Source organism: Algibacter sp. (genome assembly GCF_029245835.1).
Taxonomy (GTDB): Bacteria; Bacteroidota; Bacteroidia; order Flavobacteriales; family Flavobacteriaceae; genus Algibacter_B.
Genome location: NZ_JAQWOO010000070.1, coordinates 1 through 57671 on the forward strand (window position 1 = coordinate 1; position 57671 = coordinate 57671).

Annotated in this window: 56 protein-coding genes and 1 pseudogene (1 of these 57 running past the window's edge); 24 read left to right on the forward strand and 33 right to left on the reverse strand. The window is 32.2% G+C overall.

Features of this window, described 5'->3' with window-relative positions:
• Positions 1-408: 408 nt before the first annotated feature.
• The 6 genes and pseudogenes from P8K68_RS11165 to P8K68_RS11190 all read left to right on the forward strand — a co-directional run bounded on the left by P8K68_RS11165 (position 409) and on the right by P8K68_RS11190 (position 5160).
• The gene (locus P8K68_RS11165; RefSeq protein ID WP_300250885.1) at positions 409-861 is read left to right on the forward strand and encodes a cold-shock protein; all 453 of its coding nucleotides are present in this window, start codon (positions 409-411) and stop codon (positions 859-861) included.
• 51 nt (positions 862-912) lie between these two features.
• A pseudogene (locus P8K68_RS11170) lies at positions 913-1827 on the forward strand (EamA family transporter).
• A 16-nt stretch (positions 1828-1843) separates the two neighbouring features.
• Positions 1844-2656: a DMT family transporter gene (locus P8K68_RS11175; RefSeq protein ID WP_300250888.1), complete on the forward strand. Its 813-nt coding sequence runs from the start codon at positions 1844-1846 to the stop codon at positions 2654-2656.
• Positions 2657-2730: 74 nt separating this feature from the next.
• Entirely contained in the window at positions 2731-3780 is a 1050-nt protein-coding gene (locus P8K68_RS11180; protein WP_300250891.1) for a glycosyltransferase family 9 protein, read from the forward strand.
• A gap of 98 nt (positions 3781-3878) precedes the next feature.
• Positions 3879-4427 carry a DUF4251 domain-containing protein gene (locus P8K68_RS11185; RefSeq protein ID WP_300250894.1) on the forward strand — a complete coding sequence of 183 codons (549 nt, stop codon included), beginning with the start codon at positions 3879-3881 and terminating at the stop codon, positions 4425-4427.
• A gap of 118 nt (positions 4428-4545) precedes the next feature.
• Positions 4546-5160, forward strand: a complete 615-nt coding sequence (locus P8K68_RS11190; protein ID WP_300250897.1) for a hypothetical protein — start codon at positions 4546-4548, stop codon at positions 5158-5160.
• Positions 5161-5283: 123 nt separating this feature from the next.
• Here the strand turns inward: P8K68_RS11190 and P8K68_RS11195 are convergent, their stop codons facing one another.
• On the reverse strand, positions 5284-6024 hold the full coding sequence (locus P8K68_RS11195; RefSeq protein WP_300250900.1) for an acyl-CoA desaturase: 741 nt from the start codon (positions 6022-6024) through the stop codon (positions 5284-5286).
• A 123-nt stretch (positions 6025-6147) separates the two neighbouring features.
• On the reverse strand, positions 6148-6717 hold the full coding sequence (locus P8K68_RS11200; protein ID WP_300250903.1) for a Crp/Fnr family transcriptional regulator: 570 nt from the start codon (positions 6715-6717) through the stop codon (positions 6148-6150).
• A gap of 177 nt (positions 6718-6894) precedes the next feature.
• Between P8K68_RS11200 and P8K68_RS11205 the strand changes: the two genes are divergently transcribed.
• The 7 genes from P8K68_RS11205 to P8K68_RS11235 all read left to right on the forward strand — a co-directional run bounded on the left by P8K68_RS11205 (position 6895) and on the right by P8K68_RS11235 (position 15073).
• Positions 6895-7143 (forward strand): cold-shock protein, encoded by a 249-nt coding sequence (locus tag P8K68_RS11205; RefSeq protein ID WP_300250905.1) that lies wholly within the window; start codon positions 6895-6897, stop codon positions 7141-7143.
• 304 nt (positions 7144-7447) lie between these two features.
• Positions 7448-8788: a DEAD/DEAH box helicase gene (locus P8K68_RS11210; RefSeq protein ID WP_300250908.1), complete on the forward strand. Its 1341-nt coding sequence runs from the start codon at positions 7448-7450 to the stop codon at positions 8786-8788.
• Positions 8789-8792: 4 nt separating this feature from the next.
• Positions 8793-10106, forward strand: coding sequence for a DEAD/DEAH box helicase (locus tag P8K68_RS11215; RefSeq protein ID WP_300250910.1), 1314 nt, complete (start codon positions 8793-8795; stop codon positions 10104-10106).
• A 199-nt stretch (positions 10107-10305) separates the two neighbouring features.
• Positions 10306-11505 carry an acyl-CoA dehydrogenase family protein gene (locus P8K68_RS11220; protein ID WP_300250912.1) on the forward strand — a complete coding sequence of 400 codons (1200 nt, stop codon included), beginning with the start codon at positions 10306-10308 and terminating at the stop codon, positions 11503-11505.
• A gap of 167 nt (positions 11506-11672) precedes the next feature.
• Positions 11673-12365 (forward strand): protein-L-isoaspartate(D-aspartate) O-methyltransferase, encoded by a 693-nt coding sequence (locus P8K68_RS11225; RefSeq protein ID WP_300250913.1) that lies wholly within the window; start codon positions 11673-11675, stop codon positions 12363-12365.
• A 163-nt stretch (positions 12366-12528) separates the two neighbouring features.
• The gene (locus P8K68_RS11230) at positions 12529-13479 is read left to right on the forward strand and encodes a hypothetical protein (protein WP_300250915.1); all 951 of its coding nucleotides are present in this window, start codon (positions 12529-12531) and stop codon (positions 13477-13479) included.
• 442 nt (positions 13480-13921) lie between these two features.
• On the forward strand, positions 13922-15073 hold the full coding sequence (locus P8K68_RS11235) for a hypothetical protein (protein ID WP_300250917.1): 1152 nt from the start codon (positions 13922-13924) through the stop codon (positions 15071-15073).
• Between the two features lie 316 nt (positions 15074-15389).
• On the opposite strand, the gene P8K68_RS11240 is transcribed toward P8K68_RS11235, so the two are convergent.
• Both P8K68_RS11240 and P8K68_RS11245 read right to left on the reverse strand, forming a co-directional pair.
• Positions 15390-15839 carry a hypothetical protein gene (locus P8K68_RS11240; protein WP_300250919.1) on the reverse strand — a complete coding sequence of 150 codons (450 nt, stop codon included), beginning with the start codon at positions 15837-15839 and terminating at the stop codon, positions 15390-15392.
• Positions 15840-15851: 12 nt separating this feature from the next.
• Positions 15852-16940 (reverse strand): hypothetical protein, encoded by a 1089-nt coding sequence (locus P8K68_RS11245; RefSeq protein ID WP_300250922.1) that lies wholly within the window; start codon positions 16938-16940, stop codon positions 15852-15854.
• Between the two features lie 150 nt (positions 16941-17090).
• Between P8K68_RS11245 and P8K68_RS11250 the strand changes: the two genes are divergently transcribed.
• The 5 genes from P8K68_RS11250 to P8K68_RS11270 all read left to right on the forward strand — a co-directional run bounded on the left by P8K68_RS11250 (position 17091) and on the right by P8K68_RS11270 (position 22926).
• Positions 17091-17609, forward strand: coding sequence for an RNA polymerase sigma factor (locus P8K68_RS11250; RefSeq protein ID WP_300250924.1), 519 nt, complete (start codon positions 17091-17093; stop codon positions 17607-17609).
• Positions 17610-17664: 55 nt separating this feature from the next.
• Complete coding sequence (locus P8K68_RS11255) at positions 17665-18570, forward strand: FecR family protein (RefSeq protein WP_300250926.1); 906 nt, start codon at positions 17665-17667, stop codon at positions 18568-18570.
• The gene (locus P8K68_RS11260; protein WP_300250928.1) at positions 18557-21058 is read left to right on the forward strand and encodes a TonB-dependent receptor plug domain-containing protein; all 2502 of its coding nucleotides are present in this window, start codon (positions 18557-18559) and stop codon (positions 21056-21058) included. The genes P8K68_RS11255 and P8K68_RS11260 overlap by 14 nt, the downstream gene beginning before the upstream one ends.
• 266 nt (positions 21059-21324) lie before the next feature.
• Positions 21325-22038, forward strand: a complete 714-nt coding sequence (locus P8K68_RS11265) for a hypothetical protein (RefSeq protein ID WP_300250929.1) — start codon at positions 21325-21327, stop codon at positions 22036-22038.
• A gap of 225 nt (positions 22039-22263) precedes the next feature.
• On the forward strand, positions 22264-22926 hold the full coding sequence (locus P8K68_RS11270; protein ID WP_300250931.1) for a hypothetical protein: 663 nt from the start codon (positions 22264-22266) through the stop codon (positions 22924-22926).
• A 313-nt stretch (positions 22927-23239) separates the two neighbouring features.
• Here P8K68_RS11270 and P8K68_RS11275 read toward each other — a convergent pair whose 3' ends face one another.
• Positions 23240-23620: a hypothetical protein gene (locus P8K68_RS11275; RefSeq protein WP_300250933.1), complete on the reverse strand. Its 381-nt coding sequence runs from the start codon at positions 23618-23620 to the stop codon at positions 23240-23242.
• 17 nt (positions 23621-23637) lie between these two features.
• Entirely contained in the window at positions 23638-25758 is a 2121-nt protein-coding gene (locus tag P8K68_RS11280) for an elongation factor G (protein ID WP_300250935.1), read from the reverse strand.
• A gap of 173 nt (positions 25759-25931) precedes the next feature.
• On the opposite strand from P8K68_RS11280, the gene P8K68_RS11285 reads away from it, so the two are divergent.
• The 3 genes from P8K68_RS11285 to P8K68_RS11295 all read left to right on the forward strand — a co-directional run bounded on the left by P8K68_RS11285 (position 25932) and on the right by P8K68_RS11295 (position 28189).
• Positions 25932-26549 carry a VTT domain-containing protein gene (locus P8K68_RS11285; protein WP_300250937.1) on the forward strand — a complete coding sequence of 206 codons (618 nt, stop codon included), beginning with the start codon at positions 25932-25934 and terminating at the stop codon, positions 26547-26549.
• Positions 26550-26652: 103 nt separating this feature from the next.
• Complete coding sequence (locus P8K68_RS11290) at positions 26653-26952, forward strand: DUF3817 domain-containing protein (protein WP_300250939.1); 300 nt, start codon at positions 26653-26655, stop codon at positions 26950-26952.
• Complete coding sequence (locus P8K68_RS11295; RefSeq protein WP_300250941.1) at positions 26945-28189, forward strand: mechanosensitive ion channel domain-containing protein; 1245 nt, start codon at positions 26945-26947, stop codon at positions 28187-28189. Before P8K68_RS11290 ends, P8K68_RS11295 begins: the two co-directional genes overlap by 8 nt.
• 7 nt (positions 28190-28196) lie before the next feature.
• Here P8K68_RS11295 and P8K68_RS11300 read toward each other — a convergent pair whose 3' ends face one another.
• The 5 genes from P8K68_RS11300 to leuC all read right to left on the reverse strand — a co-directional run bounded on the left by P8K68_RS11300 (position 28197) and on the right by leuC (position 34834).
• The gene (locus P8K68_RS11300) at positions 28197-29771 is read right to left on the reverse strand and encodes an alkaline phosphatase PhoX (protein ID WP_300250943.1); all 1575 of its coding nucleotides are present in this window, start codon (positions 29769-29771) and stop codon (positions 28197-28199) included.
• A 137-nt stretch (positions 29772-29908) separates the two neighbouring features.
• Positions 29909-30964 (reverse strand): 3-isopropylmalate dehydrogenase, encoded by a 1056-nt coding sequence (gene leuB, locus P8K68_RS11305; protein ID WP_300250944.1) that lies wholly within the window; start codon positions 30962-30964, stop codon positions 29909-29911.
• 243 nt (positions 30965-31207) lie between these two features.
• The gene (locus tag P8K68_RS11310; protein ID WP_300250946.1) at positions 31208-32728 is read right to left on the reverse strand and encodes an alpha-isopropylmalate synthase regulatory domain-containing protein; all 1521 of its coding nucleotides are present in this window, start codon (positions 32726-32728) and stop codon (positions 31208-31210) included.
• Positions 32729-32731: 3 nt separating this feature from the next.
• A complete protein-coding gene (gene leuD / locus P8K68_RS11315; protein ID WP_300250948.1) occupies positions 32732-33328 on the reverse strand; it encodes a 3-isopropylmalate dehydratase small subunit in 597 nt (198 codons plus the stop codon).
• Positions 33329-33439: 111 nt separating this feature from the next.
• A complete protein-coding gene (gene leuC / locus P8K68_RS11320; RefSeq protein WP_300250950.1) occupies positions 33440-34834 on the reverse strand; it encodes a 3-isopropylmalate dehydratase large subunit in 1395 nt (464 codons plus the stop codon).
• A gap of 314 nt (positions 34835-35148) precedes the next feature.
• Between leuC and P8K68_RS11325 the strand changes: the two genes are divergently transcribed.
• Complete coding sequence (locus P8K68_RS11325) at positions 35149-35565, forward strand: glyoxalase (RefSeq protein WP_300250952.1); 417 nt, start codon at positions 35149-35151, stop codon at positions 35563-35565.
• Here P8K68_RS11325 and P8K68_RS11330 read toward each other — a convergent pair.
• Together P8K68_RS11330 and P8K68_RS11335 are read right to left on the reverse strand one after the other, a co-directional pair.
• A complete protein-coding gene (locus P8K68_RS11330; protein WP_300250954.1) occupies positions 35562-36245 on the reverse strand; it encodes a DUF2461 domain-containing protein in 684 nt (227 codons plus the stop codon). The genes P8K68_RS11325 and P8K68_RS11330 overlap by 4 nt on opposite strands.
• Positions 36246-36284: 39 nt before the next feature.
• On the reverse strand, positions 36285-37061 hold the full coding sequence (locus P8K68_RS11335; protein WP_300250956.1) for a tRNA pseudouridine(38-40) synthase TruA: 777 nt from the start codon (positions 37059-37061) through the stop codon (positions 36285-36287).
• Positions 37062-37158: 97 nt separating this feature from the next.
• On the opposite strand from P8K68_RS11335, the gene P8K68_RS11340 reads away from it, so the two are divergent.
• Positions 37159-37578 carry a hypothetical protein gene (locus P8K68_RS11340; RefSeq protein WP_300250957.1) on the forward strand — a complete coding sequence of 140 codons (420 nt, stop codon included), beginning with the start codon at positions 37159-37161 and terminating at the stop codon, positions 37576-37578.
• A gap of 110 nt (positions 37579-37688) precedes the next feature.
• On the opposite strand, the gene hisIE is transcribed toward P8K68_RS11340, so the two are convergent.
• From hisIE to P8K68_RS11440, 20 genes are all read right to left on the reverse strand, one after another.
• Positions 37689-38282 (reverse strand): bifunctional phosphoribosyl-AMP cyclohydrolase/phosphoribosyl-ATP diphosphatase HisIE, encoded by a 594-nt coding sequence (gene hisIE, locus P8K68_RS11345; protein WP_300250959.1) that lies wholly within the window; start codon positions 38280-38282, stop codon positions 37689-37691.
• A 106-nt stretch (positions 38283-38388) separates the two neighbouring features.
• Positions 38389-39144: an imidazole glycerol phosphate synthase subunit HisF gene (hisF, locus tag P8K68_RS11350; protein WP_300250961.1), complete on the reverse strand. Its 756-nt coding sequence runs from the start codon at positions 39142-39144 to the stop codon at positions 38389-38391.
• Positions 39144-39878 (reverse strand): 1-(5-phosphoribosyl)-5-[(5-phosphoribosylamino)methylideneamino]imidazole-4-carboxamide isomerase, encoded by a 735-nt coding sequence (gene hisA / locus P8K68_RS11355; RefSeq protein WP_300250963.1) that lies wholly within the window; start codon positions 39876-39878, stop codon positions 39144-39146. Before hisA ends, hisF begins: the two co-directional genes overlap by 1 nt.
• Positions 39879-39893: 15 nt before the next feature.
• Positions 39894-40208 (reverse strand): GIY-YIG nuclease family protein, encoded by a 315-nt coding sequence (locus P8K68_RS11360; RefSeq protein WP_366143750.1) that lies wholly within the window; start codon positions 40206-40208, stop codon positions 39894-39896.
• A 37-nt stretch (positions 40209-40245) separates the two neighbouring features.
• Positions 40246-40884: an imidazole glycerol phosphate synthase subunit HisH gene (hisH, locus tag P8K68_RS11365; RefSeq protein ID WP_300250965.1), complete on the reverse strand. Its 639-nt coding sequence runs from the start codon at positions 40882-40884 to the stop codon at positions 40246-40248.
• Between the two features lie 35 nt (positions 40885-40919).
• Positions 40920-42056: a bifunctional histidinol-phosphatase/imidazoleglycerol-phosphate dehydratase HisB gene (gene hisB / locus P8K68_RS11370; protein ID WP_300250967.1), complete on the reverse strand. Its 1137-nt coding sequence runs from the start codon at positions 42054-42056 to the stop codon at positions 40920-40922.
• Positions 42057-42097: 41 nt separating this feature from the next.
• Positions 42098-42364 carry a GIY-YIG nuclease family protein gene (locus P8K68_RS11375; protein WP_300250969.1) on the reverse strand — a complete coding sequence of 89 codons (267 nt, stop codon included), beginning with the start codon at positions 42362-42364 and terminating at the stop codon, positions 42098-42100.
• Positions 42365-42422: 58 nt separating this feature from the next.
• The gene (hisC, locus tag P8K68_RS11380; protein WP_300250971.1) at positions 42423-43469 is read right to left on the reverse strand and encodes a histidinol-phosphate transaminase; all 1047 of its coding nucleotides are present in this window, start codon (positions 43467-43469) and stop codon (positions 42423-42425) included.
• A gap of 92 nt (positions 43470-43561) precedes the next feature.
• On the reverse strand, positions 43562-44848 hold the full coding sequence (gene hisD, locus P8K68_RS11385) for a histidinol dehydrogenase (RefSeq protein WP_300250972.1): 1287 nt from the start codon (positions 44846-44848) through the stop codon (positions 43562-43564).
• Between the two features lie 9 nt (positions 44849-44857).
• Positions 44858-45715, reverse strand: a complete 858-nt coding sequence (hisG, locus tag P8K68_RS11390; protein ID WP_300250974.1) for an ATP phosphoribosyltransferase — start codon at positions 45713-45715, stop codon at positions 44858-44860.
• A 321-nt stretch (positions 45716-46036) separates the two neighbouring features.
• Positions 46037-46852: a prohibitin family protein gene (locus tag P8K68_RS11395; protein WP_300250976.1), complete on the reverse strand. Its 816-nt coding sequence runs from the start codon at positions 46850-46852 to the stop codon at positions 46037-46039.
• Between the two features lie 18 nt (positions 46853-46870).
• Positions 46871-48904: a VWA domain-containing protein gene (locus tag P8K68_RS11400; RefSeq protein WP_300250978.1), complete on the reverse strand. Its 2034-nt coding sequence runs from the start codon at positions 48902-48904 to the stop codon at positions 46871-46873.
• Positions 48905-48986: 82 nt separating this feature from the next.
• Complete coding sequence (gene fabG, locus P8K68_RS11405; protein ID WP_300250981.1) at positions 48987-49733, reverse strand: 3-oxoacyl-[acyl-carrier-protein] reductase; 747 nt, start codon at positions 49731-49733, stop codon at positions 48987-48989.
• Between the two features lie 117 nt (positions 49734-49850).
• Entirely contained in the window at positions 49851-50723 is an 873-nt protein-coding gene (gene sucD, locus P8K68_RS11410) for a succinate--CoA ligase subunit alpha (RefSeq protein WP_300250984.1), read from the reverse strand.
• Between the two features lie 68 nt (positions 50724-50791).
• Complete coding sequence (locus P8K68_RS11415; RefSeq protein WP_300250987.1) at positions 50792-51724, reverse strand: UDP-3-O-(3-hydroxymyristoyl)glucosamine N-acyltransferase; 933 nt, start codon at positions 51722-51724, stop codon at positions 50792-50794.
• 71 nt (positions 51725-51795) lie between these two features.
• Positions 51796-52362, reverse strand: a complete 567-nt coding sequence (efp, locus tag P8K68_RS11420; protein WP_300250989.1) for an elongation factor P — start codon at positions 52360-52362, stop codon at positions 51796-51798.
• Between the two features lie 50 nt (positions 52363-52412).
• Positions 52413-53198 carry an acyl-ACP--UDP-N-acetylglucosamine O-acyltransferase gene (gene lpxA, locus P8K68_RS11425; RefSeq protein ID WP_300250991.1) on the reverse strand — a complete coding sequence of 262 codons (786 nt, stop codon included), beginning with the start codon at positions 53196-53198 and terminating at the stop codon, positions 52413-52415.
• Between the two features lie 2 nt (positions 53199-53200).
• The gene (locus tag P8K68_RS11430; protein WP_300250994.1) at positions 53201-54607 is read right to left on the reverse strand and encodes a bifunctional UDP-3-O-[3-hydroxymyristoyl] N-acetylglucosamine deacetylase/3-hydroxyacyl-ACP dehydratase; all 1407 of its coding nucleotides are present in this window, start codon (positions 54605-54607) and stop codon (positions 53201-53203) included.
• A gap of 3 nt (positions 54608-54610) precedes the next feature.
• Positions 54611-55621 (reverse strand): UDP-3-O-(3-hydroxymyristoyl)glucosamine N-acyltransferase, encoded by a 1011-nt coding sequence (lpxD, locus tag P8K68_RS11435; RefSeq protein WP_300250995.1) that lies wholly within the window; start codon positions 55619-55621, stop codon positions 54611-54613.
• Positions 55622-55679: 58 nt separating this feature from the next.
• Complete coding sequence (locus P8K68_RS11440; RefSeq protein WP_300250997.1) at positions 55680-56900, reverse strand: HD domain-containing protein; 1221 nt, start codon at positions 56898-56900, stop codon at positions 55680-55682.
• 40 nt (positions 56901-56940) lie between these two features.
• On the opposite strand from P8K68_RS11440, the gene P8K68_RS11445 reads away from it, so the two are divergent.
• Positions 56941-57671: the 5' portion of a bifunctional response regulator/alkaline phosphatase family protein gene (locus P8K68_RS11445; RefSeq protein WP_300250999.1), read on the forward strand. It continues 823 nt past the right edge of the window; only the first 731 of its 1554 coding nucleotides appear in the window; its start codon is at positions 56941-56943; the stop codon falls past the right edge of the window.

Consider the following 57671-nt stretch of genomic DNA (forward strand, 5'->3'; position numbering starts at 1 on the left):
CAACGGTTATTCAAACAGAAAGCAGAGGACTGATACGCACGATAGGGCTAACCTAGTTAGGGATATAGTTCACCTCTGTTTTCTTTTGAATAAATTTAAAAATTTATTTCAATTACAAACTAAAGGTTAGGGATTGCAGAGAAACATTTATGTTCATGAATTCTTTATTCTAAAAAGAAATGTATGAATAAAAGCCCACAGCGAATCCCGATAATTATTGGGAACGAGCGAGTACTTGTAACGAAAAGCCCGACCTTTGTGGTAACGCCTAAACACCTATTTTATATGTTATATATCTGATTATCTTGCTGAAAGGCTTTTAATGGCTTGATTATTATAGCATAATAAATATTAGGCGTATCTTTACTGCATATTAACCCAAAAAAGCAAGTAGCATATTTTTAAACTATGGCAAAATCGCAAGTTACATTTAACAAAATTGAAAAAGAGAAAAAACGCTTAAAAAAGAGACAGGATAAGCAAAAAAAGAAAGAGGCTCGTAAAGCCGAAGCTAAAGAAAACCCTCAGGGAATTCAGTTTGCTTATGTTGACTTTAATGGCAATTTAACAGATACACCGCCAGACCCTGCAATGCGCGAAAAGGTTGAGGCTGAAAGTATTGAACTTGGCATCCCAAAGAAAGAAGATAGAGAAGAGGAGGAGCCAGCAAACAAAGAAGGGAAAGTATCTTTCTTTGATCATTCTAAAGGTTTTGGTTTTATTTTAGATAGTATAAATCAAGAAAAATATTTTGTTCATGTTAGTGGTTTACTTGAAGATATTGAGGAAAATGATAAAGTAACTTATGAACTTGAACGCGGACAAAAAGGAATGAATGCTGTAAGAGTAAAAAAAATATAATATTTTTTCTGGTTTTTTATAACAAAATTTCACCATACAAAAAGGCTATATATGAGTGTATCGCGTAAAACGGTTCTTATCATTTTAGCCTTTTTTGCTATTTACGTTATTTGGGGGTCTACATACCTCTTGAATAAAATAGCAGTTTTGCAGTTGCAGCCTTTTTTTCTTTCCGCCTTAAGGTTTATTGTTGCTGGTATTATTATATTTATAATTGCTAAGTCATTAAGAGTAGATTTATCTATCACTAAAAAGCAATTAGCAAATTCTATAATTTCTGGTTTTTTGTTTTTAACTTTAGGCAACGGGCTTGCAGTTGTGGCTTTGCAATATATTGATAGTAGTTTTGCTGCTTTAGAGATTTCTGCTCAACCTTTAGTTGTACTTGTAATGATGCGTGTACTTTTCGGTAAACGCATTACAGCTATGTCTTATATTGGCGTCGTTTTAGGATTCATTGGAATCTTTCTTTTAGTGAGTCAGAAAGAAATTATAACTAAAGATGGTCAAGTTTTAGGCATGATTTTAATCTTTACTTGTATGTTAAGTTGGGCTTACGGCAGCATATTTGTTGGAAAAGCAGACTTGCCCTCTAATATTTTTGTGAATGCTGGCTACCAAATGCTTACAGGTGGTATTATGCTTGCTATTATTAGTTTAATACTAAATGAATCTTGGCTATTACCAAATATGTGGTAAACCGATGTACAGTGGTCTATGATGGGCTTAATTGTTTTTGGAAGCATCATAGCATTTACATCATTTAACTTCCTTTTAAAAGAAGTCTCCCCAGAAAAAGTAGCAACAAACACTTATGTTAATCCTATTATAGCCTTAATATTGGGTTGGTGGATTTTAGATGAACATATTACCTTGCAATCCATAATAGCTGCAGGAATACTGCTTACAGGTGTTTATTTTATAAATACAAAACGTATTTTAAAACCAAGAGGAATTGGGCGTTAAACAAGCCATAAAATTTATGCTAATAAGCACTTTTGCTTTTGCTTGCATGAATGCTATAGTTAAGCATTTAACGCATATAAATGCTTTTCAAATTGTATTTTTTAGATCTGTAAGTTCTTTATTTTTAACGTTTGGGTTTTTAGTAAAAAACAAAATCCCCATATTAGGTAACCATAGAAAGTTATTGATTTTAAGAGGTTTGGTAGGGGTAACGTCTATGACTTTGTTTTTTATGGCAACTAAGTATTTACCCATTGGTACCGCAGTATCTTTGCGCTACTTGGCTCCTATATTTGCTGCTGTTTTTGCAATATTTTTTCTTAAAGAAAAAATTAAACCTTTGCAGTGGCTATTCTTTAGCATGGCATTTGTTGGTGTTTTGATTTTAAAAGGTGTTGATAAAGAATTAGATAGCTATGGGTTATTATTAATTTTTATATCGGCCATCTTTAGCGGGTTGGTTTATATTGTTATTAGTAAAATAGGAAAAGGCGATCACCCTGTGGTTGTGGTAAATTACTTTATGGTTATTTCTACAATTTTAGGAGGTTTACTATCCATAAATAATTGGGTAAACCCACAGGGTATGGAATGGCTCATGCTCTGTGGATTAGGCTTCTTCGGATATTTTGGACAATTATACATGACTAAAGCCTTTCAAATAGCATCAACAAACCAAGTAGCTCCATTAAAATATTTAGAAGTTGTTTTTACACTGCTCTTAGGGACTTTACTCTTTAGTGAAGTGTATACACTTTTCAGTCTTTTGGGTATTGCTATGATTATTTTTGGATTAATTCTAAATGCATTATATAAAGGCAAAAAGTAAAAGAAACCAAGTGTTCTATTTTCTTGAATTGTAATTCGTAATTTTGCTCAGATTTATATTGAAAATAAAATTTAATGAAATTTAAATACAGAGTTAATAAATTAAGAAGACGCATTATGAGAAGTATTACCAAAAATATTGGTAGCTCATATTCTGAACCTAAAAAGGGTGATATTCAAATTTCAGATATAAAAAATATTTTAATTATCCGACCAAATCATCGGTTAGGAAATCAGTTATTATTAACACCTCTTGTTCAGGAAGTTATAAATACTTTTCCAGATTGTAAAATCGATTTATTTGTAAAAGGTGGTGTTGCGCATCCCGTTTTTGAAAACTACACGCATATTAATAAGATTATTAAGTTGCCTAGAAAACCTTTTGATAATTTATATGCGTATTCTAAAAGCTGGCTGTCCATAAAAAACAAAAACTATGATTTGGTTATCAATGCAGATAGAAATTCATCTTCAGGAAAACTGTTAACGCAATTAGCCAAAGCTAAAATTAAAGTTTTTGGTGATGTAGATAACACTATCAAAAGGGATTATAAAGACCATGAGCATATTTCTAAATATCCTATTTATAATTTAAGGCACTTTTTATCTAAATTAGGTTTTGATGTTAATACTTCTAAAGTACCCGTTTTAGATATTAAATTAAGTAAAAAAGAACTTTCTAACGGACAAAAGATATTAGAAGACATCATTAAGAATGATAAGAAAACTATTTGTATTTACACCAATGCTACGGGTAATAAATGCTATTCTGAAGCCTGGTGGGAAGCTGTTTATTCCAGGTTACTTAAAGAATATCCCAATTATAATATTATTGAAATGCTACCCATAGAGAATATCTCTAAAATCAATTTTAAAGCACCACATTTTTATAGTCAAGATATTCGAGAAATGGGAGCCATCATCCACAACACATGCATTTTTATATCTGCCGATAATGGTGTTATGCACTTAGCTAGTGCTTCATTAACACCTATTGTAGGTTTCTTTTCTAGAACTAACAAAAATACTTATGGGCCTTATGGAAACGGTAGTGTAGCTATTGATACTAATGAAACTGATATTGATGATTGGTTTCATGAGATTAATAGAATTCTAGTCTCCTAATTATTTGTCTTTTTATTTACAATCAACTATTTTTTAACACTTCTATATAATTATCCAATAAGATTATTTACTAATTTTATTACATAATCTTTTAATTTATGAAGGCATTTTATTTATATACAATAGTCTTTTTTTTATTATTTACATCTTGTAAATCGTTAAAAAACAATACTAAAGACACCCAAATTCGTGCTTTAAATGCTTTAGTTGAAAGCAAATATTATACTATCGAATCTAATTGGGCAAATCCTCAACTTACTAATGCTATGCAACAAGTTTTAAATTCAGGTATATTACAACCTGGAAATTCTGCAAATGCCATAAGTTTAATAGGCAATTCTAATTTCCTAACGATATCTGGAGATAGTATTTCATCACATTTACCTTATTTTGGTGAACGTCAAATGCATGTTGACTATGGAGGAGGAGATAGTGCTATACAACTAGAAGGTGTTTTGGAAGATTACACTACAAAAAAAGGCAAACACAATAGATATAACATTTCATTCGATGCAAAAAGCAAGTCAGAATACTTTACAGTAAATATTACATTATTTCCTAATTTAACAAGTCTTATACAAATTACGGGGAGCGGTAGGTTTCCAATTTCATATACAGGGCATGTTAAGTCACTCAAAAAGGAATAACCTTTTTTAAAAATGTTGCGTTTCATCTATTCATCGTGAAATTTTACAGTTCAATCGATTTTTTTGTTTAAAACGAACGCAGTCTATTAGTTTTGAGTAGATTAAAAAAACGTCCCAAATGAAAAATCTAACTACCCTACTAAGTCTTGTTTGTTTAATTATAAGCTTTAACATACTTCAAGCTCAGGAGACATCTGAGATTCCTGAAAATTTTAAAAAGAGGAGTCCTATTTATGATTATTCTGAAAAGAAACTGAATAATATAGATACCATTCCTGATTTTGCTTCTAAATCTCAAAAACTAAAAATTACAGGAACCATCTATGAAAATGATGGTAAAACACCTGCCAAAAATGTGATGCTATTTATTCATCATACCGATGAAAATGGAAATTTTGAATTAAAAAGACAAAACAAAAAACGTTACGTACATCACAGAGGCTGGGTAAAAACAGATGCTGATGGTAAATATACGTTTTACACTTTTGTACCAGGAAAATACATGTATAGTAATGAGCTGAAACAAATTCTTCCAATTGTTAAAGAACCTAATAAACCGGAGTATAAAATCGAAACTTTTCTTTTTGATGATGACCCTCAATTAACAGGTAAATGTCGAACTAAAGTTGAAAAAACTAATCCAAACAGGATTCTTAAATTAGATAAAAAAGAAGGATTATTTATTGCAAAAAGAGATATTATTCTTGGCCAGGAAGAAACTGCATCATATTAATAATAACCTTTTTTAACTTAAAAAAAATGGTTATAAATTTGGTTAACCATTTAGTTAGAAGTTTCTAAATTCAATATAATTCTAAAGGAATTCTGTTATAAATGATAACTGAATTAGTATGTATTACCCCTTTACTTTAATTGGTTTCAATTTAATAAAACCTAAAGCATCCAAAAGCCTTATTATTAAATAGGTGATATCGATTTCATACCATTTAACGCCAAAATTAGGGCTACTTGCAAACTTATGATGGTTATTATGATATCCTTCACCCATCATTAAAAAATCAAAACGGAAGATATTTTTACTTGTGTTTTTCATTTTAAAATTCACATAACCATAAATATGGCCAAACCAGTTTATAATAACACCATGAATAGGTGCCATTAAAAATGTAATTGGTAATAATAACCATTGCCACCAAGCAGTTGCGAAAAGTGCAAAAAATAAAACATAACCGGTAATCCAAAGTAATCTAGAAAAACGAGAACCAGCAAAACTGTCAAAGGTTTTCCATTGTGGTACATTTTTAGTAAAACGCTCGTCGATATCAATACGTTGTTTATTGATATCTTGATAAATCGTTTTTGTTTTCCACATCATCGCAAACATATTAGCATCATGAGAAGGCGAATGCGGGTCTTTTTCAGTATCTGTATATGCATGATGCATACGATGCATAATCCCATAACCATAAGCACTTAAATAACTCGAACCTTGGAAAATCCATGTCAGAATAAAAGTAATACGCTCCATAGTTTTCGACATCGTAAATACCTGATGTGCTGCATAACGATGCAAAAAGAAAGATTGAAAAAACAAGCCTCCATACCACAGTACTAAAACAAAAATAATGACTACCATAATCTTTTTTTACAAAGATAATGGCACATTTTATACAAAACAATGAACCTAAATCAATTAATACCTATTATAACAAATAACTTTTTGAGATAAATTGATAATTAATTTGAAGAATGTATGGCATTACAAGCGTTTTCTAATCCTACTTAAAGCTTGTGGAGTAACACCAATATAAGAACTAATATATTTTAATGGAATCACCTTTAAAAGCTCTGGACGCTCTTTAAATAGTTTCAGATAACGCTCTTCAGCATTAAGATTTAATAAATTTTGTTCTCGTTTAGACTTTAATAAAAATAGACGTTCTGCCGTTATTCTACCAACAAGATTTCCAATTTGAGTGGTTTTATAAACGTCCTGTAAATCTTCATAAGTTATACTTAAAATAGTTGTTTCTGTAAGCGCTTGTAATTCGTATGCAGAAGGTTTTTGAGTTAAAAAAGAATCATAAGCGCTAACAAACTGGTCTTTAAAACTAAAACCAAAAGTAATTTCTTTCTCCGGGATGTCATTAGGAATAAATAAGCGAACTACTCCAGATTCAATAAAAGAAATATGATTTTCTATAGCATTGAGTTTTAAAAATACGGCTTTTTTCGGAATTACACGACGCTGCAATTTAGACGTAAAAAACGTCCAATCCGAGTCTGATATAGTTGCTATTTGGTCTAAATACGCTTTTATTTGTTGCAAATCTTCTGGTTCTAAATTATTAAGCGTAAATATAAGGATTCATTCATCTACTAAAATGAAATTATAAAAGTAACCGTTATAATTCGTCGTCTTTTTTCACAAACCCTTTTTTTAACCTATTTTTGCCATATGAGTAACTAAAAATAATGTTTAAGTCGAATAAAAAAAATAGAAAAAATGATTAAAAATTTTATAAATAAATTATTTAACCGAAGTAAAGAAACGGATACGAAAACAGGAAAGGTTAAGTTTTTCAATTATAAAAAAGGATATGGATTTATAACTGTTAAAGATTCTAACGAAGAAATCTTTGTACATACAAAAAACATTATAGATAAAATAAGAGAAAAAGATCACGTAACATTTAAAATAGAAAAAAGCCCTAAAGGCCCAATTGCCACAAATGTTCGTGTTGTAAAAAAATAGGTCTTAAAAAACATATTACAAAACCATCTTAATAGGTGGTTTTTTTTATGATTAAACTTTAGTACCTAATAAAATAATTTAGGAGTTATCACCAGGGCAGTTTTAAAGTTTATCCTTTTTAAAGCACAAGTATTTCAAGCCTTAGATCTTAAAAACCTGTCTTGTTTTTTCTATTATTATCAAAACATTTTTATTAAAATTTAAAAGTATCATAAAGCATATTTTTAATGTTCAAAAAAAGTAATTCATGGTTATTAAATCCTTCGACTAAAGGTTAATACTTACCTTTGTGAAAATTATTTTTATGTCAAAAAAATTTTCCGATTTAGGAATTAATGAGCAGTTAGAAAAAGGTTTAGCAGATTTAAAAATTTCTATTCCAACCGATATTCAAGAAAAAACAATTCCTATTGTTCTAAACCAAAAGGAAGATGTGGTTGTTTTAGCAAAAACAGGAACAGGGAAAACTGCTACTTTTGGATTGCCTTTACTCCAGTTAATAGATATAGAAGAGACTAATATTCAACTTTTAATATTAGCACCAACAAGAGAATTAGGACACCAGATTTATAACAATTTGGAGGCTTTCTCTAAGTATATTACAAACATATCTATAGCATCGGTATGCGGCGGTATTCCCATAAAACCTCAAATAGAACGTTTAAAAAGCACAACACATGTTGTTGTGGCAACTCCAGGACGTTTAGTAGATTTAATAAAACGGGGAGCTATCAGTATTAAGAACATTAAGTTTTTAGTTTTAGATGAAGCTGATGAAATGGTAAGTGCCTTGAAAGAAGACGTTGATAGTATAATAAAAGATATTCCAAAATCTAGAAGAACCTTATTATTTACAGCTACCATGCCAGGGGCTATAAAACAGCTGGTACAAAATTACATGTCCAAACATGTGGTGCATATTGAAGCAGATATGACAACGGTTGGGCATCAAGGTATCGACCACCAATATGTCGTTGTAGAACCTATTGAAAAACTAGAGGTACTACTTCATTTTTTAAACTCTAAAGAAGGGCAACGTGGTATAATATTCTGTAAAACAAAAGCTGCTGTAAATAAATTAGCAAAAAAATTAGCCATAAATAAGTTTTCTTCTGGAGCCATTCATGGGAGTTTAACACAAGGGATTCGCGACCGTATTATGGAGCAATTTAGAGCAGGTTATATTGACATTTTAATAGCTACAGATTTGGCAGCTCGAGGTCTTGATGTTAAAGACATCTCATATGTTGTTAATTATCATTTACCAGATACTTATGAAGCTTATGTGCATAGAAGCGGACGAACAGCTAGAGCTGGAGCAAAGGGACTTTCATTAAGTGTGATTCAAAAAGAAGAAATTGAAGATATTCCTGAGTTTGAAAACGAATTAGGCATTACTTTTAATGCGTTTTTAAAAGCTGATGCACAAAGTATTGAGGAAAATAATGGTTTAATATGGGCGAAAAAAATATTCAAAACAAAGCCTAATCGCAACGTTTCAGAAGACTTTAAATCCAAGATAAAAACCATATTTCATCATCTAACAAAAGAGGAGTTAGTTGATAAAATATTAGCCAATTACTTAGCAGAATCAGGTACAATTATTCCAAAACCTGAAGAGTCAAAAAAGACTAAAAAGAAATAGAATTATGGCAAATAGTATTAAAAATCAACAGGATATTTTAGAAAAATTAAATATTCAAGCCTTAAATTCGATGCAAGAGGAAGCCATTCCTGTAATTGAAGAAACAACAAATACCATTCTATTATCACCTACAGGAACTGGAAAAACCTTGGCATTTTCATTACCATTATTAAAAGTATTAAACCCAGAATCTACAGAGGTTCAAGCATTAATATTGGTGCCTTCAAGAGAATTAGCCATTCAAATAGAGCAAGTTATTCGTTCTATGGGTTCTGGTTATAAGGTAAATGCAGTTTATGGCGGCAGACCGATGTCTAAGGATAAAATTGAAATTAAACATAATCCTGCTATTTTAATAGGTACACCTGGTAGAATTTTAGATCATTTTAATAGCAATCGCTTTTCTAAATCAAGTATTAAAACACTAATATTAGATGAGTTTGATAAATCATTAGAAGATGGTTTTGAGGAAGAAATGAAAGCGATTATAGGTCAATTACCCGCTATAAATAAACGCGTTTTAACATCTGCAACTCAAGGTGTTAAAGTACCCGGTTTTGTAAGGTTAGATAAGCCAACCACGATTAATTATTTAAAACAACAAGTAGCATCCAAATTAGCCATTAAAACAGTAGTATCTCCAGATAAGAATAAACTAATAACCCTATTAAAGTTAATAGAACATATTGGTAATGAGCAAGGTATTATTTTCTGTAATTTAAGAGATAGTATCGATGTTGTTAGTAATTTTTTAAAGCGACATAAAATTAGTCATGGGTGTTTTTCTGGTGGTATAGAACAAAAAGAGAGGGAACGTGCCTTAATTACTTTTAGAAATGGAACCTCTCAAGTGTTATTAGCTACAGATTTAGCCGCAAGAGGCATCGATATTCCAGAAATGAATTACATTATTCATTATGAATTACCACGACATGAGGAAGAATTTATTCATAGAAATGGCAGAACTGCTAGAATGAATGCCAAAGGCACCGCTTATATCGTGAAGTGGAAAGACCAACTTTTACCAGATTTTATTAAAAATGTAAAAGGTATTAATATAGATACAAAAGCACCCTATAAGCCACAATACTGGGAAACATTATTTATTTCTGGCGGGCGAAAAGATAAAATTTCCAAAGGTGATATCGCGGGATTATTTTTCAAAAAAGGTGGTATTAATAAAGAGGAATTAGGCACTATTGAGTTAAAACAAGATTGTGCTTTTGTGGCTATACCACTAACTTTAGCTGATGAATTAGTAGGAAAACTGAATAATTCACGCTTAAAAAAGAAGAAGATTCGGGTTACTATTTTATAATAAAATAACGTATAGTTGAGTAGCAAAACTTAGGGTCAAGTAAAACACTAGAAACATTTTACTATCAAGTAATTAGACTACTTATTTAACAGGTTTTCAATGCTTTTTTAGAACTGATAATTATGGAAATATTAGTTAGTTTTTTTATACCTTAGAACATACTTTAAGTATTAATGAATTTTATAAAAAATCAGCTTATATGTTACAACATGTTTTGTTAGAACGCGATATTTACGCATCAGAAGAACATAAGATGATGCGCGATATGATTCAGGATTTCATTAAGAATGAAATTTTAGATCATATAGAAACATGGGAGAAAAACGGTATGGTTTCCCGAGACATCTGGAAACGTGCTGGAGCATTAGGTTTGTTATGTATTGATATACCGGAACACTATGGTGGTAGTGGTTTAGATTTTAGTTTTAGTGCCTTATTTATTGAAGAGCTGGCAAAAGAAGGTATTACTGGCCCGGGCTTTTCATTACATTCAGATATTATTGCTCCATATCTTTTAAAATATGGTACAGAAGCTCAAAAGGAAACATATCTACCTATAATGGCCTCCGGAAAATTGATTACATCTCTTGGTATGACTGAGCCAAACTGTGGTAGTGATCTAAAAGCTATCAAAACAAACGCAGTAGATAAAGGTGACCATTATTTAGTTAATGGACAAAAAACCTTTATAACAAATGGATATATGAGTGATATGTCTATAGTAGCAGTAAAAACTAATGTGGGGACAAAAAAAGAAGGTGTATCCTTATTAATAATTGAAAGTACTTCTGAAGGTTTTGAAAAAGGCCTTCCTTTTAAGAAAATAGGTATGAAAGCCCAAGATACTTGCGAATTATTTTTTGATAATGTAAAAGTTCCAAAAGAAAATTTATTAGGAGAAGAAGGCTTAGGGTTCAAAATTATGATGACAGAATTAGCTAGAGAGCGCTTAACAGTAGCGCTTCAGGCTATTGGTGGGGCAGAAGGCGCTATTGAAAAAACAATCGCATATACCTCTACAAGAACCGCTTTTAATCAACCCATTGCAGGATTCCAAAATACACAATTTAAATTAGCCGAATGTGCAACACAATTACAAGTACATCAAGCTTTTTTAGATCGCTGTACACGGTTATTATCAAATCATGAGCTCACTGCTGAAAGCGCTTCTATGGCGAAATATTCAGCAACAGAAATGCACAGTAAAGTCGTAGATGAATGCTTGCAGTTATTTGGTGGTTATGGTTATATGTGGGATTACCCCATTGCTCGTATGTACGCCGATAATAGGGTAGCCAGAATTTATGCTGGAACCAATGAAATCATGAAATTATTAATTGCTCGTGGGTTGTTTAAAGAATTGTTTCAAGAAATGAAGGCAAATAAAAAACATAATTAAATGTCTATGCCATCTTACAACTAGCTTTTTTTTTGATGCTAGCGTCCCGCAACTTCATCTTAAATAATTGTGCTTATTAATGATATTTATCATTGCATACTTTAAAAACTTACACCAAATTAGTTGTTTACATCATTGGAGAATATTAAGCACAACGTGTACTTACTATGTCTAAAATTTCAGTCATCATATTAATTGCTTTTTTAATGGAGACCACAAACGGACAAGAATCCTATAAAGCCCAAAGGGAGCTAATGGTTAATACACAATTAATAGCTAGAGACATTCATGATGTATCAACCCTAAATGCAATGCGCCGCGTTAAAAGGCATGAGTTCGTACCAGAAGTTATGAAGGCTCATGCCTATGAAGATAGACCTTTAGCAATAGGCAATAAACAGACTATTTCCCAACCCTATATTGTGGCTTATATGACTCAGGAACTTAAACTAAAACCTGACTATCGGGTTCTTGAAATTGGAACAGGTTCCGGATATCAAGCTGCAGTATTAGCAACTATTGTAGATTCTGTATATACCATAGAGATTGTTGAACCTTTGGGTATTACCGCTAGAAAACTATTAAAACAGTTGGGTTATAAAAATATTGAAGTCAGGCTAGGAGATGGGTATCACGGATGGCCTGACAAAGCACCTTTTGATGCCATTATTGTAACCGCAGGTGTTAAGGAAATTCCACCTGATTTATTAGATCAACTGGCAGAAGGTGGTAGGATGATTATTCCTGTGGGACAAAATCTGTTTCATAGAAACCTCATTCTAGCCACCAAGAAAAATGGAGAAATAAAGACACAGAAACTAATTGGAGTTGCCTTTGTCCCTTTTACAAGGAAGAAGTAATATAGTGCTTCTGTAATGTTAATGTAAACCACCTGTTTGCAAGATTCATAAATTCCCTAAAAAAAGCTTTTTGTACATTAAAGTATACACATCTCGTTACAAAATTCATCAAAAAATCATGTATCTTTAAGGTTCATTTTTAAGTTAAAAACACATTCGATCTATGAAGAACCTCACACTTATATCCTACATGCTTGTATTACTGTTTTTTGGTTGCAATGAGGTTAATCCTAAGGGCGAAAAAGAAGTGCGTAATTTTGTAAGGCAATGGAACAATGCCCACACGCAAATAAAATCACCATACCTTGAACGCTACTATATGGATGTTGTAACCTATTACGAAAAAGAGCGCACCAGAGGCCAAGTGCAGCAAGATAAAAATTTGCTATTTCAACAATTCCCAGATTATACACAACGTATTTTAAATGACGAATTAGTCATTACCAAAGAAGCAGGAAGTTATTTAGTGAAGTTCACTAAACACGTTAACTACAATGGCATTGAAGCAGATTACACCTCGAATCTTTCAGTGATAACTAAAAATGGAACTTTAAAAATACTACGAGAAGGCGTTACTAGTAATGCTAAAGATTTAGATGCTCCCATTTTTCCCTATGGTCGCGAGAGAAATCCTATCATCTCTAATAACAGGCCACTGTATGGCGATTTTAATGGCGACGGTCTATCAGACTATGCTTCTGTAATCGCTCCAGAAATAATCACCACTAATAGTACAGATGCTCGAAGCACTGATGTGGTGCAATGCAAAGGTGCATGCAACAGCGAAATCATATTTAGTAATAAAAACCTAAAAGCCATCACCATCAAAGGGGCGTACAAATCACAATTAGAAAATCTTAAAGACCTCAATAACGATGGCGCAGACGAGATTGGTTTTTGGGATATAAAACCCACAACTAAGAGCCTCTATGTTTTTAATGCTTTAAATGGCAGTTTACTTTGCGAGCCTGTTGTAATAAATACCACCGTCCATAAAAATCTGAAACTTATTGATGTTTTTAAAAAAACGGGGCCCAATAAAATTACCATAACATACAGCGCAAAAGTTAATGGAAAATGGGTCTTACAAAACGAAGTGATTACGTTAGACTAAGTGAAAAAATGATTCGAAAATTTCTTCTAAATTGAGTAAAAATGCCTATTCACTAATTTTTTAAACTGAACTGTTTTTACCGATTATAATCTATCTCGAACTTGATTTGGGGAAACTTGGGCTTTGGTAAAACCATAAATCTATTATTTAATTAACTTTATTTGTTATTCTCAAATGTTTCTCTACCATGTATGGAAGTGACGCAGGAGGTTCATGAGCACCCCTAAAACAATAAAAAACCTACAAATGAATATTCTATTTACGATATTCAACTTGTGCGATGAATAAATACCTATTTAATATAATAGACCAGCAAAGAATCAACGATAATATGAGCGAGGTGGGATTTAAGTGGACTTAATATACATTTATTTTTTCATGACTAATATCATAAAAAAAGGTATCATCTTTTACTAATTTTAGCTAATTCAAAACTTAAATTATGAAAAATTCAAACCAATCATTCATTCGCGCTATCTATTATAATGTATTTATTCTTGGTTTTTTATTTGTATTTACGGCCTGTAATAATAACCCTTCAAAAGATAAAACCAGTAAAACTGAATCAGATGATATTGTAAAAGTTGAGGAGATTTTTTGGAATGTTAAAGCTATCCATCCCAATGGAAAAAGTTTAGATGTTAAAGTCTTTGATAATGCAGGAAAATCTTTCGACGTAAAGGCCATTCAAAACTCCGATCAAGATAACTTATTAGATGTAAAAGCGTTTATAGATGGTGAGAAACTACCCGTTAAGATATTAGTGAGTAAAAGTCAATTTGCTCCTGTTGTAGCTATTACTAATAAAGGTAATGCATACAAAATTAAAGCAATAACTCCAGAAGGTGAACAAATAGAGGTTATAGGAGTTATTCGATTTGGTAATGTTGTTATTATGAAAGCCCTTACTAAAAAGGGTAAGTTCTATGGTGTAAAAGCAATTTCACCTACAGGACAGCTTAATGATGTTAAAGGCATAAAAATTAATCCACAAGAGCGAGAAATGACCTCAAGAGGTCTAAACATTTATGCACATGTTAAAGCCATGCATCCATCTGATAATGAAGATGACTTTAGAATGCCAAAAAGAAATATTACAAAAGACATATATCAAAGTAATTTTAAAAGAATTATTTGGAATATTAAGGCGGTTACTAAGGATGGTAAAAATCTAGATGTAAAAGCTTTTGATGCTGAGGGCAATACGTTTGATGTAAAAGCAACACAAGACTCTAGACAACATAGTTTTATGAATATTAAGGCCTTTGTAGACGGGGCAGAATTACCAGTAAAAATAATGCAGAGTACAGACGAATATGCACCTGTTAAGGCTATTGGATCAGACGGAACTATTTACGATGTTAAAGCGTTAACTGATGATAATGTAAAACTAGATGTAAAAGGTATCAGTCGTTCAGGCAATATAATTCATGTTAAAGCTATAAATGAAAATGGGGAGTTTTTAGGTGTTAAAGCTTTTGCTCCAGACGGAAAACTTAATGTCGTAAAAGGTATGAAGATTTTTGAAAGAGAAATAGAGATGAAAATACAAGGAAATCCAGTATATGCGCATTTAAAAGCTATTACTCAATAATCAGTTCGAGTTGTGTAAGAAATTTTTAAAACAATTAAAACAAAGCCACGATAACCTCGTAAAATTTATAATATCATTTATTAATAGCCGGTTTTTAATCAGAAATAAAAGATTAACTTATATTATGTATTACTAAGTATTGGATAATTATTAGCCAAATTTCTATTTGATAATTTGAAGTTCATGAATGCTTCGCCTAAAAATAACTATAATATAAAGAAGCCAGCGGTAATTTTACCACTGGCTTCTTCTATTAATTATCTATTTGAGAGAAAAAAAATGAATTTTTTAAGTTACTTTTGAGGGTTCATGTACATTAATTTCTCTCAAAAGTTAGCACATCTGTATCTGCATTTCCACCACTGACATCAATAAGGTTAATGATGGTGTCAGAATAACTTACAATGTCCCAATCGTCATTTAAATCCTCAAAATTATCTGTATCTGGTACTGGAAAAAAGAGGTTAAATTCTACATCACTATCATCGCTCGTAATAGACCAAGTACCATTGTAGGTTGTTGTGCCGTTTGTTGCAGTAACGGTTCCATTTGCCGAAAAGGTAAAATCGTATCCATTAAAATCGCTGGTTTCATCCTCATCAGAGTCAACTAAATTTGTAACTCTCCATGTTCCTGTCTCAGCTGTACTTTCTAATTGTTGAATGTCAATAGTATTTTTTGGACTATCGTCATCGTTTGATGAACAGGAGATTATTATTGAAAGGCTTAAAACCAATGCTACAAAGTATAAAAAAGATTTTTTCATAATTCCTAGTTATTAAAAACAGTTATCGTTTACAAATTCTAATTCATCATCATCACCAATCTCGAAACTTACTTCTGCTTCATTGTCATCGTCGTCAGACTCTACTTCAATTTCTTGTAAATTCCAAGTATCATTAATATCATCAAATCCGGGTATATTAAAAGTTACGGTAATGTTGTTGCCTGTTCCTTCAATTGACCATGTTCCACTTGCTTCCTCGTTGCCCCAAGTTACTGTTACGTTACCATCATCAGAAAAATTAAACAGATAACCACTAAAATTATCTTCTAAATCATTATCATTTCGTTCTAATTCGTCAATGTGCCAACCATCGCAAGCTGTTAAAACAGACTCTAATTGATTTGGACTACAATCATTACAATCATCATCATTATAATCGTAATCGTCGTCTTCATCACAATCGTCTTCATACTCATCAATAGCATCTTCAAGATCATCAAAATTATTTACCACAAATTCATTGCCATCAGCTAAAGTCAAGCTTATTGGAAAATCAAACCCTACAAGATCATCTTCATCAAGATCATCAATAAACTCATAAAGATCGGAGTCGTTATTAAAAGTAATGGTTGAAATAACTTCATTATTCGTATTAAATACAGAAGCGGCAATGGGATATACGAAATCTATACATTCAATATCGTCATCATCTTTATCTTCGTCATTACAATCATCTGCATAATCTTCTAACTCATTTAAACTGTTAATTTGTATTTCAGTATAGTCTGAAAGGATTATAGTTACAGGAAAATCAATATCAATATAATCATCGTCATCATCAAACTCATCTAATATGTCTTCAAGGTCATCGTAATCTGTAATATCTGTGATTGTTATAGAAACGCCATTGATGGTTGCCATAATTGGAAGTTGAATGGTGAAACAATTAGCGTTATATACGATATTGTCTACAGAACCATCATTTTTGGCGACGTTACGCATTTGTACTGCCAAATTTGTATTTACAAGTAAGACAGTTTCGGAAGGTGCATCAATAGAAAGATCATCCTCTGTTCTGCATGATGTAGTTGTGAGCAATAACGTTATTGCCAAAAATAGAATTGATTTAATAGTTTTCATAATTATTTTATTTTTTATGTTTACAAGGGTGAACAGTTTTAAAAGAATTAAAATGGCCCCTTTATACTTATAACAACTCGATATCTAAATGTCCCAAAAAAAATTATTTTTTTTATATCTTTCCAGTCTTAATATAAGAAAAACCAATCATTGGCTAAATTATTACATAAAGATGTATGCGATAAATTACGCTTTTCAAAACTCTATGAAAAGTATGCCCAAAGTTTAAGTAATATTTTATATTATAAATATGGTGATTTATTAAATCCATCAGATAAAGTACAAGATGCCTTTATTAAATTATGGGAAAATTGTGCAAAGGTAGCCCCAGAAGCTGCCAAATCATTCCTATACACCACAGCCAACAATATGATGCTTAATGAAGTGAAACATCAAAATGTAGTTTTAAAACATCAAAAAGTAAAGCCAAAGGAATATACCAATGAGTCACCTGAGTTTGTCTTACGTAAAAAAGAATTTTTAAAACGCTATGAAACAGTTTTGTCAAATTTAAAAGAAGAAGAACGCACAGCTTTTTTATTGAGTAAGGTGGATGGAAAAACCCATAAAGAAATTGCTCAAATTTTAGGAGTTACCAAAAAAGTGGCTGAACATAGAATTTATGCAGCTTTTAAACAGTTGAAAGCAGAACTTGAAGAATTTAATTAAAAATAAGTTTGGGATAATTTAAAACTTAGTTGTTTTATTAATATAACAGATTGTTATGGACAGAGAAGATTTAATAAAAAAATGGTTGGATAATGATTTAACCGAAAAAGAAGCCCAAGTTTTTGAAGCCCTTAAGCATGCCAACTTATATAAAGAAATTATTGATGAAGCTAAGCGATTTGACGGATCTTTGAATGCCAAAGTGAAACCTTTTAAAACTCTAGAAAACAAATTAGAAAACAAAACGTCTCCCTCACTTAATTGGTTAAATACAGCTATGAAAATTGCAGCTATTTTAGTAGTTGGTATTGCTGTATTTACTTTATTTGGTAAAGATAAGGTTAACAGTTTTCAAACTGAATTTGCTCAAAATGAAACCATTACATTACCTGATAACTCCCTTGTAAAATTAAATGAAGCCTCTCAACTCGAGTACAATGAATCTAAATGGGATAAAAAAAGAGCCTTAACTCTTAAAGGTGAAGCTTTTTTTGATGTAGAAAAAGGGCAACGTTTTGATGTAAGTACCGATTTTGGTAAAGTTAGTGTTTTAGGAACAGAATTTAATGTGATTTCTAGAGATAACATCTTTAAAGTTTCTTGTTTTGAAGGTCTTGTTCAAGTAGATTATAACAATGAAAGTATTCAACTTCCTGCAGGTACTGAGTTTATATTAAAGTCTGGTCAAGGTAAAAAAACTACAATTGCTATTTCAGAGCCCTATTGGCTTAAAGATATGAGTGTTTTTAAAAATACTCCTATCCACATGGTATTAAAAGATATTGAAGCCCAATTTAATGTTACCATTACTAAACAGTTTGATGAGGTTGACCTAAACTTTACCGGAGCATTTGAACACAAAGACCTTGAAAATGCATTAAAATCTGTAACACAGCCCCTTAATTTAAAATATGATATTAAAACAAATAAAGTGGTTGTAATCAAGCATGCACAGAACTAAACATCTTTTACTTTTCTTTATTCTGGCATTCAATTTCTGTTGGATTCAAAGTCAAAATAATAATCAACAAGTAGCGCTCATTTCAGTACTCGATGAGATCACCACTTTACATCATGTTACTTTTAATTATAAAGGTGGACTTCTCAAAGATATTAGTGTTTTGCCTGTTTCTAAAAATTTGAGTTTAGCGGTTAAACTTAAAAACCTAGAACGCCAAACCAACTTGCTTTTTACAAAAATTAGTGATGTGGTTATTAGCATTACCGAAGTCATTACCATTTGTGGCTATCTAAAAGACGTCTCTAAAAACCCGTTATCAGGCGCTACTATTCATGGCACTACAGGTTATTTTATAAGTGAAGACTCTGGTTATTTTGAAATAAAGGTCACTTCTTTAGAAGCCATGCTTAAAATCCAGTTTATAGGTTTTAAAACCATAGAACGTAAAGCTCAATTTTTTAATTTAGACTCATGTGAATCTATCGTTATGATCGAAGAACATCAAATCATCAGTCCCATAATAATAAACGGTTATCTTGTTTCTGGTATCGATAAAAGACAAGATGGGAGCACCTTAATTGATTACGGTAAATTTAGTCTCTTACCTGGACTTATTGAATCTGATGTACTACAAACTGTACAAGCTTTACCAAGCGTTTTAAGTATTGATGAAACCGTTTCTAACATTAATATTAGAGGTGGTTCTCACGACCAAAACCTCATTCTTTGGGATGGCATTAAAATGTATCAATCTGGCCATTTTTTCGGACTTATTTCAAGTTTCAACCCATTAATTACTAAAACCGCCAACGTTATAAACAACGGAACTGATGCGGCATTTAGTGATGGTGTTTCAGGATCAATACTCATGCAATCCGATACTGATTTACAATCGAAACTTAAAGGGTCTTTAGGTATCAATCTATTAAATGCAGATGCCTTTGTGGATGTGCCGGTAGGAGAGAAGTCATCCCTTCAAATCGCTGGAAGAAAATCGTTAGACGACATTTATAGAACACCTACTTATAAAAGTTATTTTAATCGTGTTACTCAAAACACAGAAGCGCAATCTAACGTTTCTGAAGTGAGTAATTCTAATCAAGTTTTCGATTTTTATGATACGTCATTCCGATGGATATACAAACCAACAGATAAGGATGTTATTCGTTTAAACTTCATACTCATCAATACTAATTTAACTTTTGACGAAACCGCGGTAGTAAATAGCAATTTAGAAACCCGAGAGAGTCGTGTATCTCAAAAAAGTATTGCTGCAGGATTGGACTACCGAAAGGATTGGAATGACAACTTTAACACCGCTATAAATATTTACAATACAGATTACAAACTGCAAGCCATTAATGCTAATATTCTTGCTAATCAGCGCTTTTTGCAAGAAAATGTGGTTTCTGAAACAGCTATTAAACTAGACAATACGTTTCAATACAGTTTATGGGATTTTAACTTGGGCTATAACTTTGTGGAGACAGAAGTTGTGAATTTAAACGATATTGATGTACCCCTATTTGTAAGAAGAGACTCTGAAGTTCTTAGAGAACACGCAGTTTTTGGTCAGACGCGTTATGAAACTGCAAATAAAAATTTCTCGATAAAATCTGGAGTTCGAGTGAATTATATTAATAAGTTTAACGAGCTTATAGTAGAGCCACGTTTAAGTATCCGTAAAACTGTAGGTTCTCATTTTGAAGTTGAAGCTTTAGGCGAATTTAAACATCAAAATATATCACAGATCGTCAATTTTCAAAATGATTTTTTAGGAATTGAAAAAAGGAGATGGCAGCAAACGGATAATGATAGCATACCCATATTAAAAAGTAAACAAGCCTCCTTAGGTTTTCTTTATAAAAATAAAGGCTGGCTGGTTGACGCTAAAGCATACCTTAAAACGGTAGATGGCATTACAACTCAAAGTCAAAGTTTCACAACCAAATATGAACTTGAACGTGCAAAAGGCAGTTATGATGCTTATGGTGTAGAATTATTACTTAGAAAAAAAATAAAAAATCTTAGTAGCTGGTTAAGTTATGCCTATATGAATAACAATTATACCTTTGAAACACTTGAAGAGACTCAATTTCCAAGTAATTTCGATATTACGCATTCCATAACTTTTGGTAGCACGTTTAGTAATAAAAACTTGAAACTTTCAGCTGGTGTTAATTACAGAACAGGCAAACCAACTTCTATACCGTTAATGGGTAATGAAGTTGCTAATAATATTGTTAATTTTGATGTTGCAAACAATCAACGACTACTAGATTACCTTCGTATTGATGCTTCTGTTCTTTATAAATTTTATATTAGTAATACGTTTCGTTCTGAAATTGGGGCATCGGTTTGGAACCTTTCTAATAGAGTCAATCCAATTAACAATTACTTTAGGATTGATAATAACGATAATACGTTACAATTTTCTAGGTTTTCACTCGGTCGCACTTCAAACGCTGTATTTCGTATCTACTTTTAATGGTTTTTATTTTTATTTCGCGTTTGCCGGTTCGTTGGGTTTTCCATTAAGACTGATAAGCATCATTTTTTTTGGTCGTAAAATCAACTAGTTTTGATTCTATGCAACACACACAATTCCTAAAATTAGTTGCTTATGAAATGAGCAGTTACTCAATAAAAATTTCGCTAAATAAGTTTATTACTCACTGGGTATTAAAAATTCTTATTGGCTTTATTATATTGGGTTGTTCATCGACAAAAAAAATAAAGCATAAAACAAATCCTTTGGTTTCATATCAAAATGTAACACCGCTATCGAATACTAATGGTTCATTAACACAAATCCTTACTGGTACAAAAGAAAACAAAATGATATCAGAGGCTATTTTAACAGAGGAATTTATAAATTCTAATATTTTAGATAAAAAAAGTCCGGTGGCTGGTAAGATAGTAGAAAATTATCTAAACAGTGAAAACAAAGAGCCTAATGGTCATTGTCTTTCTGTAAGCAAAGGGCGTTTTGAACAAGCATATATGGAGGTTTATGGTCATTCATTTTATCAAGATCTACCGGACAGTATGGCCTCAAAATTCTACACCCCTAAACAAGTTTTTAATATCCTTTACGCCTCCGCTTCAGAAATATCAGAGGGTTGGTGGAGCCTTCCAGAAAAATATAGGGGCAAGGGCAATGCAGGTGCTATTGCTTATGCTGGTATGGGTACTTTGGTTGATTCATCAGGAATTTGGAATGGCCAATTAAGACCAGGAGCACTCATGCAAGTTTGGTGTCATAAAGAAGATTATGTAAAGGTAGTGCAAGGTGTAAATGTTAAAAAACTTGATCCATATGGACATTCGTTCATTTTCATAAGCTATGTGTTTAATAAAAAAAATGAAATTACAGGACTTAACATTGCCGATCAAGGTTTTCAAAGCTACAGACCTGTAGTACCTCGTGACTATGACGTTTGGTGGGCGGTAAATCTTAGTATCTAAAGGAGAAAATATATTAGTAAAATAAAAATTTAACATTTTTAATGTAATTACTTTTTATCTAATACGTTAGAAACATGTATTTTAAGCCAAAAATCTATAAAAACCATGATGTTATTTTATGCTCTACTATTTGTTTTAGGTTTTATAAACGAAATACCGTCTAAGATAGACAAGGTGGAAAAACATGTCCTTGTTACTGGAAATCCCTTGCCTATAATGGAAAACATGAATTTTAAGGAAGGAATACCTTTAAAGTTTAAAACAGATTTAGATAGTATTGCTATTTCTTATGCTGGTACCAAAGTAGATTCGGGTAAACTTCGTTTGCGTTTAAAAGAAGGCCTACGACTGGGAACTATTAATTTTGGTAACATTAAAACAGCTTTCACGAATCAATTAGTTGATAAGATTATACCTCATTGGTACGGTACGCCATGGAGTTTTGGTGGACATACAGCTATACCTAACCAAGGTGAAATTGCATGTGGTTATTTTATATCAACCACCTTGCGTGATATGGGTATAAACCTTAATCGGTATAAATTGGCTCAAAAATCACCTATTGATGAGGCTAAAATGATTAGTTGTGGCTCGGTAATAAATAAGATTGTTCAGGATACACCTCAAAAGGCCTTTGAAGATATTGATCGCTTAACGAAAGAAGGGCTTTATTTTATTGGTTTTGACCAGGGACATGTGGGCTATCTTTTAAAACGTGAGGGCAAACTATTTCTCATCCATTCCAACTATTTTTCTCCTGCCTTCGTTTGTATCGAAACCCTCAAAGAGTCTCGAGTTTTTAAGCATTTTACAAAATTTCACCTTGTAGATATTTCTCATAACGATATCCTTTTGCAGCGTTGGTTAGAAAATAGTACTATATTGTAATATCTTACAATACGTGAATCTCCTAAAAAGTTGATTTTAACTTATAGTTATATATTTTTCTCTTTATGATTACAATAAAACTCACTTTTTTAATGTTACAAAGACATTTTATATAATGTCTGATTATAATTCTTTTTCTGAATTATAATTTATATTATGTAAAATAGGATTTAAAATAAACTACACTACTTTCTATTGTATTATAAAAATTGATACTCAATCAATTTATTATAATAGTATGTCAAATAGAATTTTCTAATATGAAAAACCACACTCTACTTCTAAAATGTGGTTTAGATAAATTTAACTAATATTATAGCCATTCCAGAAAATACTGCATCATTTCTTCTTTTAATTCATAATGCATTTTAATATACGTTCGCATATCATCTTTTAATGTATGTTGCTCAGTACGTAAACGACCATCAATATTTTCATTATAATCTGCGGTATGTATATTATTCAATTTATTTTTACAGCGATGCATCAATTTTGAAATAGCTGCTTTTTCAATCATAATTCTATTTTGAAAATTTTCTAATGGTATGGTTGCCCGCTTTCCAAATTCTCTACCTGCTATTTCTTCTAGCTTTTCTTCAAACGTATCCATTTCATTAAAATGAAAACGTAATTCTCTTCTCCAAGTTTCTAAATTGAACTTTAAATCACTTAAATATGATATTTTAGTTTGCATATGATTTGATTTATATATTAAACTTCTATTATTTCTAATTGCTTTACTAAGTCCATTTGAACATTTGTTGGTACTGGTTGATACGACGCAAACGCGGTAATAAATGTTGCTCGACCTTGTGTTAACGAACGTAAATCTGTTGAATACCCATATAATTCTGCTGCTGGTGTTAGAGATTTTAAAATTTGATAGTTATTATGACTTTCAATCCCTTGTATGATAGAACGTCTGGATTGTAAATCGGTCATCACACTCCCAATCATGTCTTCGGGTACTTTTACTATTAATTCATTAGTGGGTTCAAGTAATTTTGGGTTTGCTTTTAAGAAGGCTTCTTTAAAGGCATGTGCGCCTGCTATTTTAAAAGAAATATCGTTTGAATCTACAGAGTGCATTTTACCATCATAAACCATCACACGGATGTCCCTTATAAAAGATCCTGTTAAAGGGCCATCTTCCATAACTTCTAAAATGCCTTTCTTTACTGATGGTAAATAACGCTGATCGATAACGCCACCAACAATACAATTATAAAAAACAAGCTTCCCGCCCCATGGTAAATCTACTTCTTCTTTACCTCTTAAACTAAAACCTTCTGGTTCAGGCATACCTTCAAACCAAGGTTCTATTTTCATGTGTACTTCTCCAAATTGCCCAGACCCACCAGATTGCTTTTTGTGCTTATAACTTGCTTGAGACGTGCGCTGAATAGTTTCTCTATACGTTATTTTTGGCTTTTCAAATTTAGCTTCAATACCGTAAACATGTTTTAAAGTCCAGTCTATTGTGGCTAAATGTAATTCGCCTTGACACCCTAATAATTGTTGTTTGGATTCTTTTGAGTATTCTAAAACAGCTGATAAATCTTGACTATGGATTTTTTTAAGTGCATCAATCAATTTTTCTTCATCCTTTTTTTCTGTAGCTAATACACTTTTTTTAATTCTTGGTTTCGGAAAATTGATGGGTTTTATGGTGGTTTTACTTTTTGTATCTCTTAACGTATCGTTTGTATCTGTAAATTTTAATTTTAGAGTGGCTCCAATATCGCCTACGGTTAATTTTGTAACCGGTTGCCGCTCTTTACCATCCATGATAAACAGCTGATTAATAATTTCGGTTTCGTCATTTCTTGGGTTTATCAATTTATCATTAACTTTAACTTCTCCCGATTTGACTTTAAAAAAAGTAATCTGACCTAGATTAGGCTGATGAATGGTTTTAAAAATAAACAAAGACGTTGGCGCATCAACCGATCTTTTTAAGGTTTCGCCTTCAACACTTTGTTCTTCATTTAATTCGGATGCCGCTGGTGCTACATTATCAATAAAGCCCATTAATCGGCCTGTTCCCATATCATGCAATGCAGATACGCAGAATACAGGAAATAATTCATGATTTAACATACCGGCTTTTATGCCTTGCCGCATTTCATCTTCATTAAGCGTACCTTTTTCAAAAAATAATTCTAATAATTCATCATCATTTTCGGCTGCTTTTTCAACCAGCTCATTATGAAGTTTATTGGCGAGTTCTAAATATTCATCTGGAATACTTAATTTTTCCGGCTTACCCCCTTCAGGTTTGAACTTGTAGAGTTTCATTTTTAAAACATCAATAATTCCTTGAGCACCATCAATTTTTATAGGGAATTGTATTTTTACAGCATGGTTACCTACCAACTCATTAATACGCTTATAACTCTCTTCAAACTTTAAATTGGGATGATCGATTTGGTTTATTACAAATAAAGTCGCCTTTCTATAGGTGTCAATATAATTCCAAATAATTTCAGTCCCTACTTCTACCCCTTGTCTACCATTAATTACAGTTACAATAGTATCTGCAACACTTATAGACGAAATAATTTCACCAATAAAATCATCTAAACCAGGCGTATCTATAATATTTATTTTATAATTACGCCACTCGGTGTGTAACGGAGTGGCGAATATAGATGCGTCTCTTGTATGTTCAATCTCATGGTAATCTGAAACTGTATTATGATTTTCTACAGTGCCTCTTCTATTTATAAGACCAGCTTCAAACAACATGGTTTCAGACAAGGTTGTTTTACCACTATGATGAGCTCCTACAAGCACAATATTTTTTATGTGTTTTTCATCAAATACTTTCATGTTTCATGGATTAAAAATTCATCTTATAAAACTAACTGATATATATATTGAAAAAAATGACTTTTGTCATTATAACCGAAGTAAGCACAAACTTTACCTGTTAAATATGTTAATTACTTTTTTCGATAGAATTTCTAACTTATATTTGTAATCCCCTTTATCTGTCAAGAATTATGAAAGAAAAAAACACTGAAAAACCTGCAAAGTCGCGTTTGCAGCTTTTGCATCAATATTACAGTTACACGGGCTTCTATACATTTGTATGGCAAGCTATTATAAAAGCATTACCATATATTATAGCTATAGTTATTGCAGTCTATACACTCAATCATTTTTTTAATATAAATGCGGCATTAGTTCAAATAACTGAAATTCTACCATCTTACGGTGTTTTAAGTTTCTTTTTTGTATCAGAAACGCTCTTAGGGTTAGTTCCTCCAGAAATTTTTATTGCTTGGGCAGGTAAAATGTTTAGTCCTTGGTTTTTTTTAACCTTATTGGCTATTCTATCCTATGGTGGCGGTTTGGTGTCTTATTGGATGGGAAGAACCATAACAAAAACACCTTCCGTTCATAATTATTTAGAAGTAAAAATGGAAAAGCAACTCAAAAACTCTAAAAAATGGGGTGGCTTTCTTATTATGGTTGGAGCTGTTTTGCCTCTACCCTTTTCAATAGCCTGTATTGCTGCTGGAATCATAGAATTTCCTTTTAAAAATGTAATGCTTTATGGGTCATTAAGGTTTGCAAGATTTGCTATTTACGGACTCATCATTTTTAATGTCTTATAAAAATCTTTTTTGTATTTCATTCTCCTGAATCCCTAGAAACTATTCTACATAAACTAAGTGTATGTGGTTTTTCTAGTTTATTTTTGAAGAAAAATAAATCAGTATGTTTTCTTCATTAAATATATTTAGAATTGTTGCCCTCTTAGAAGGTGTTTCATATTTATTACTTTTATTTATAGCAACACCTATTAAGTACTTAGTAAACGACCCACAATATGTTAAGCTTTTAGGCATGCCTCATGGTCTCTTATTTGTTGCTTATGTGGCATTAGCAGTACTCTTTAAAAAGCAATTTTCCTGGAATAATAAAACATTTTTAATAGTCCTTTTAGCAGCTATAATTCCTTTTGGAACCTTTTATATAGACAGAAAATATCTTAAACCGTTAAGTGAAAATGGATAAATTAAAACATTTGGCATACGACTATTTTATCAGTGTTGGTCTTTCTGAACAAGCTGCAGAATATCTTAACATGGGTATCCTGCTATTGGGTTTACTATTAATAATCGTTATTATCGACTTAATTATTAGAAAACTTATAATTAGTACCTTTTCGCAATTTGCTTCACGCTCTAAAACAAATTTTGACGACCTCTTAGTGTCTAATAAAGTGCCTAGAAACATAGCACATATTATCCCGCTGTTAATTGCTTTAGAATTTGTTCCTCAAGTATTTACAGATTTTTATGATTTTGAAACAATTATAGAAAAAGGGTTGAAAGTATTCGCTATAATCTTAACACTATGGATTGCTAGAAGCCTTTTAAATACATTAAAAGATTATCTAAAAACACTGCCGCGTTTAAAAGATAAACCCATAGATAGCTACATTCAGGTATTTATGATTTTTGCTTGGTTAGCAGGTATTATGTCTGCCATTGCTTTAGTAACAAATATTCCATTTTTACAGTTTGTTACCGGAATGGGTGCCATATCTGCTGTTGTTATTTTAGTTTTTAAAGATACTATTCTAGGGTTTGTAGCTAGTATCCAAGTGTCTATTAACGATATGGTAAGAATTGGCGACTGGATAACCTTTGAAAAATATGGTGCCGATGGTGATGTTATTGAAATAAATCTAGCCACCGTTAAAGTTCAAAATTTCGATAAAACCATTACAACCATTCCAACGTATGCTTTAATTTCAGATTCGTTTAAAAACTGGCGAGGTATGACAAGTTCTGATGGAAGACGCATCAAAAGAGCTTTATTAATTAAACAAACCAGTGTTAAATTTTTGAGTGATCATGAAGTTGAAAAGTTGAAAGATATTCAATTCATTGCGGCTTATTTAGAAACGCGGCAAAACGATATTAAATCCTATAATAGCGCTAATAACGTTAATAAGAAACTTCCAATAAATGGTAGAAATTTAACGAACCTAGGTGTTTTTAGAAAGTATATTGATACCTGCTTAAACAAGCATTCTGGAATCAATAAAGATATGATGATAATGGTGCGTCAATTAGCACCAACAACACAAGGTATTCCTTTAGAAATATATGCCTTTAGTAGTGATAAACGATGGGCTAATTACGAATACATCATGTCTGATATTTTCGATCATTTAATTGCAGCAATTCCGTATTTTGAATTGGAACTATTCGAACTACCGAGCCATTCAAGTTTTAAAGCTTAAAGGTATATTATTCTATAATAAGCTTAGATTTAATGCTTTCGTTAATTTTTAAAACATAAATTCCAGAATTTAAATTCTTAAGATTTAGTTCAACTTCATTTGGTCCATTATAGGTATTATCTAATAACATTTTACCTAATACCGAGTAAAGTTTAATAGTAATAATTTGACTCCCTTTAATCGTTAATTGTCTTGAAGACTTTAGTGGATTAGGAAATATACTAAACGACTGATTTCTATTTTTATCTTTGACAGCTAATGCGCTACCTATATTTTCTTTTAAAGCAACTACTAAAGTTGTTCCAGTGTTAAAATTCACACTATTTCCAGCAGCATCCATTTGGTTTCCATTATTTGTATTATTAGGATGTTGAATAGACATAAATAGAAACTTATAATCTGGTGTAAATGTTATCCCAGTAGGCTCAGAACCCATAGGTGTACTTCCAAATAGTTCAACATCAGGACTAGCTTGAGTGTGTCCATTTTTAACTACCCACATATAACCATTTCCTCCATCTTGTAATACCCATAAATTCCCTTCACCATCAAAAGCCAAATTATCATTTCCATTTCCCCATGGTGTAGAAGTTATCGAAGTTCCATCATCAATATCATAACTCATACCACCAACATAAGTTTCCATTATTACAGTAGAAGCAGAGGTTTCAAGTATATCAGAATCTGAGAATCTATAAACACGTCCTTCTCCTTTAACAGCAAAGTATATCATGCCGTCTGGACCAATTTCAACATCTTCAATACCATTAAATATAGTTGCATCTAATCCTGATGCACCAGATTGGGTTAAAGTACTATTTCGCTCTGCTTGGTTTGAGTTTGCTAAAAGCATCCAACTTCCTACCCCATTTTTAAGCCCTTTAAAAACATAAAGTTTTCCGCTACTTAAATCCTGAGCCGTATCGGCTACAAATTTATAAAGATAACCAGGGTTAGAATCTGCACCTTGATATACGGTTCGCTCATTAATATGAATTGCTACATTTTCATGAGCAAAGTTACCCATAGCATAATGCTTACCAACTACCGTTTTGGTAGCTGGGTTAATTTCTACATTCCAACCAAGGTCATTATAGCCATCAAATGGAGGGAATGTATCAGGAATACTAGCTTCTTCACAGCTAATAACTGTTCCCCAAGTAGTTACAGTACCTGAGCAATTGGCAGCAGTACCTCCTACACTTGAGAAATCTATAGTTTGTGACGCTGTTTTTTCCCATAGCTTTGAAGTTGTATTAAAGTAAATATCTAATATGGTTACACCTCCTCCCCCTCCAAAAGGTGGTGGAGCATCTTCAGAATTAACACTAAGATAACCATTTATACTACTACCAGCAATGGGTACATATCCAGTAAAATCAGGTTTTGTTAGCATATTCCCCCCTGCTGTTAAAACATCTCCTACTTTTATTATGCTTTGAAAATCATGACTTGAAGGTAATACAAATCCAGAAGTTTGGGTTGTTGGTGTAATAGATATGAAATCACCAATATCTTGTCCATTAACACTTTGAAGAACGAGTATAAATAATATCAAAGTAAATTGTAAAATTATTTTCATGTGCATTAAGTTAAAGTTTAAAAGTAATTTACAAAAAAATATGGCTTTAATATAAATCTCTTTAAATAATTTTAGAAAACAAGAAACCCTGTAAAGTTATCATTTCACAAGGTTTCAAATTATAATTTAATCTAAGTTTAGATATTACTAGCCAGCCAATCTCCTACTTCTTTAGTACCATAAGCTTTTCCGCCATCCGCTAGATCTTCAGTAACAATTCCTTTCTCTAAAGCACTGTTTACAGCTTCTCTAATAATTTTACCTTCTTCTTGTAACCCAAAGTTTTCAAACATCATAGCTGCCGATAATACGGTTGCCATTGGATTAGCAATATTCAAACCAGTAGCCTGTGGATAAGACCCATGAATAGGTTCAAATAAGCCTATATCAGACCCTAAAGATGCCGATGGCATTAATCCCATAGACCCAGAAATAACCGAAGCTTCATCCGTTAAAATATCACCAAATAAGTTTTCAGTAATCAATACATCATAGCTATTAGGCCATTGAACCAAACGCATCGCCACAGCATCAACAAACTCATAACTCACTTCAACCTCAGGATAATCTTTTTCCATCGCTTGAACCGTTTCTCTCCATAATCTTGAGGTTTCCAAAACGTTCGCTTTATCCACACAACATAATCGTTTAGAACGTGTCATGGCCAATTCAAAACCTTTTTTCGCTAAACGTTGCACTTCAGCACGTGTATAAACACAGTTATCAAAAGCGGTTTCTCCACCATCTCTTCTACCCTTTTCACCAAAGTAAATACCACCAGTAAGCTCACGTAAAAAAACCAAATCAGTCCCTTCAATACGCTCTCTTTTTAAAGGCGATTTATCTAATAACGATGGGAATGTAAATGTTGGACGCACATTAGCAAACAAGCCTAAAGCTTTACGCATTTTCAACAAACCTTGCTCCGGACGTACCTTTGCTGACGGATCATTATCAAAACGAGGATGCCCAATAGCACCAAATAACACAGCGTCCGAATTTTTACAAATCTCATGAGTTTCATCTGGGTAAGGCTCACCAACAGCATCAATCGCCGCAGCACCAGTTAAAGCTGGTTTCCATGTAATCTCATGTCCAAATTTCTCAGCAATAGCATCACTCACTTTCACTGCTTGATCTATAACCTCTGGTCCAATACCGTCTCCGGCTAAAAGCGCAATATTTAATTTCATTATATATTAATTTTAATTCTTTTATTCTTTTGGCGTTTCTTTTTACTCATACCTACAAGGTTTCCAAAACCTTGCAGGATCGCAAAAAGTCGGGCTTTCACTACTCGCTCTCTGCGAGGAGCTCAAACAAACCGTTCAATCCCTAACGCGGGTAAGTCTGCAGAAAACTGTCTTCAATCAAAAGTCAAACTTATCCGCATACAAGCTAAATTCCGTCTCCCGTAAACCGTCATCTGTCAATTTTCAACTCACCACAATATTCAACATCTTTTCCGTAGCCTTAATAGCCGAAACTGTTTGGTCGCTATCCAAACCTCTAGTCTTAAACTCCTTTTCAGCATTTTTCCAAGTAATAATTGTTTCACATAGCGCATCCGAGTTACTTCCAGGAGGAATTCTCACCGCATAATCTATCAACTTGGGTAATACTACGTTTTTCTTTTTAAATATACTTTTAAGGGCATTCATAAACGCATCAAACTGCCCATCACCTTGAGCGTGTTCTTCAAAAGTGTCATCTTCAATAGTAATAGACACCGTAGTAGAAGGTTTTAAACCTTTAGAGTGCGTTAAAACATAAGAATTTACAGTTACTTTCTCTTCATACGTTCTATCTAAAACATCAGAGATAATATAAGGTAAATCCTCTTTAGTAACCACCTGTTTTTTATCGCCTAATTCTATAATACGTTGGGTTACTTTCTTTAAATCTTCATCATCCAGTTGCAATCCTAATTGTTGCAAGTTCTTTTGAATATTGGCTTTTCCAGACGATTTTCCTAAAGCATATTGGCGTGTTCTACCAAAACGCTCAGGCATTAAATCACTGAAATATAAATTGTTTTTATTATCACCATCAGCATGTATTCCAGCAGTCTGCGTAAATACATTGGCACCAACAATAGGTTTGTTAGCAGGAATCATAACCCCTGAGAAATTTTCAACCAACTTACTTACTGTATAGAGCATCTTTTCATTTACACCAATTTTAACATCAGGCATAAAATCGTTAATCACAGCAATGGTACTCGACATTGGTGCATTTCCAGCTCGCTCTCCCATACCATTTACAGTTAAGTGCAAACCATCTGCACCAGCCCTTAAGCCTTCCATAGCGTTTGATACGCCTAAGTCGTAATCGTTATGGGTATGGAAATCAAAATGTAAATCTGGATAGGTGTCTTTTATTTCTTTTATAAAATCGTAAGATTCTTTAGGTGTTAAAACACCCAAAGTATCAGGAAGCATAATTCTTTCAATATTTTGAGTTTTCAAAAAATCTAAAAACTCGAATACATAGGCTTTAGAATTTCGCATCCCATTGCTCCAATCCTCTAAATATACATTTGTAGCAATACCTTTTTCAGAAGCTAATGAAATCACTTCTTCTATGTCGCCAAAGTGCTGATTTGGAGTTTTTTTAAGCTGATGAGTTAAATGATTTAATGAGCCTTTAGTGAGTAGGTTCTGAACCTTGGCACCAGCATCAATCATCCAATCAATAGAAACCCCTTTATCAACAAAAGTTAAAACTTCAACCGCATTTAAATACCCATTTTCAGAGGCCCAATCCGTAACATCTTTTACCGCTTGAAGCTCACCTTCCGAAACTCTAGCCGATGCAATTTCAATACGGTCAACTTTTAATTCTTCAAGTAAAAGTTTGGCAATAGTAAGTTTTTCTGAAGCAGAAAACGACACTGTCGAGGTTTGTTCACCATCGCGCAATGTCGTATCCATTATTTCTATGTGCTTTACACCCATTGTTTAAAAAGGACGGGATTCTGTAAATGTCTCTATCTCATTCTTCATGCTTTGTAAATAGTCTATATCATCAAAACCATTTAACATGTTCCCCTTCTTATAACCATTAATATCAAAAGATTCTTGAGTTCCTGATGATAACAAGGTAATCGTTTGTTTTTCTAAATCAATCTCTAATTCAGTATTAGCATCTGCATAAATAGCTTCAAAAATCTCAGTAGCAAATTCTGGACTAATTTGTACTGGCAATACACCAATATTCAAACAGTTATTCTTAAAAATATCTGCAAAGAAACTAGACACTACACAACGAAATCCATAATCGTATACTGCCCATGCAGCATGCTCTCTAGAAGAACCAGAACCAAAATTCTTTCCTCCTAATAAAATTTTCCCTTTGTAAATAGGATTGTTTAAAACAAAATCTTGCTTAGGCGTGTTATCTCCATTATATCTCCAATCACGAAATAAGTTATCTCCAAAACCTTCTCGCTTTGTAGCTTTCAAAAAGCGTGCTGGTATAATCTGATCGGTATCCACATTCTCAATTGGCAATGGAACTGCTGTACTTGTAAGTGTTGTAAATTTATCGTAAGCCATTTTTATTTGCTTTTTGCCATTAGCTATTAGCCGTTGGCGAATATTAATGTAAATTTTATAATTAGTTGCTAAATTTAGCTAAAGGCCAACAGCCAAAAGCTAACAGCTATTTTAAAGTAATTCTCTTGGATCAGTTACAACTCCTGTTACTGCAGCAGCTGCCGCAACTAACGGACTTGCTAACAAGGTTCTTGATCCGGGTCCTTGACGCCCTTCAAAGTTTCTGTTTGATGTACTTACTGCATATTTACCTGCAGGTACTTTATCATCATTCATTGCTAAACAAGCAGAACAACCTGGTTCTCTTAAAACAAAACCAGCTTCTTCAAAAATATCGAGTAATCCTTCTTCTTTAATTTTAGCTTCAACAACATGTGATCCTGGAACCAACCAAGCGGTAACGTTGTCAGCCTTTTGTCTCCCTTTTACAATAGATGCAAATGCTCTAAAATCTTCAATACGTCCATTAGTACAACTACCAATAAATACGTAATCGATTTTCTTACCAATCATCTGATCGTTTTCAGCGTAGCCCATGTAAGCTAAAGACTTATCATAAGTTGCTTTCCCGCCTTCAACAGACTCAGCAGTAGGAATATTGTTAGAAATACCCATTCCCATACCTGGATTTGTACCATAAGTAATCATTGGTTCAATATCACTAGCATCAAAAGTTAATTCTTTATCAAAAACTACATCATCATCAGTTTTTAAGGTTTTCCAGTATGCCATAGCCTTATCCCAATCTGCACCTTTAGGTGTTTTTGGACGCCCTTTAATATAATCAAATGTTTTTTCATCTGGAGCAACCATCCCACCACGTGCACCCATCTCAATAGATAAGTTACACACCGTCATACGACCTTCCATAGTCATGTTTTCAAAAACATCTCCAGCATATTCAACAAAATATCCTGTAGCACCAGAAGTGGTTAATTTAGAAATTATATATAAACCTACATCTTTAGGTGTAACGCCTTTATGTAATGCACCATTAACACTAATACGCATTTTTTTAGGCTTAGGTTGCATGATACATTGTGTAGTTAACACCATTTCAACTTCCGATGTACCAATACCAAACGCAATAGCTCCAAAAGCTCCGTGCGTTGATGTATGTGAATCTCCACAAACAATAGTTGCTCCTGGAAGTGTAATACCATTTTCTGGTCCTACAACATGCACAATACCATTATTTTCGTGACCTAATCCCCAGTGACTAATACCGTACTTATTTGCATTAGTTTCTAATGTTTTTAATTGATTAGCAGATAATGGATCTTTAACAGGTAAATGCTGGTTAATAGTTGGCGTGTTATGATCTGCCACAGCAAATGTGCGCTGAGGATATAATACACTTAAACCTCTACTTTCTAATCCTACAAAAGCCACAGGACTTGTAACTTCGTGAATTAAATGACGGTCTATATACAACACATCTGGTCCATCTGCAATGCTTCTTACAACATGTGAATCCCATACTTTGTCAAACAATGATTTGCTCATAAATAATTTAAATTTTAAAAAGGTATACAAAGTTAAATTTAATTACAGATAATCGAAACTTTAGACCACATTGATATCTTATTTTTATAAAATATATAATGGACGCATTAATAATTGCATTATATGCAATAAAAACAAAAAATTGATTACAATTTTTAAAGAGAAATGCAGACATTATCTTCTCTGGTCGTCATATTTAAAAAAATTAAAACAGATAATTAAAAATTGAATGTTAATAACCTCGTTAACAATTATAAAGCTTACGAGCACAATCAAGGACTAATAATCGATATTTTTATTGAAAATCTACTCAAATGAACTCAAGACAATTTAGCGCTAAACAGATTCGACCAGAAATTTTAAGCGCAACTATTAATGATAATATGAGTGCTGATGAGCGTTTTCAAAATTTAGTATTACGCCCAGTTATTAAATTTCAAAATAATTTGCTTGTTGAAGTTTTTAGAAACTACATCGCAAAACACAAATCTGTTTTTTATGATTTATCTTTAGAAAAGCGCACGATTTATATTGAAAATGCGATTCAAAAAGACATGAAGCTTCGTAACTCAATGAAAGGCATGATTATAGGACTTTTTACTGTTGAAGAATATCTTATTTACATTCAAAACTCTTCGGCCTTAAATAAGCGTATGATGAATATTGTTAAGGAACGACTTTTAAGTCACATCCAATTATTTGAGAAACCTGAGTTACTAACTGCGGTTTAATCAATCATAGAAACACCATTTAAATCTGTTGTAAGCACATCGCTCATATAATCAAAAAATGGGCGAATGGCTTTAAATGCTTCATCAACTTCATTTAAAAAATTAGCATCTAATATTTCTTTGTCTGTATACTTTTTAGTGAAAATATATTGTTTTTTCTTAATTAAATCTATGGCTTTATGATCTTTAGTAAAGCCTCTTGGAGCAGATTTAACTTCATCTCCAACAAAGGAATCTCCCCAAATACTATTGAATTTTTTATTAGATAAAATGTCTCGGATTTCAGAATCGTCCATTTCAAATTCTTTACGAATACGTAACAAATCTACTTTAGCTGGTTCCCAAAAACCTGTCGCAATAAACGATTCATTATTTGGTTGGATGTGCAAATAATAACCACCTCTTAACCTAGGTTTTGTTCTATGAAACGAACCACCAAAATGAGTTTTATAAGGGCTTTTGTTTTTTGAAAAACGGACGTCGCGATAAATTCTGAATATTTTTAGCTTATCGATATCATCATGGGTGTTCAGGTTTTCTAAAATCGAATTATAAACATCCTTTACCTGCTTTTCAATAGCCTTAAATTCTGGTTTATGCTCATTAAACCAATCGCGGTTATTATTCTTTTTTAATTTTTTGAAAAATGAAAACACATTTTTTGAAAAAGCTAAACTCATGATTCTATATTTTTTTATAAAGCTACAAAAGCTTAGGTGTTATTCAAATTCTATTTTGTTAAGAATTAGTCCTGAAGCTGGAGCTATATAATCCATTTTAATATTACTATCTGGTTTTAAGCTTGTTTCTATATCTTGGAGTGATAACTTGCCTTTACCCAAATCTATAAGCGTACCCATCATTAACCGGATTTGATTTCTCATAAAACCCTTACCTCTAACTTTCAAAATAAAAGACTGCTTCGGAAAATAATTTGCGGTATAAATTATATTATTAATTATTTCACAGGTTAAAATGGTTCTAGTATAAATGCCATTATCCGTAGGTTTGTAACAGTAGGATCTTAAATAATGTTCACCTTCAAAAAGTTTAGCACCTTGTTTCATGATATCAATATCTAAATCATCAAGAATGGTCGTCATTATGGGAGCACAAAACGGATGACATTTTTCACCATAAGTAAATAAATATAAATATTCTTTAACTTTTGAGTGATTAATAATATTGAAATTTTCATCAACTTCTTTAATATTTAAAGCCCGAATATCTTGTGGTAAGTTATAATTAAACAATTCTAAAAAAGCATCTTGGTCTTCGATAGGTTCTTTTAAAAATAGCTCAAAAGCTGCACTTTCGGCTGATACCATGGCGTCGGTCCTTCCTGAGCTTAAGCTTTTAAAATACTTGCCTTCTAAAATAAAATTCAACGTTCGGTCTACCATTAAATGCAAGGTTTTTACATCGGGCTGTTTTTGCCAACCATGAAACCGATAGCCTAAATATTGAATGGTAATAACATAGAAATACTTTTTCATTTTGAATATTTAAAGGCTTTGAAATTACTCTATTTTATTATTTGTGACAAAAAAAATATAAATTGTAATACTTAATACTAACCTAAAACTAGAAATTATGACAAACACATTAACAAAAAAACCACCTATTTGGTTTTGGATTTTAAGTATTATTGCGCTTATTTGGAATGCTATGGGCGTAAATGCTTATTTACAACAAGCCTACAATACTGAAAGCTATCAAGCCATGTACAGCGCCGAACAACTGAGAATTGCCACCAATATGCCTGCATGGGTAACCGCAGCGTTTGCTATTGCAGTTTTTGCAGGAGCATTAGCTGCTATTGGATTACTATTAAGAAAATCTTGGTCTGTAAAACTATGGTTACTATCGCTAATTGCTGTAATCTTACAAATGGGTTACACATTAATTAATGGCTATGAATCTAGTATGGTAATGACTATTATGATAATAGTTTTTGCTTTAGTTTTTGTTTGGTTCGCACGTATGTCTGAATCAAAAGGTTGGTTGTCTTAAAAGTTAACCTTATTGTCAGTTTGAGCGCAGTTGAAAACCTTAAATTGCATTTCCACTGCGCTCAATGTGACAAATTAGCTTGTTTTTGAATTTTTAGACAGCTTTTTTTATTATTTATGTCTCCCTTTTAGTTCTTTCTCTATATCTTTTAAAGTGAATCCTTTAGCTTGTAACAACATGAGGTAGTGAAATAACAAATCTGCCGATTCATATAAAAACAACTCATCATTATTATCCATGGCTTCAATTACGGTTTCTACAGCTTCCTCACCTACTTTTTGAGCTACTTTATTAATGCCTTTTGAAAATAAACTAGCTACATAGGATTTATTTGTGTCTTTATTTGCTACACGTTCTGTAATTACATCTTCTAAAGTTGAAAAGAAACCGTAGTTAGGTAAATTTTCTTCTTTCCAGCAGGTATCTGTTCCTTTATGGCAGGTTGGACCTACAGGATTTACCTGAATTAAAAGCGAATCATTATCACAATCATTTTTAATATCAACAAGATTTAAAAAGTTTCCACTTTCTTCGCCTTTTGTCCATAGGCGCTGCTTACTTCTACTGAAAAAAGTAACTTGCTTTGTATCCATTGTTTTTTGATATGCTTCTTCATTCATATAACCTAACATCAACACATTTTTTGTTGTGGCGTCTTGAATGATAGCTGGAACAAGCCCGTTTGAATCGTATTTTATTTTCATAATAATTACTTGTCATTGCGAATCACTTTTGAGTGATGTGGCAATCTGTTTAATCTTTTCTATTTTGTTAATGAGATTACTTCGTCGTTCCTCCTCGAAATGACAACTATAATCGCACTTCTATATTATTAGCTTTTAATTCTTTCTTTAAATCTGGAATAGGAATTTCACCAAAATGAAATACACTTGCCGCCAAAGCTGCATCAGACCTACCTTCTGTGAATGTATCAATAAAGTGTTGCACATTTCCGGCACCTCCAGATGCTATTATTGGAATATGTAATTCACTAGATAATTTGGCTAGTGCTTCATTAGCGAAGCCGTTTTTAGTCCCATCATGATTCATTGATGTAAATAGAATTTCGCCAGCACCGCGGTCTTGAACTTCTTTTGCCCATTCAAATAAATCAACATCTGTTGGAATACTTCCACCAGCTAAATGTACTTTCCATTGTCCATCAACTTCTTTCGCATCAATAGCAACAACAATACATTGACTTCCAAATTTATTTGACAATTCATTAATTAGCTCAGGTCTTTTTACTGCAGATGAATTAACAGAGACTTTGTCTGCACCACATTGCAATAAGGCATCCACATGTTCAACACTTGAAATACCGCCGCCTACTGTAAACGGAATGTTAACCTGTTCGGCAACATGCAGAACCATTTCTAAAGTGGTTCCACGACCTTCTAAAGTAGCTGAAATATCTAGAAACACCAATTCATCTGCGCCATAATCAGCATATTGTTTAGCGAGTTCTACTGGATCTCCTGCATCTCTTAAATCAACAAAATTGACACCTTTAACCGTACGTCCATTTTTTATATCTAAACAGGGTATAATTCTCTTTGTTAGCATTATACAAATTTTTCTAATTCGTGAAGACTTATTCTGTTTTCGTAAATCGCTTTTCCTATAATAACGCCTTCACAGCCTAATTCAATTAATCTTGGCAATTCATCGATATGAGAAATCCCACCCGACGCAATTAATTTTATAGATTGCCCTCTACTACTATTGGTGCAAGCTTCAATAATTTCTTTATACAAATCAAATGATGGTCCTTCTAGCATCCCATCCTTTGAAATATCGGTACAAATCACATACTGAATACCTTTCTTTTGATAGCCTTTTATAAATGGTATAACATCTTCTTTACTTTGTTCCATCCAACCACTTATAGACACTTTTCCAGCATCGCTATCTGCTCCTAAAATAATTTTGTTTCCACCATATTTAGAAATCCAACTTTCAAAAATATCAGGGTCTTTAACGGCAATACTACCTCCCGTTATTTGTTTAGCCCCCGAGTTAAAGGCTATATGCAAATCTTCATTTGTCTTTAACCCACCTCCAAAATCAATCTTTAATTTTGTTTTTGAAGCAATTTGCTCTAAAACCTTATAATTTACAATATGTTTTGCCTTAGCGCCATCTAAATCTACTAAATGCAAATACTCAATCCCTAAAGCCTCGAACATTTTTGCAACTTCTAAAGGATTCTCATTATACACTTTTTTAGTATCATAATCGCCTTTGGTCAAGCGAACACATTTTCCGTCGATGATATCTATGGCTGGTATTATTCTCATTGATTAACTTGTTAATCAACCCTGAATATATTTCAGGGTCTTATTTATATCTAATGTTTTTAAATTCGGATTGGTTTCTCTAATAAGATTCCATTTCCATGCTTTATGCCAATTTTTTAATTGTTTTTCTCTCTTCCTTGCTAAACTACTATTAATAAACTCTTCAAAATAAATTAATTCTGTTACATTGTATCTCTTTGTAAATAAAACTCCGACTCCTTTTTTATGTTTTTCTATTCTCGTTGTTAAATTATCTGAGTAGCCAATATATAATAGTGTTCTATTTTTATTTGATAGTATGTGGCAATAATAATTAAATAAGCTTATTATTCAAAATTATAGATTCTGAAACAAGTTCAGAATGGAATTAAAGTGCTAAAAAGTTTTTCAAAACTTTTTGCCCTTCAATTCCACTTTTTTCAGGGTGAAATTGAACACCGTAAAAATTTTCGTGTTGTAATGCAGATGCATAATTAATACCATAATCTGTTTTAGCTATAGTTTCTTGACAATGCTCAGCATAATAACTATGAACTAAATACATATATTCGTTTTCTTTGATGCCTTTAAATAAATTAGATTTTAAATCTTTAATAACGTTCCATCCCATTTGAGGCACTTTTACGTCATCAGAAAAACGTTTTACATGGGATTGAAAGATACCTAAACCTTTTGTATTTCCCTCTTCTGTTGATAAGCAAAGTAATTGCATGCCTAAACAAATCCCTAAAACGGGCTGTTTTAATTCTGGAATTAATTTATCTAAACCACTTTCTTTTAACATTTTCATAGCGGAACTTGCTTCACCTACTCCAGGAAAAATTATTTTATCAGCTGCTAAAATTTCTTCTGGATTGTTTGACAAAATAGCGTCAACGCCCAAACGCTTAAAAGCGAATTGAATGCTTTTAATATTTCCTGCTCCGTAATTTATAATTACTACTGAAGCCCCATCTAACGTCCCCGAAGGGGAAGAATTCTTACTCAAATCTTTAAAATCACTCATTATTTATTTTTAATTCCCCTTTGGGTTTAGGGGGCTTACAACATTCCTTTTGTGCTCGGTAAAAACATTTTATTAGAATCTCTTTTTACGGCCATTTTCATTGCTTTTGCAAAGGCTTTAAAAATCCCTTCTATTTTGTGGTGCTCGTTTACACCCTCTGCTTTTATATTTAAATTACATTTGGCTCCATCTGTAAACGATTTAAATAAGTGGTAAAACATTTCTGTTGGCATATCCCCTATTTTTTCACGTTTAAATTCAGCATCCCATTCTAACCAATTCCTTCCGCCAAAATCGACAGCGACTTGCGCCAAACAATCATCCATTGGCAAACAGAATCCGTAACGCTCTATCCCTAATTTATTCCCTAATGCTTTATTGAATAATTCTCCTAAAGCAATCATGGTATCTTCAATAGTGTGGTGTTCATCAACTTCTAAATCGCCATCAACTTTAATGGTTAAATCCATGGCTCCATGTCTACCAATCTGGTCTAACATGTGATCAAAAAATGACAATCCAGTATCAATATCATTCCTGCCAGAACCATCTAAATTTAATTTAATATAAATCTTAGTTTCATTGGTATTGCGCGTAATTTCTTGAACCCTATCTTCAAGTTTTAAAAACTCATAAATAGTGCTCCAATCTGTACTTGTTAGTGCAATACAATCAAGAATATCTTGTTTTGAGGTCTCAATTTCGTCAGCTCCAAGTTCTGATTCTTCAGACAAATAAATACCTTTAGCTCCTAAATTTTTAGCTAATTCCATATCGGTAATTCTATCACCTAAAACAAAAGAATTTGCTAAATCATAATCCTCAGAAAAGTATTGAGTTAATAGTCCTGTTCTCGGTTTTCGAGTTGGTGCATTTTCTGCTGGAAAGGTCTTATCTATATGAACTGCCGAAAAAACAACGCCTTCTTTAACAAAAGCAGCAATGATTTTATTTTGTGCTGGCCAAAACGTATCTTCAGGAAAAGAATCAGTACCTAATCCATCTTGGTTTGTAACCATAACTAATTCGTAATCTAGTTCATTAGCAATTTTAGCCATGTATTGAAACACTTTAGGGTAAAACTCTAACTTCTCTAAACTATCTAATTGATAATCTACAGGTGGTTCTAATACCAATGTGCCGTCGCGGTCTATAAATAATACTTTTTTCATATAACTTTAGTTATATGTCCTGAATTTACTTCAGGACCTTATTAATTTATGCTAATTGTTTCTAAATTAGGATTTGATTCTTTTATTAAATTCCATTTCCATTCTTTATGCCAATTCTTTAATTGCTTTTCTCTTGATTTAGCCATTTTTTTTTCTTCAAATCCCTCAAAATAAACTAAATCAATTGCATTATATCTTTTCGTAAACAACGATCCTAACCCTTTTTGATGTTGGTTAATTCTTTTCTTAACATCATCAGTATAACCAACACATAATACACTTCTATTTTTTTTGTTAGTATATAGCAATAATATTTTTCATTCATAATAGTAATTCATCTTCAATGAAAAAGTTCCTGAAACCAGTTCAGGATTTCGAAATTAATAAAAGCGTTTTTATTAATTTCTCATTCTCCTCAGATGTTCCAATTGTAAATCTTAAACAATTTTCACAACCAGGTTGTGTTGTTCTATTTCTAATAACAATGCCCTTTTCAATAAGTTGATTGTAACGTTTTGTAGCGTTATCAACTTTAGCTAACACAAAATTAGCATCAGATGGATATATTTTTGAAATATAATCTACAGACTCCAAGTTAGCAATTAACAAATCACGCTGTTTCAATATATCTGAAACTTGTTGTTGCGTCAATTTTTGTTGTTCAAGTTGAGAAATTGCTTTCTGTTGTGTTAACTCATTAACGTTATATGGCGGTTTAATACGATTTAAAACTGAAATAATTTCCTCGGAAGCATAACAAATCCCTAGTCGGATCCCAGCCATCCCATAAGCTTTTGAAAGTGTTTGCGTTACTATTAAATTTGGAAAATCATGTAACCTAGTTAACCAACTTTCTTTATTTGAAAAATCGATATATGCTTCATCAATAACAACAATTCCCTTAAATTTATTGACTAAACTTTCAATAGATTTAGCTTCAAAGCTATTAGCTGTTGGATTGTTAGGCGAACACAAAAACAACAATTTAGATTGACTATTTGCTGTATTTAAAATAGCATCGACTTTAGGTTGGAAATCATCATCTAGCTGAACACTTTTAATTTCAATAGCGTTTACATTAGCCAAAACACTATACATACCATATGTTGGAGGTAATGTGATAACATTATCTTGATTAGGTTCGCAAAAGGCTCTAAATATCAAATCTAAAACTTCATCGCTTCCATTGCCTAAAAGTATATTTTGTTCAGGAATCCCTTTAATTTTAGAAAGTAAAGATTTTACTGTTCTTTGTTGTGGATCAGGGTAACGATTAACGCCGTTTTCAAATGGATTTTCATTCGCATCTAAAAACACCATATCATCACTATTACCTTGAAATTCATCTCTTGCTGATGAATACGGTTTTAGCGCCTTAATAGTTGGTCTAATTAAATCTTGGATATTTATCATTTTTGTCACGCTGAATATATTTCAGTGTCTATATTTATGTGTCAAACTAACTACCCTTTGACTGCGCTCAGGATGACATCTTAGTTTGAATTTTATTTTTTTAAATCTTCTAATCTGATAGTTACCGCATTTTTATGTGCTTGTAATCCTTCTGCTTCTGCCATTAATTCAATAGTTTCTCCAATATTCAAAAGCCCTTCTTTTGATATTTTTTGAAACGTCATACTCTTCATAAAGCTATCTAAATTCACTCCAGAATATGCTTTTGAAAACCCATTAGTAGGTAACGTATGATTTGTTCCTGATGCATAATCTCCCGCACTTTCAGGCGTATAGTCACCTATAAAAACAGAACCAGCATTAGTTATGCCATCAACATATAAATCTTCATTCTTAACACAAATAATGAAATGCTCTGGTCCATATTCATTAATTAATTCAAGTGCTATTTCATCATTCTCGACATAAATTAGCTTTGAATTTGCTATCGCTTTTTTTGCAATCGCTTTACGCGGAAGAACCTCTAATTGTTTTTCTACTTCTGCTGAAACATCTTCAATCAAACCTTTTGATGTTGCTACCAAAATGACTTGACTATCAGTGCCATGTTCTGCTTGACTTAATAAATCTGAAGCCACATAAGACGCATTTGCTGTCTCATCTGCAACAACAAGTAACTCGCTTGGACCAGCAGGCATATCTATAGCCACCCCATGTTTTGTTGCTAATTGTTTCGCAACCGTTACAAACTGATTTCCCGGACCGAATATTTTATATACTTGAGGAATGGTTTCTGTACCAAAAGTTAATCCTGCAATCGCTTGAATTCCGCCTACTTTTATAATTTTTGTAACCCCACAAAGTTGCGCTGCAAATAAAATTTCAGGAGCTAATTCACCTTCTTTGTTTGGGGGTGAGCATAAAACTATTTCTTTACATCTTGCTATTTGTGCAGGAACAGCCAACATTAAAACTGTTGAAAATAAAGGCGCTGTCCCTCCAGGGATATATAGCCCTACTTTTTGAATGGGTCTTTTTTCCTGCCAACATTGAACACCAATTGTTGTTTCAATTTCAACTTTCGATGTTTTTTGTGCGTTATGAAATACTTCGATATTAGCTTTTGCTAATCTTATGGCTTCCTTGAGTTTATTTGGAACATTCTGAATAGCTTTTTTTATTTCATCAGAAGTAACGAGGTTAGAACCTAAAGAAATAGCATCAAACTTTTGAGTATATTTTTTTATAGCTGCATCGCCATTATTTGAAACCTCCTCAAAAATTTGAGTAACCATTGTTTCTATATCACCAACGGTTTGTGTAGGTCTTTTTAATATTTCAAACCAATCACTTTTATTTGGATTATTAATTATATTCATAACTAAAAATTAAAGCACCATTTTCTCAATTGGACAAACTAAAATACCTTGTGCTCCATTAGCCTTTAGTTCATCTATAACATTCCAAAACTCGTTTTTACTAATTACTGAGTGTACTGAACTCCAACCTTTTTCAGCTAATGGCAAAACCGTTGGACTTTTCATTCCAGGTAATACATTAATAATATCTTGAATTTTATCGTTTGGCGCATTTAATAAAACGTATTTTGAGTTTCTACCTTTTAAAACCGATTTAATTCTGAATTGAATGGTATCTAAAATAGTTTGCTTTTTATCATCTAAGATAGGAGAAACTGCCAAAACGGCTTCTGATTTTAAAATAGTATCAACCTCTTTCAGGTTGTTTTTAAATAAAGTACTTCCACTGGAAACAATATCGCAAATAGCATCTGCTAAACCTATATTTGGAGCTATTTCAACTGAACCGTTTATGATATGTAAATTAGCGTTTACGCCGTTTTCATCTAAATACATTTGCACCGTATTTGGATAGGATGTAGCAATACGCTTACCTTCTAAATCTTTAATGGTAGCATAATCATGTCCTTTTGGTACTGCAATACAAACACGACACGTTGAAAAACCTAATTTTTCAACAACATTTATACCTTCTCCTTTCTCAATCAAAACATTTTCTCCAATGATAGCTGCATCAACAACACCGTCTTTCAAATATTGTGGAATATCACCATTTCTTAAATAAAAGACTTCTAAAGGAAACCCCTTTGCCGAAGCTTTTAATTGATCTTTTCCATTATCAATAGAAATACCAATATCTTTTAACAATCTCATGGAGTCCTCGTTTAAACGACCCGATTTCTGTACTGCAATTCTTAATTTACTCATTATGTTGTTTTTATGAGTTTGAAACAATCTAGTTGGCATTAGAATTAAAAAACCCGCTTGATTGTCTCAAACGGGTTTAGAAATATATGTTGATTTTACTCAATACATTTTCACTTCGCTTGAGAGCAAATATGAAAATGATGATGTAATTGAATAAAAGTCATTTCTTTTTATTTGATGCAAATATCTATAATTTATATGATAAAATCCAAATTATAAATACAATTCTTAAAACAATTAAATATTATTAATATTTAGGCATCAAAAAATTAATAATTTTTAAAAGAACGTGTTAAATGCTGAATTATTTAGCTTCTTAGTTTATTGATTTCCAAGAATAATTGGCATACCGCTATCTCCTGAACCAATAACAATTATTTTACTATTTGGTGATTCTGAAAGTTTTACAGTAGCTTCAATACCTTTATCTTGAAGTATTTTATCTGTTAATGAGGCACTTAAAATTCTGTTTGATTGTGCTTTACCTTCGGCTTCAATAATTACTTTTTCAGCTTCTTTTGCGGCAGTAACTAATCTAAACTCATACTCTAAAGATTCTTGTTCTTGCTTTAATTTACGCTCAATGGCTTCCTTAATGGTTATTGGTAAAGTTACATCTCTAACTAGCACTTCGTTAAGTTGCACATATTGCTTGTCTAAAATCTTTTTAGTTTCTTCAAAAATTTCATCTTGGATAGCATCACGCTTACTAGAATACAATTGTTCTGGTGTATACCTACCTACAACACTTCTAGCCGCACTACGAATTGAAGGCATAATAACACGTTGTAAATAATTTTGACCTAGTGATTGGTGTAAATTACCTAAATCTTTATATACAGGCTCATACCACGCCGAAGCATCAATTTGAATTTCTAATCCATTTGAAGAAAGTACTTTCATTTTTTCAAAAAGCTCTTGTTGACGCACTTCGTAAATATAAACTTTGTTCCAAGGCGCCACAATATGAAACCCTTCGCCCATCGGCGGTTCATCTATAACAACACCATCTCCAAAGGTTTCAAAAAGCACTCCTGCTTCTCCAGAATCTATCGTTACTGCTGATTTTGCTAATACTACAACTAATATAATCGCCCCAATTATAAAAGGCAATGCTACTTTTGGTAATTTTTCCATTTTCTATTTTATTTTAATTTAAATTAATCCGTTATACTTTCTTAAAAACCATTCTAAACCTAAGCTTAAAGCTATTAAAGCGAGTAGAAATTTCCAATCTATCAAAGGTATGATATTTTTACTGCTTTTTTGAATAGGAACGAAACGATTATCATTTAATAAATCATCAATAACTGCCTCTGCTTTTTCAATAAAATAACTTGAACCTCTGCTGTTAGTAGCCAACTGTTGCAACTTTGTTACATCAGCGTTTAAAAATTGTTGTTCAACATTGTATTCTAAAATTTGAAAACTACCAGATTTCGAAAGATTTTCTTTGGAAGCTTTTACTGTGAAACTATATTCTGAAGGAGGCAAACTACTTAAATTAACCTGGTAATTATTGTTTTTTAAAATTAAAGGAAATGTTTTTTTTACCTTTGAATTAGTATCAGTTAAAGTTATATAAAGTGTTTCCCTAGTATCAAACACATAATTTTTATCAAAAAACTCTGCTTTAATAACTATACTACCACTACCATTATAAAACGATTCATAATCTAAATTCAACCTGCTTTTTTGTTTGTTTGAAGCTAAATATTGTATCAATTTTCCAATAAAATCATCAAAAGTATTAAATGATTTTTCGTTTAAATAACTTTGAGCTCGCCATTGCCAGATATGCTCTCCAAACAAAACAGCTTCTCTCCTACCATTAGTTTCAAACGTTGCTAAAAGTGTTTCGTTTGTTGAAACGCCTCTAACAGTTTTTTCTAAAATGGATTGAAAAGGGGTATTAAATTTAATGGTCCCGTAATTTGATAACAACGGTGGAAATGATTCAAAATTTATATCCTCAATAAAAAAGGGTGAATAATTTATATTTAATTCAGCTAGATAATACTCAGTTTGGTCTGTAATACTATGATAATAACTTGTAGTGGCTCGGTTTAAAAAACTTAAATCTGTTTTTGTTCCAACAATTACAAATTTATTTTTATTTTGTAATTCCAGGTTACTATACAGATTATTAAACTTATTATTTGGTTGATACAGTATAATTAATTGAAAATCATTAATTTGATTAATCGCTTCTTTAGTGTCTAATATGGAAACAGAACGCTGTTCATTACTCTCAATACTTTTTTTTAGAGCACCTAAATCTGGATGAGAAAAATCACTAACTATCGCAATTTTTGTTTTTTGATTAATAACTTCAACTGCAAAATTCTTAGAATTATTTATGATATTCTTTTCATTTTCTATAGGAACAAGGGTTGCTTTATAGTTACTAACTCCAACGCTATTAGCTGGCAAAGTGAAATTAATAACTTTAGAATTATTATTTTTTGAAAAGTCAATTGATTTGGAATATACTGTAGTGTTCCCGTTTTTAACTACAAACTTTGAGCTAACATTACGACTACCATTATAAACTAAAATAGCTTCAATTGGAAATCTGTTTTTTAAATAAGCATACTTATTAACATTAAATTGCTGTATTTTTAAATCTGTATACGTAATGGTATCTCCTAAAATTATTGGATAGATAGGCTGCTTGTAACTATTTGAAGAGAATTGATAATCATTACCATAGGTTTGATTTCCGTCTGAAATAAGTAACGTTGGTGATGTTGTTTGTTTGTATAATTGACTTAATTGTGTAAACGCCTTAGATATATTGGTTTGTTTTTCTGAAAACGACATAGAGTCTAATGACTTTAAGTTTTCTCCAAACGTGTAATAATCAATATTAAACTTATTTTGAATATCATTATTAGCTTTTATTTTATCAATAAACTTAAGTACACTTTCGTCTTGATTTAGATATTTTACTGAACTAGAATTATCAATAGCTAAAACCAAATTTGGTTTTTCAACGGATACTTTTATTTGATCAAAACTTGGATTAATTATTAATAGTAGCGTAGAGAAGAAAGTTAAGAATCTCAAAAAAGTAAAAAGTACGTTTAATTTAGATAGGCGTCGCTTTTTAGTAAAATACTGAAAAAGCGCTAAACCTAGCGCTATAATTCCAGCAAGTATGATGTATAATAAAGTTTCTGTTTGCATTTAAAACCTTTCGTTAAGCTTCGCTTGGTAGTTGCAATGAAAATATATTTTCATTTTAGTAATGCTCAAGGTGATGCATTAATTATGTTAGCATACCACCATCAACATTTAATGTTTGTCCCGTAATATATGCACTCATATCACTAGCTAAAAACACACAAACGTTAGCAATATCTTCTGGTGTTCCTCCTCTTTTTAAAGGGATTCCAGCACGCCATCCTTTTACAACTTCTTCATCTAATTTGGCGGTCATTTCAGTTTCTATAAACCCAGGTGCCACGACGTTACTTCTTATATTTCTTGAACCTAACTCTAAAGCTACAGATTTTGAAAAACCAATAATACCAGCTTTTGATGCGGCATAATTTGTTTGTCCTGCATTTCCTTTAACGCCCACTACAGAACTCATATTTATAATTGAACCTTTTCTTTGTTTTAACATTGTTCTTTGTACAGCTTTTGTCATGTTGAAAACAGACTTTAAATTCACTTCAATAACCGTATCAAAATCGGCTTCATTCATACGCATCAATAAATTATCCTTTGTAATTCCTGCATTATTGACAAGTACATCTATACTTCCAAATTCAGCTAAAACATCTTCCGCTAATTTTTGAGCTTCATCAAAACTTGCTGCATTACTCTTGTAACCTTTAGCTTTAATTCCTAAAGCGTTAAGTTCTTTCTCTAATTCATTTGCAGCTTCAACAGAAGAACTATAAGTAAATGCTACATTTGCGCCTTGTTCAGCAAAAACTTGTGCAATTCCTTTTCCAATTCCACGACTAGCACCAGTAATAATGGCTGTTTTACCTTCTAATAGTTTCATTTTTATGTTTAGTTAGTTATTAATATTCTTAGTATTTCAAATATAACAAATACAAATGGCTTCAAATAAAAAAACCTTACAAGATTTGTAAGGTTTAAATATCTATATTAAGGGTTATTAAGCTAAAACTTCAGCTATCTTTTTACCTATTTCTGCAGGTGAATCCACAACATGGATTCCACAAGCTTTCATTATTTTCTTTTTTGCTTGCGCTGTATCATCACTTCCACCGACTATGGCGCCAGCATGTCCCATTGTACGTCCTGCAGGAGCAGTTTCTCCAGCAATAAAGCCTACAACTGGTTTTTCACTTCCACTTGCTTTGTACCAATGTGCAGCATCAGCTTCTAACTGACCTCCAATTTCACCAATCATTACAACAGCTTCAGTTTCAGGGTCGTTAATTAATAACTCAACGGCTTCTTTAGTGGTCGTTCCAATAATTGGGTCACCACCAATTCCAATGGCTGTAGTAATACCCAAACCTTGTTTTACAACTTGATCAGCAGCTTCATAAGTTAAAGTTCCAGATTTTGAAACAATACCTACTTTTCCTTTTTTGAAAACAAAACCTGGCATAATACCAACTTTAGCTTCTCCTGGAGTAATAACACCTGGGCAGTTAGGACCAATTAATCTACATCCTTTATTTTTAATGTAACTTGATGCTGTAATCATATCAGCAACAGGAATCCCTTCTGTAATAGTTATAATTACTTTTATACCAGCATCAGCAGCTTCCATAATAGCATCGGCGGCAAATGCTGGCGGAACAAAAATAATAGTAGTATCAGCACCAACTTCTTCAACAGCTTCTTTAACGGTATTAAACACTGGTCTGTTTAAGTGTTTGCCACCTCCTTTTCCAGGTGTAACACCACCAACAACGTTAGTACCATATTCGATCATTTGTTCTGCATGAAATGTACCTTCACTTCCTGTAAAACCTTGAACTATTATTTTTGAATCTTTATTAACTAAAACACTCATATTTTTCTTGTTTGAATATTGTTGAACAAATGTAATTTTTTGTTCTTACATTTTTGTTTAAAATTATATTAATTTTTCAATTGTTTTAAAATATTTGGGATTTGTTTAATTGAAGCCATTTCTTTAAGTTTTGTGCGCACTTCTTGAATTGGTGTCCCCCAATAAACATAACCTCCTTCAATGGATTTTGTAACCCCAGACTGACCTTGAACTACAGCTTTCTTTCCAATGGTTATCCCACTTGTAGTACCTACTTGCCCCCATAAGGTAACTTCATCTTCAATAATAACGCACCCAGCAATACCTACTTGAGAAGCAATTAAACATTTTTTCCCAATAACAGTATCGTGACCTACTTGAATAAGATTATCTAATTTTGAACCTTCACCAATTATAGTGTCTCCAGAAACACCCCTATCGATTGTACAACCTGCACCAATATCGACGTGGTCTTTAATAACCACGCGTCCACCAGATTTTAATCTATCATAACCTTCTGGTCTGTTTTTATAATAAAAGGCATTTGCACCTAAAACAGTTCCTGAATGAATAGTAACATAGTTACCAATTACCGCATCATCATAAATGCTTACATTAGAATGAATAGTACAATGGTCACCAATAGTTACATTATGCCCTATAAAACAATTGGGTTGAATCACTGTATTTTTTCCAATTCTAGCTGAAGTTGAAATTGAGGCATTTGAAGCTAGAAAAGGCTTGAAATAATCTGTAAGTTTATTAAAATCATTAAATGGGTCATCACTAATAAGCAACGCTTTGCCTTTGGGACATTCTACTTCTTTGTTAATAAGAATGATGGTTGCGGCAGAATTTAAAGCTTTGTCATAGTACTTAGGATGATCTACAAAAACAATATCTCCTGATTCAACAACATGAATCTCGTTCATACCTAATACCTGAAAATCATCTACACCAATATATTTAGAGTCAATTAAGTCTGCTATTTGTTTTAAAGTATATGGCTTAGGAAACTTCATAATTCAGTCTTCATTATACCGTTTTTAGTTTTCAATTTATTAGTAAGTTCTGCCAACTGTAAACTGATTTTTTATTCTTTTACACGTTCTTTATAAGTCCCTTTTGCGGTTTCAATTTTAATTTTATCACCTTCATTTATAAATAACGGTACATTAACCTCTGCGCCTGTTTCCATTGTTGCTGGCTTTGTAGCATTAGTTGCAGTATTTCCTTTTACTCCTGGTTCCGTATGTGTAACCTCTAAAATAACACTAGCAGGTAAATCAACAGAAAGGGGCATATTATCTTCAGTGTTTATAAGTACGGTAACAACTTCGCCTTCCTTCATTAATTTTGGATTATCTAAAGCAGCTTCTAATAAGCGAATTTGAGTATAATCAGCTTCATTCATAAAATGATAAAACTCGCCATCATTATATAAATATTGAAACTTATGAGTCTCTACGCGAACATCCTCTAATTTATGTCCTGCAGAAAACGTATTATCTAATACTTTACCACTGGTTACACTTTTCATTTTTGTACGTACAAATGCAGGTCCTTTACCTGGTTTAACGTGTAAAAACTCTATTATTTTATAAATATCATTGTTGTAACGAATACATAATCCGTTTCTAATATCACTTGTTGTTGCCATATGTTTGTTGCTAAATTGTTTTTTATTTAGACGTTTATAAAAACTCTAAATTAATTTGATTTGAAATACCCTTTCATAATTCCTCTGTGAGAATTCTTTATAAATTGAAGAATTTCATCACGTTCCGGAGTCGCTTGCATTTCAGCTTCAATTATTTCTGCGGCTTGGGTATTATTATAATTTTTTTGATATAAGATTCTATATATATCCTGAATTTCTCTTATTTTTTCTGTTGAAAAACCTCTACGTCTTAGTCCTACAGAATTAATTCCAACATAAGAAAGTGGTTCTCGTGCCGCTTTTACAAACGGAGGAACATCTTTTCTTACTAAAGAACCTCCCGTAACAAAGGCATGATTTCCTATGGAGACGAATTGATGAACAGCCGTCATACCTGCTAAAACAACATAGTCGCCAACTGTTATATGACCTGCTAATGTACTATTATTAGAAAATATACAATTTTTACCTACAATACAATCATGAGCCACGTGGCAATAAGCCATAATTAAACAATTATCACCAATAACCGTTTTCATTCTATCTGTAGTACCTCTATTTATGGTAACACATTCTCTTATAGTAACGTTATCGCCAATTTCAACAGTAGTATCTTCATCATTATATTTTAAATCTTGTGGAACAGCAGAAATAACTGAACCAGGAAAAATATTGCAATTTTTACCAATTCGAGCACCTTCCATGATAGTAACATTACTACCAATCCAAGTACCTTCTCCAATTTTCACATTGTTATGAATGGTTGTAAACGGTTCTATAACAACATTTTTTGCGATTTTAGCGCCAGGATGCACGTAAGCTAGTGGTTGGTTCATAGTTATTTCACTTTTGAGATTTGAGCCATTAATTCAGCTTCAGCACATAATTTACCATTTGCATAGGCATACCCCTGCATATGGCAAATACCGCGACGTATTGGAGTGATTAACGAACAGTTAAATATTAAAGTATCACCAGGGCTTACTTTTTGTTTGAATTTAACCTTGTCCATTTTCATGAAAAATGTTAAGTAATTTTCAGGGTCTGGAACAGTATTTAAAACTAAAACACCACCTGTTTGCGCCATTGCTTCAACGATTAAAACTCCTGGCATTACTGGTTGCCCAGGAAAATGACCTTTAAAGAACTCCTCATTCATAGTCACATTTTTTGTAGCTATAACATGATTATCTGAAAGTTCAAAAACTTTATCAATTAAAAGAAACGGCTGTCTGTGCGGTAACATGTCCATAATTTGAACAACATCCATTAAAGGCGGTTGATTCAAATCGATATTTGGCACATTATTACGACGTTCATTCTTTATTATTTTAGATAGTTTTTTGGCAAATTGTGTATTTACAAAATGACCAGGTTTGTTAGCTATAACCTTACCTCTAATTCTTGTTCCTACAAGCGCTAAATCTCCTAAAACATCTAGTAATTTATGTCTTGCAGCTTCGTTAGGATGATGCAGGGTTAAATTATCTAAAATACCATTTGGTTTAACTGCAATAGAATCTTTTTTGAAAGCAACTTTAAGCTTTTCCATAGTTTCTGGAGATAATGCTTTATCTACATACACAATGGCATTATTCAAATCGCCTCCTTTTATCAAACCATTTTCTAATAACATTTCAATTTCATGTAAAAAACTGAATGTACGAGAATCTGAAATATCATTTTTAAAATCTGAAATTTGATTTAGAGTGGCATTTTGTGTGCCTAAAACTTTAGTGCCAAAATCTACCATGGTAGTAATTTGGTACTCTTTAGAAGGCATAACAAGAATTTCGCTTCCAGATTCTTCATCTACATAAGAGACAATATCTGTAATAACAAATTCTTCTCTAAAAGCATCAAGTTCTATAACCCCAGCTTTTTCAATCGCTTCAACAAAAAACTTTGAAGAACCATCCATTATTGGTGGTTCAGAAGCATTTAATTCTATAATGGCATTATCGACATCTAATCCTACCAGAGCAGCTAAAACATGTTCTGAGGTTTGGATAGTTACTCCGTTTTTTTCTAAACAAGTACCACGCTGTGTATTGGTTACATAATTGGCATCTGCCTCAATAACTGGTTCACCTTCTAAGTCTACTCTTTTAAAAGAGAAACCAGAATTAGCAGAAGCAGGTTTAAAGGTTAAGGTGACATCTTTACCAGTATGCAAACCTACTCCTGTTAAAGAAATTTCATCTTTAATAGTTTTTTGTTTTATCTCAGTATTAATTATTCCCATGAATTACTTTTCTAAATCATTTATATTTTTGACAATAGTTGGTAAGTTTTTAAAATGCACATAAGACTTATTGTAATCACTTAGTTTTATAGCTGGAGAACCTTGCAGAACCTCACCATCTTTAACATTTCTACCTATACCAGATTGTGCTTGTATTCTAACATTATTTCCTATAGTAATATGTCCAGCAACACCAACCTGCCCACCTATTTGGCAATTTTCACCAATTTTAGTAGAACCAGCTACACCGGTTTGAGCAGCTATAACCGTATTTTTTCCAATTTCTACGTTATGTGCTATTTGTATTTGATTATCAAGCTTTACACCAGCTCTTATAATTGTTGAACCTAGGGTAGCTCTATCTATAGTAGTTGCTGCTCCAACATCTACAAAATCTTCTATAATAACGTTACCAATTTGTGGAATTTTTCTGTAACTGCCATCATCATTAGGTGCGAAACCAAAACCATCTGCTCCTATAATAGCTCCTGCGTTAATAACACAATTTTTACCAATTATAGTTTCAGAATAAATTTTAGCACCAGAAAAAATTATAGTGTTATCATCGATAGCAACGTTATCGCCTATGTAAGCGTTTGGAAATATTTTAACATTATCACCCATTACAACATTATCTCCTATGTAGCTAAATGCACCTATATAAATATTATCACCATATTTTGCAGAATCAGAAATAAATGAAGGTTGTTCTACACCAATTTTATTAAGTTTAACTGAATTGTAATATTCTAGTATTTTAGAAAATGCTAAGTAAGCATCTTCTACCTTGATTAGAGTTGTGTTTAAAAAATGTTCTGGCTCAAAGGTTTTATTTACAATTGTTATGGAAGCTTTTGTTTTGTATATATGAGGTGTGTACTTTGGGTTTGCTAAAAAAGTTAAAGCACCTTCAAAGCCTTCTTCAATTTTAGAAAGTTTCGAAACTTCAACATCAGGGTTTCCTTCCACATCACCTTCTAATATTCCTGCTATTTGTTGTGCTGTAAATTTCACACTTTTGAAAGTTTGATGTTGTTTTTTCTTTAGTTCACGCAAAAATAGGAAAAATGTGTTAAAGTTTAGCCTTAGGGTAACATATATAATATTTAGTTACTGGTTTTGATAATGCTTTAAGGTTTAATTGATCTGAAGCTTTGACTATATCCTCAATTTTTCCAGATTTATGTAAAATATTAATTCTTTTGGTCTCTAATTGGTAAGCTTGATTTGAAATACTACCGGTAAACACAAAATATTTTGCTTCATCTTCTGAAATATTATAGTTTTCGATAACAGCTTCAATGTGTTTTTTTAAACTATTTTCTTTTATGAGTTTATTTTTTATTTTGATTTTAAGTAAGTTTCTATTGATTATCATGCTACTTAAATTACTAAGCACAAAATCATTATAATATTGCCATGTTTTCATTGCAGATATAATATCATAATCATCTAGCTGCGAAAACACTTCTAGTGTTTCAATACTAAAGTTTTCAATTGATATTTTATTATTTAGAAAGAATAATAACGCATTACTTGCCTGTAGTTTATGACCTAAATCATGTAACTCCTTTGCCCTTTGTAATACTCTAATTAGCAATTGTTCTGCAACCAAACCTGTTTTATGCAAATACACTTGCCAATACATTAAGCGTCTTGCTATAATAAATTTTTCGACGCTATAAATTCCTTTTTCTTCAATAACTAAAGCATCATCAACTACATTAAGCATGGTTATTAAACGTTCACTATTAATATTACCTTCAGCAACACCTGTATAAAAACTATCACGCTTTAAATAATCGGCTCTATCCATATCCAATTGTCCAGAAACTAGCTGACACATAAACTTTCTTGGATATTCGGATTTAAATATTTGGATAGCAAGCGTTAAACTTCCGTTAAATTCTTCATTTAAACGCTCCATAAATAACAGTGAAATTTCCTCATGAGATACGTTATTAACTATAGAATGTTCCATGGCATGAGAGAATGGACCATGGCCAATATCATGCAATAAAATAGCAATATAAAGACCAGTTTCTTCTTCTTCAGAAATGGTAACTCCTTTAAAACGAAGCACATTAACCGTTTGCTGCATTAAATGCACACACCCTATAGCATGATGAAATCTGGTATGATGCGCCCCTGGATATACTAAATAAGACATCCCCATTTGGGTAATTCTTCGAAGGCGTTGAAAGTATTTGTGCTGTATTAAATCAAAAATAAGCGAGTTGGGAATTGTAATAAATCCGTAAATTGGGTCGTTTAATATTTTAAGTTTGTTCAAACTTTAACTTTTTACATTTAATTTTTACAAATATAACTATATGGCTATAATAAAAATACTTTGGGTTGATGATGAAATTGATTTGCTAAAACCTCATATTTTGTTTCTTGAGAAGAAAAATTATCAAGTCACAACTTGCAATAGTGGTACGGAAGCTATTGATATTATAGATGAAGAAAATTTTGATATTGTTTTTTTAGATGAAAATATGCCTGGTTTATCAGGATTAGAAACATTACATGAAATTAAAGAAAAAAAAGACAGCCTTCCTGTAGTGATGATTACAAAAAGTGAGGAGGAATATATCATGGAAGAAGCTATTGGTAATAAAATAGCTGATTATTTAATTAAGCCTGTAAACCCTAACCAAATACTTTTAAGTTTAAAAAAGAATTTAGACCATTCCAGATTAATTTCAGAAAAAACAACTTCAAATTACCAACAAGAGTTTAGAAAAATTGCTATGGATTTAGCCATGGTAAATAGTTATGAGGAATGGGTACAATTATTTCAAAAATTAATTTATTGGGAGATTCAATTAGAGGACATTGAGGATGTTGGTATGTTTGAGATTTTGGAATCACAAAAAAATGAAGCAAACATTCAGTTTGGAAAGTTTATTGAAAAAAATTATACCGATTGGTTTAAGCCACATACGGATGCACCCGTAATGTCTCATACATTGTTTAAAGAAAAAATTGTTCCAGAGATAAGTAAAGAACAACCCACAGTTTTAATTGTTATTGATAATTTACGTTACGACCAATGGAA

What these genes read in the sequence shown, in the direction of transcription:
- leuD (WP_300250948.1), bottom strand. Translation starts at nt 33,328, where the DNA reads ATGGCTTACGATAAATTTACAACACTTACAAGTACAGCAGTTCCATTG.
- leuB (WP_300250944.1), bottom strand. Translation starts at nt 30,964, where the DNA reads ATGAAATTAAATATTGCGCTTTTAGCCGGAGACGGTATTGGACCAGAG.
- P8K68_RS11340 (WP_300250957.1), top strand. Translation starts at nt 37,159, where the DNA reads ATGACAAACACATTAACAAAAAAACCACCTATTTGGTTTTGGATTTTA.
- P8K68_RS11180 (WP_300250891.1), top strand. Translation starts at nt 2,731, where the DNA reads ATGAAATTTAAATACAGAGTTAATAAATTAAGAAGACGCATTATGAGA.
- P8K68_RS11175 (WP_300250888.1), top strand. Translation starts at nt 1,844, where the DNA reads ATGCTAATAAGCACTTTTGCTTTTGCTTGCATGAATGCTATAGTTAAG.
- hisH (WP_300250965.1), bottom strand. Translation starts at nt 40,884, where the DNA reads ATGAGTGATTTTAAAGATTTGAGTAAGAATTCTTCCCCTTCGGGGACG.
- P8K68_RS11205 (WP_300250905.1), top strand. Translation starts at nt 6,895, where the DNA reads ATGATTAAAAATTTTATAAATAAATTATTTAACCGAAGTAAAGAAACG.
- P8K68_RS11190 (WP_300250897.1), top strand. Translation starts at nt 4,546, where the DNA reads ATGAAAAATCTAACTACCCTACTAAGTCTTGTTTGTTTAATTATAAGC.
- P8K68_RS11335 (WP_300250956.1), bottom strand. Translation starts at nt 37,061, where the DNA reads ATGAAAAAGTATTTCTATGTTATTACCATTCAATATTTAGGCTATCGG.
- P8K68_RS11240 (WP_300250919.1), bottom strand. Translation starts at nt 15,839, where the DNA reads ATGAAAAAATCTTTTTTATACTTTGTAGCATTGGTTTTAAGCCTTTCA.
- hisB (WP_300250967.1), bottom strand. Translation starts at nt 42,056, where the DNA reads ATGAAAAAAGTATTATTTATAGACCGCGACGGCACATTGGTATTAGAA.
- hisC (WP_300250971.1), bottom strand. Translation starts at nt 43,469, where the DNA reads ATGATAAATATCCAAGATTTAATTAGACCAACTATTAAGGCGCTAAAA.
- hisG (WP_300250974.1), bottom strand. Translation starts at nt 45,715, where the DNA reads ATGAGTAAATTAAGAATTGCAGTACAGAAATCGGGTCGTTTAAACGAG.
- P8K68_RS11230 (WP_300250915.1), top strand. Translation starts at nt 12,529, where the DNA reads ATGAAGAACCTCACACTTATATCCTACATGCTTGTATTACTGTTTTTT.
- efp (WP_300250989.1), bottom strand. Translation starts at nt 52,362, where the DNA reads ATGGCAACAACAAGTGATATTAGAAACGGATTATGTATTCGTTACAAC.
- P8K68_RS11225 (WP_300250913.1), top strand. Translation starts at nt 11,673, where the DNA reads ATGTCTAAAATTTCAGTCATCATATTAATTGCTTTTTTAATGGAGACC.
- hisA (WP_300250963.1), bottom strand. Translation starts at nt 39,878, where the DNA reads ATGAGAATAATACCAGCCATAGATATCATCGACGGAAAATGTGTTCGC.
- P8K68_RS11195 (WP_300250900.1), bottom strand. Translation starts at nt 6,024, where the DNA reads ATGGTAGTCATTATTTTTGTTTTAGTACTGTGGTATGGAGGCTTGTTT.
- P8K68_RS11210 (WP_300250908.1), top strand. Translation starts at nt 7,448, where the DNA reads ATGTCAAAAAAATTTTCCGATTTAGGAATTAATGAGCAGTTAGAAAAA.
- P8K68_RS11300 (WP_300250943.1), bottom strand. Translation starts at nt 29,771, where the DNA reads ATGAAAATAATTTTACAATTTACTTTGATATTATTTATACTCGTTCTT.
- hisIE (WP_300250959.1), bottom strand. Translation starts at nt 38,282, where the DNA reads ATGAAAATAAAATACGATTCAAACGGGCTTGTTCCAGCTATCATTCAA.
- sucD (WP_300250984.1), bottom strand. Translation starts at nt 50,723, where the DNA reads ATGAGTGTTTTAGTTAATAAAGATTCAAAAATAATAGTTCAAGGTTTT.
- fabG (WP_300250981.1), bottom strand. Translation starts at nt 49,733, where the DNA reads ATGAAACTATTAGAAGGTAAAACAGCCATTATTACTGGTGCTAGTCGT.
- lpxA (WP_300250991.1), bottom strand. Translation starts at nt 53,198, where the DNA reads ATGAACCAACCACTAGCTTACGTGCATCCTGGCGCTAAAATCGCAAAA.
- P8K68_RS11285 (WP_300250937.1), top strand. Translation starts at nt 25,932, where the DNA reads ATGAAAGAAAAAAACACTGAAAAACCTGCAAAGTCGCGTTTGCAGCTT.
- P8K68_RS11215 (WP_300250910.1), top strand. Translation starts at nt 8,793, where the DNA reads ATGGCAAATAGTATTAAAAATCAACAGGATATTTTAGAAAAATTAAAT.
- P8K68_RS11325 (WP_300250952.1), top strand. Translation starts at nt 35,149, where the DNA reads ATGAACTCAAGACAATTTAGCGCTAAACAGATTCGACCAGAAATTTTA.
- P8K68_RS11290 (WP_300250939.1), top strand. Translation starts at nt 26,653, where the DNA reads ATGTTTTCTTCATTAAATATATTTAGAATTGTTGCCCTCTTAGAAGGT.
- P8K68_RS11255 (WP_300250926.1), top strand. Translation starts at nt 17,665, where the DNA reads ATGGACAGAGAAGATTTAATAAAAAAATGGTTGGATAATGATTTAACC.
- P8K68_RS11415 (WP_300250987.1), bottom strand. Translation starts at nt 51,724, where the DNA reads ATGAAGTTTCCTAAGCCATATACTTTAAAACAAATAGCAGACTTAATT.
- P8K68_RS11260 (WP_300250928.1), top strand. Translation starts at nt 18,557, where the DNA reads ATGCACAGAACTAAACATCTTTTACTTTTCTTTATTCTGGCATTCAAT.
- leuC (WP_300250950.1), bottom strand. Translation starts at nt 34,834, where the DNA reads ATGAGCAAATCATTGTTTGACAAAGTATGGGATTCACATGTTGTAAGA.
- P8K68_RS11275 (WP_300250933.1), bottom strand. Translation starts at nt 23,620, where the DNA reads ATGCAAACTAAAATATCATATTTAAGTGATTTAAAGTTCAATTTAGAA.
- P8K68_RS11310 (WP_300250946.1), bottom strand. Translation starts at nt 32,728, where the DNA reads ATGGGTGTAAAGCACATAGAAATAATGGATACGACATTGCGCGATGGT.
- P8K68_RS11280 (WP_300250935.1), bottom strand. Translation starts at nt 25,758, where the DNA reads ATGAAAGTATTTGATGAAAAACACATAAAAAATATTGTGCTTGTAGGA.
- hisF (WP_300250961.1), bottom strand. Translation starts at nt 39,144, where the DNA reads ATGCTAACAAAGAGAATTATACCCTGTTTAGATATAAAAAATGGACGT.
- P8K68_RS11245 (WP_300250922.1), bottom strand. Translation starts at nt 16,940, where the DNA reads ATGAAAACTATTAAATCAATTCTATTTTTGGCAATAACGTTATTGCTC.
- hisD (WP_300250972.1), bottom strand. Translation starts at nt 44,848, where the DNA reads ATGAATATAATTAATAATCCAAATAAAAGTGATTGGTTTGAAATATTA.
- P8K68_RS11220 (WP_300250912.1), top strand. Translation starts at nt 10,306, where the DNA reads ATGTTACAACATGTTTTGTTAGAACGCGATATTTACGCATCAGAAGAA.
- P8K68_RS11165 (WP_300250885.1), top strand. Translation starts at nt 409, where the DNA reads ATGGCAAAATCGCAAGTTACATTTAACAAAATTGAAAAAGAGAAAAAA.
- P8K68_RS11235 (WP_300250917.1), top strand. Translation starts at nt 13,922, where the DNA reads ATGAAAAATTCAAACCAATCATTCATTCGCGCTATCTATTATAATGTA.
- P8K68_RS11395 (WP_300250976.1), bottom strand. Translation starts at nt 46,852, where the DNA reads ATGGAAAAATTACCAAAAGTAGCATTGCCTTTTATAATTGGGGCGATT.
- P8K68_RS11400 (WP_300250978.1), bottom strand. Translation starts at nt 48,904, where the DNA reads ATGCAAACAGAAACTTTATTATACATCATACTTGCTGGAATTATAGCG.
- P8K68_RS11330 (WP_300250954.1), bottom strand. Translation starts at nt 36,245, where the DNA reads ATGAGTTTAGCTTTTTCAAAAAATGTGTTTTCATTTTTCAAAAAATTA.
- P8K68_RS11295 (WP_300250941.1), top strand. Translation starts at nt 26,945, where the DNA reads ATGGATAAATTAAAACATTTGGCATACGACTATTTTATCAGTGTTGGT.
- P8K68_RS11185 (WP_300250894.1), top strand. Translation starts at nt 3,879, where the DNA reads ATGAAGGCATTTTATTTATATACAATAGTCTTTTTTTTATTATTTACA.
- P8K68_RS11430 (WP_300250994.1), bottom strand. Translation starts at nt 54,607, where the DNA reads ATGGGAATAATTAATACTGAGATAAAACAAAAAACTATTAAAGATGAA.
- P8K68_RS11270 (WP_300250931.1), top strand. Translation starts at nt 22,264, where the DNA reads ATGAATTTTAAGGAAGGAATACCTTTAAAGTTTAAAACAGATTTAGAT.